This window comes from Corynebacterium sp. HMSC074H12 (assembly GCF_001813755.1).
In the GTDB taxonomy this organism is placed as follows: domain Bacteria; phylum Actinomycetota; class Actinomycetes; order Mycobacteriales; family Mycobacteriaceae; genus Corynebacterium; species Corynebacterium hiratae.
Genome location: NZ_KV813947.1, coordinates 1 through 57516 on the forward strand (window position 1 = coordinate 1; position 57516 = coordinate 57516).

A 57516-nucleotide genomic window follows, 5' to 3' on the forward strand; every position below is an offset into this window, starting at 1 on the left:
ACGCCACGCGATGCTCGTCGTTATCCAGGTTGTACTCCCAGATAGCGTGCTCCGGGCGGTAGGCCTCGAATCCGGGCTCGCCTGTGCGCACAAAATCCTGCAGCCACTGGGCTAGCGGCGTCCTGCCGAAGAGCGGACGCAGCTCCTCGCAGTGCAGGGCCGGGCCCGAGGATCGGGTAAATTCCACCATCCAGGTCTTCCCCGGAGCCTTCTCCGCCACCTCGGCCGCCCACCGGCGAATGATGGAATCTCCCACCATCCGGCCCATCGGGCGCTCCTTGTCCATGTGCTGCGCCACCTGATACCAGGGTGTGAAGCCGTTGCGGGGAAAGCCGAAGCGCGGCGCCGCATAGCGCAGGATGAGGGCACGGAAAGGGGAGCGGTCGACCTTCTGCGTGGCTGGGATGTTGTAGAACTCGTCGCGGGTGCTGGCGAGGATGAGGGGGACGTCGGCAAGCTGCCCACACTCCAGCGGGGTGGGGCCCAGCGCCATATCGAGGCTGTACTTCTTGCGGAACTTGGCGTAGCCGGCGGCGAGCTCCTCCTGGCTCATCGCCGCCAGGGAGGAACGCGTGATGGGCTTTTTCATCACCTGGCGCAGAGTGGCACTGCGCTCCTCGAAGCTCTCTCGCGGGAAACCAGGGGACAGAGCTAGCGCCCGCCGAAACGCCCCGCGGTAGTGATCGCGCCGGCACAGCCACAGCACGGCGTTGGCGCCGGCGGACTGCCCCAGGATGGTCACGTTGGTGGGATCGCCGCCGAATGCCTCAATGTTGTTCTGGATCCATTCCAACCCCAGCTGCAGGTCCTCGATGGCGCGGTAGCGGTCGGGCTCGTCATCACGAAAACGGGCAAGCCCCGGCAGCCCAACGCGATAGCCCAGTTGCACGTGGACGATGCCCGCCTGTGCGGTCGGCGTGCCCTCCGCGCGGGGATCCTCGTGGGAACCGTGCTCATAGCGGCCGCCGTGGATATAGACCAACGTCGGCGCCAGGGACGTCGCGCGGCTGCCGGGCGCGGGGGCGGTGATGGTCAGCGCGGTCTTCTCCGGGTGCGGGGTGCGCGCATCCTGGTCACGTGGCGGTGCGGGTTCGGGGTTCTCAAAATCCCCGGGGATGTGGGAGTACTCGATGGAATGGAAATGGGCCACGTCCTCATCGAGGTAGCCGGTGATGGTGCCCGCGGGGCAGGTGACGGTGAAAGGTGCACGGCTCATGCACAACAGGCTACCCTGAGGGCATGGAATGGCTCGTGCAGGCGCCGGTGTGGGTGCAAATGGCGGTGCTCGCCGTCACGGCGGTGCCGGCCGCAACCGTCATGGGGTGGCTCCTGATGTGGGCAATCGACCGGGTGTATTCGTGGCTTGTGCCCGTGACTAGGATGAAGAACCATGACTCCCGATGATCACCGCGAAGGCCTGTGGGACCCCGAGCGCTCCGAACACGTCCACCGCAAGCGGGCACTGCCTAAATCCCGAGTGAGCGTGACCCTGTGGCTGATGATCGCGCTCATCGTCGTGGTGGCAGTGGTGGGCGTCGTCCTTTAAAGGGACGACGCTTTAGCGCTCGTGCCCTGGCCTCTTGGCGGCTTGGGCGAGGCGCTGGTAGAGCTCCTGCTTCGGTAGATCCTCCAAGAGGACGGGATCGCCGGCGGTATTGCACAGCGGGATACACCAGTTGGGGTACTGGTCCTTCGTCGTTCCCGGCTGGTTCTGCGCGCGCACGTCACCGACCATATCCACCACGTTGGTCACCGTCAGTGCCGAGGGAGTTCCCGCAACATAGCGGTGCAGGGCAACCAACACGTCCTCTTCGTTCTTGCGGTTCTCCAACATGCCATAGGCCTGCAGATTATCCTTGACCTCTTCCTGCCACGCGCGGTCCTCGGCCTCTTCTTCCGCCACCGGGCGGGTCAACAGACCCAGGCGGGCGCGCAGTGCGATGTGGTCACCGCGCAGGAAGGCGAGCGTTGGCGGCAGATCGTGCGTGCCCACCGAGGACATCGCCATGTGGCGGTACTGATCCTGCGGGCGCGGGGTGGGGCCTTCGTTGGCGTGCTCAAACCAGATGATCGTGGTGCCGAGTACTCCCATATCCTGCAGGGCGTTCTGGACCCAGGGTTCCAGGGTGCCCAGGTCCTCGCCGACGAGGACCGCGCCGGCGCGTTCGGCCTCGAGCGCGAGGATGCCGAGCATCGCTTCCCAGTCATAGGTCACGTAGGTGCCGTTGAGCGGGGTGGACTGGCGCGGGATCCAGTACAAGCGGAAAAGGCCCAGCACGTGGTCGACGCGCAGACCGCCGGCGTTGCCCAGCATCGTGCGCAGCAAATCACGCCACGGCTCGTAGCCGGCTTCTGCCAGCCGGACCGGGTGCCACGGCGGCTGCGACCAGTCCTGGCCCTGCTGGTTATAGTCATCCGGCGGAGCACCCACCGAGCACTGGGGAGCCAGGTACTCGGAGAGGTTGACGGCATCGGCACCCGCGGGGTGGATGCCCACGGCCATATCGGTGATGAGGCCGATGCTCATGCCGGCGTCGAGCGCGCGGCGCTGGGCGGCATCCAGCTGCTCATCGCAGAGGAACTGCAGCCAGGAATAGAACTCGGCTAAGTCGTTGACGTCGAGGCTCAGCGCGTGGCGGCGACCACTGTGGCGCGAGAGTTCAGTCTCTGCACACCACAGCGCGAAATTGCGCAGGCCGCGGCCCTCGCGGCGCTGGTACTCGCTGAAGGCGGTGCGGCGCTCCGGGGTCATTCCCTGGTTGAAGAGCTCCTGCAGCACCTGCAGCTTGGCCTCGAAGATGGAATCGCGGTCGATCTCTTCGGCAGACCGGTTGCGCTCGCGGAACTCGGCGGCGAGCTCGGCGACGTCCTCCTGAAGCTCCGGGCTGAGCTGTTTCAGCTCCGGAATATCCTCGATGCGGATGTAAATCGGGTTGATGAAACGCCGCGTGGTGGGCAGGTAGGGCGAATCCTCCACAGGCGGGATTGGCTCGCCCGCGTGCAGCGGGTTGATAAGGAGGAAGTCATAATCCGGAGCCAGTACCTCCGCGAGCTCGGCTAGATCTCCGAAATCGCCCATGCCCCAGGACTTCTCGGAGCGCACCGAATACAACTGCGCCATCGCGCCCGCGGCGGGGCGCTCGAGGAAGCGATCTGCTGTGCTCAGATGGTTCGGCACGACGATGAGCGGGCATTCGTGCTCGCCGATACCCGGCGAGGACAAGTGCAGCTTGTGAAAACCTAAGGGCAGGTCCCCGGGAACGTGGAAGCCGGCCTCGCCCCACATGGTGCCGGCGACGTCGGCAGCCGGGGCGTCGTTCGGATCCTGGTAAGTCGGCCGCGTCTCGCCGTTTTCCAGCTCGATGGTGACGGTGACGGGGTCGCCGTCGTGGACGTGGACGACGAAAGACTTTTCGGCACCTTCGCGGGCCACCACGCACGGCGGCAGCGGGCGGGAGGCGCGCTCGAGATAATCCTCGAACAGGGCTTGGGTTAGCTCCCCATCGTCCGGACGGTCGGAGATAGAGACGCCGAGTGCGCGCAGCGTATAGGTAATTGTTTCCTCGCTGACGTACACGGGCTGTCCGTTCTGGGCGGTGTACTCGCAGGCCACGCCGTGGCGTTGGGCAAGTTCTTGAAGCAGATCACGGGTAGTCACATCCCCCAATTGTGCCACGCCCTCCCCGCGCGCGGGAGAAATCCGGTTGGTAGAGTGGGCTGGAATTTAATTTTTGTGGGAAAGGACACAACTGTGACTTTGAATGAAGCGCATACGAAAGCGGAGTTCGAGATCAAAGACGGGGAGACCTGCCTTACCGCCATGATGGCTACGGCACACGCCCGCCCACATGGCGTGCTGTTTACCCGCCCCGCGAACTACGAGTGGGTCAACGTCACCGCCAAGGAATTTGTGGAGGAAGTCTACGCGGTGGCCAAGGGCCTCATCGCTTTCGGCGTGGAGCAGGGAGACCGCGTGGCTCTTATTTCCACCACCCGCTATGAATGGTCCCTGCTGGACTACGCCATCTGGGCGGCCGGTGCTATCTCCGTTCCGGTGTACCCGTCTTCATCGATGTCACAGGTCCAGTGGATTATCGAGGACTCCGGCGCCATCCTCGCCATCACGGAAACCCGCGAGCACTCCGAGCTGGTCAAGCACCTGAAGCTGCAGGAGGATGGCACCCCGCAGCTGCACGGCTCGCCCTCCCAGCTGCGCCGCGTCCTAGAGATCAACTCTTCGGCCATCGATACGCTGAAGTTTGAAGGCCGCGATGTCAGCGACGACACCGTCGACCAGCGCATCGAAGCCACGAACACCGATGACGTCGCCTCGCTGGTGTACACCTCTGGCACCACCGGTCGCCCCAAGGGCTGCATGCTCACCCACCGCAACTGGCTGGCAGAAGCTCGCGGCCTGCTGACCAACCCCATTGGCGCCATCGCCGTGCCGGGTTCCCACGTCCTGACCTTCCTGCCCTTGGCACACGTCTTTAGCCGTGCAGTGTCGCTGGCGGTCACCATCGGCGGTGCCTCCCAGAACCACTGGTCCGATTTTGGCACCATCACCATCGAATTCGCGCGCTCCCGCCCGAACCTGATCCTGGGTGTGCCGCGCGTGTTTGAGAAGGTACGCAACGGAGCCTCCGCCAAGGCCCACGGTTCTTCTGCAATCAAGGGCGCCATTTTCGACCGCGCGGAGAAGGTCGCTATCGAGTATTCGAAGGCGCTGGATACTCCGGAGGGCCCCAACCGGGTGCTCAAGGCCAAGCGCAAGGCCTATGACAAGCTGGTCTACTCCGCTATTAGGCAGGCCATGGGCGGCGAAGTCAAGTACTGCATCTCCGGTGGTTCGGCCATCTCGCAGGACTTGCTGCACTGGTACCGCGGCATCGGCGTGACCATCTACGAGGGCTATGGCCTGACGGAGACCGCAGCGGCTGCCGCCGTGGACTTCGTGGACCAGTCCATCGGTACCGTTGGTCCACCACTGGGCGGAACGACGATGCGCATTAACGACGACGGCGAGATCCTGATCAAGGGCGATATCGTCTTCAAGGGCTACTGGCAGAACGAGGAAGCCACCGAGAACTCCCTGCAGGACGGCTGGTACAACACCGGCGACCTGGGTGAAATCGATGAGGACGGCAAGCTCGTTATCACCGGCCGCAAGAAGGACCTCATCGTCACCGCCGGCGGCAAGAACGTCTCGCCGGGGCCGATGGAAGATATCCTGCGCTCCCACCCGCTGATTTCCCAGGCCATGGTGGTCGGCGACGGCAAGCCCTTCATCGGCGTCTTGCTCACCCTCGATGAGGACGCGCTCAAGCGCTGGAAGGCCGATCACAACATTTCCGCGACCAAGGGCATGCGTGAGGTGGCAGCGGATCCGGCACTGCGCGCGGATATCCAGGACGCCATCAACCAGGTCAACGCTACGGTCTCCCACGCCGAGGGCATCAAGAAGTTCGTCATCCTCGACCAGGACCTCACCGAGGAAAGCAACGAGCTCACCCCCACGATGAAGGTGAAGCGCTATGTCGTTGCGCAGCGCTACGCAGCGGATATCGAGCGCCTCTACGCCGGCAAAAAATAAGGCTGGATGGAGTCTGTGAATTCCTTCGGAGTGTCGCGCAGACCCACGGGAGAATCTCTAATAGAGTCAGCGGGGTCAGAAAAACTCTAAACCTCAACTAGAGGTTCTCGCGGAAAGGGCAGCCTATGCACAAAATCGCAGCCGAGCTGCGCCACCGTGAGCTGACCCAAGAAATCTATAACATCGGCGACGAAGTCGTTGACTACATTGAGCACCTCATCGAGGCCATTGAGGACTGGGATGATGAACTCTCCCTCGACTGCTTGGCTGAGCTGGGGGACATCGTCGAGGACGCCCGCGTGGATTCCGGGCGTTGTGTCGGCGAGCTCATCGGCCTGCGCCACGCACTGGTCTCCGGGCTGAAGTCCGGCACTATCTCCGCTGCTTCCTCCGGCGACAATGATGTCGAGGAGCCGAAACAGCTCACCGCACGCGCACTCGCTGAGGGCCTGCCCATCTCCGGCCCGCCCGTTGTGGTTTCGGAGCTGGCAGAAACCCTGCGCGGCCGCACCGCCGCGGTGGCTGCCTACCTGCGCGAGCTGGTGGAGTACGTGCTGGCGCAAACCGACGCCGTGGCCCGCAACCTCGACGTGGTCTCCCTGCCGAACCTGTACAAGCGCGCCGGCGAGTCCGCGCTCATCGCAGTGCAGGCCTGGCGCCACACCGTCGTCGAGGCGCACCCCGCATTCGTGCGCACCATGCGGGGGCATAACCCGCCGCCCTTCTTGGAGGAGCGCGCGCGTATCGACGCCGTTGTTGCCCGTGTGCGCGCCAAGCGCCAGAAGAAGGCCGCCACGACCGCATAGTCGCCGCATCACAGACTTCCTTGTTGCCAACACACAAGGATTACCTAAGAAGAGCGCCGCCGAGATTCCCTCTCTCGGCGGCGCTCTTCGTTGCTTAGTGTGCTAGGCCTGGCTATGCGCCACGCCTAGCTTCGTGTTCCCCCGTCTAGCTTCGTGCACCACGCTTAGCTTCGCTTAGCTTCGTGTAGCACGCCTAGCGCGTAAGCGCTAGGCCCCCGGGTTCTTGGCAGCCGGCGCGGCCTGGTCCAGCTGCTCCGTAATCTGCGGCCACAGCTGTCCCATGATGTCATCCCAGGTGAGGATCCACACCGTCTTGTCCTTGGTGGGCTTGCCCACGACGACGAGCTGCTCGTTGCGGGCGCGCATCTGGTCCAGAGTCTTCTGCACGGTGGAGGAGGAGCCCACCGCCAGTGCGGGGCGGGAGAAATCCAGCACCGGAGTTTCCGGGTCCGCCAACAGGGTGTCGCGCACATGGACGATGCGGGGGATGCGCGAGGTACGCGGGTAGACCAGCACGCGCATGATGGACTTGCGTACTACGAGCTCGTGGAGCTCGGCCACGGTGGCATCGGAGGACAGCGGCAGGATTTCCGAGCCATGCTCGCGCGCCAACTGGGCCGCGGTGGAGGCTTCCAGCTCGATGACGCCGGTGATCTGGTTGGCGGAGTCGTCGTCAAGCGTGCCCGTCAGGCGCGAGTGCTCGACCAGGTGGCGCAGGGTCTCCGCGTCATATCCGGCCGCACCAGCGCGGTCGACGGGCTCCTCGCCGGCCATCGTCACCAGCTTGTTGGCCATCTTGTTGATCCAGAGCAGCAGCGGACGGAAGAGCCAGATGAAACCGCGGGCGGGCACCGCAATGAGCTGTAGGGCGGTCTCCGGGTGAGCAATGGCCCAGGACTTCGGCGCCATCTCACCGATGACCAGGTGCAGGAAGGTCACGACGAACAGCGCCAGCAGGAAGGAGATGACGTCAGCAACGCCCAGCGGCAGGCCAAGGGCCTCCAGTGGGGTCATCAGCAGGTGATGGACCCAGGGTTTGGTCACCGCACCGAGGACGAAGGTCGCGGCGGTAATGCCCAGCTGGGCGCCGGCCAGCATGACGGTCAGCTCATTGAGCGAGCGCAGGCCCGCACGCGAAGCCGCCGAGGATTCCGCAGTCTCCTCCAAGCGGTTGCGGCGCGCACCCATGAGGGAGAACTCGATGACCACGAAGAAGGCGGAGGCGGCGATGATGAGCAGAGTGATAAGGAGGTTGAACCACCAGGTATCAGTCATTAGTCATCTTCTCCTTCCGGGAATTCCTCTACCAGCTCTAGGGCTAGGACGGAGGGGACGTGGCGGTCGATTTCCTCGACGCGCACGTTGAGTGTGCGGGTGGGGGCCTCGTCGCCGTCGACCCAGTCGTCCGGTTCGGCCTCGAGCTCGATGGAAAGCTCCTCGCCCTCCTCCGGTAGCGTGCCGGAGTGCGCGATGAGAAGACCAGCGACGGTTTCGAAATCGCCTTCTGGGAGGTCGTGGCCGATGGCGCGCTCGATCTCGTCGATGGGCGTGTCACCGTCGACGATCCAGTGGGTGTCGTCCTGTTCGGTGATCTCCTCGGTTTCTTCGAGATCGTGTTCATCGGTGACATCGCCGAGGATTTCCTCGGCCAAGTCCTCCATGGTCACAATGCCAACGAAGCCGCCGTACTCGTCGATAACGCAGGCGAGTTTTTCGTCGGCGTCGCGAAGCTCGGTGACGACGTCGGGAAGCGGCATGAGCTCCGGCACCACCACGGGGTTCTTCATGATCTCGCGGGCCGGGGTGGCCAGGGGCAGCTCACTGCCCAGCACGTCGTAGAGGTGCACCACGCCGATGGGATTATGTTCATCGTCGATGATGGGGTAGCGCGTGTGGTTCTCCGACATCATCTCGCGCACCTCACCGATGGTGGTCTCCGGCTCGATGACGTCAACGCGCGAGCGCGGGATCATGGCGTGGCCCACGTCGTGCTCGGGGAAGTCGAGGAGGCGGTCGAGCACCAAGTAGGTGTCCTCATCCAAATCGCCCGCCTCGTGGGAGGCATCCACGATGGACTCTAGGTCATCGGTGGTGGCGGAAGAATCAACGTCCTCCACCGGCTCGATGCCAAAGACCTTGAGGATGGCGTTGGAGGAGTACTCGAAGAAGTGGATGAGCCAGCCGAAAATCTTGAGGTACCACATGGTCGACGCGGACAGCCACAGCGCTGACTTCATGGGTGCTGCGATGGTGTAGTTCTTTGGGAAGAGCTCGGCGAAGAGCATGGTGAGAACCGTCGATATCGCCAGTGCTGCCACGGTGCCTACCGCGACGGATACACCCGTTGGCACGCCCACGCCGCCGAGCAGCTGGCCCAAGCCTTGGCCCACGAGGGGCTCGGCCACATAACCAATGAGCAAGCCCGTGATCGTAATACCCAGCTGCGCGCCGGAGAGCATGAAGGAGGTTCTCTGTGTAATTTTCAGGGCACGTTGTGCCGCGGCATCCCCCGCCGCTGCTTGCTGCCGCAGCTGTGTGCGGTCCACCGACATGAAGGCGAATTCCTGCGCCACGAAGTAGGCGTTGGCCACGATAATGAGAGCGATGACGGCGAAACCCGCCACAATCATCAGGATGGCAGATAACACGGCTTACCCCACCGCCTTAAGGAGGCGGCGGGGACATCGACTCGGAGGTTCCACTTAAAAGAGGCCTTTCTTCACTATCGGGGTTGCAAATCTGCACTATAGACTACCGCTTTAACGGCGCTGTCGGATACTTTGTTCCCATGGATCCCTTTGGTCTCTACATTCACGTTCCTTTCTGTGCCTCCCGCTGCGGTTACTGCGACTTCAACACCTATACCCCGGGTGAGCTGGGAGGGGATCTGACCAGCGATTATCTGGCTGCGCTGGAGAAGGAACTGGAGATGGCGGCGGCGCAGGTGGGGCGCGAGGCCGAAACGGTTTTTATCGGTGGCGGTACGCCGAGTCTGCTGGGTGCTGAGGGGCTGGGCCGTGTCTTGTCGAAGGTCCGCGATACCTTTGGCCTCGCCCCGGGCGCGGAGGTCACCACGGAATCCAACCCGGAATCCACCTCGCCGGAGTACTTCGCCGGGCTTCTCGACGCCGGCTTCACCCGCCTCTCCCTGGGCATGCAATCCGCCTCCCCAGGGGTGCTTGCCGTGTTGGAGCGAGCCCACACGCCGGGCCGCGCCTTCGATGCTGCGCGCGAAGCCATCGCCGCGGGCTTCGAGCACGTCAACTTGGACATGATTTATGGCACGCCGACAGAAGAAGATGCGGATGTGGCCCTGACCTTGGAGCGTGCCTTGGAGACCGGGGTGGATCACATCAGCGCGTATTCGCTCATCGTGGAAGATGGCACGCGTATGGCCCGCAAGGTATCGAAGGGTCTGCTTCCGGCCCCGGATGAGGACGTGCTGGCCCGGCGCTATGAGATGATCTCCTCCACGCTCGAAGCCGAGGGTTTCGAGTGGTATGAGGTGTCCAACTGGGCCAAGCCGGGCGGGGAGTGCCAGCACAACCGCATCTACTGGATGGACGGCAATTGGTGGGGCGCGGGCCCGGGCGCGCATTCGCACCTGGGCAACGAGCGCTTCTTCAACGTGAAGAACCCGCGGACTTACATCAAGGCCGTCGGCGAGGGGGAGCTGCCCATCAAGGAGCGCGAGCAGCTCAGCGCCGCCGACCGCCACACCGAGCGCATCATGCTGGGCCTGCGCCTGCGCGAGGGCATCCCGGCGTCCTGGCTCGCGCCGGCCGCCGAGCCCGTGGCCGCGCGCTTTATTGAGCGCGGCCTGCTCGAGCTTTGTGACGGCCGCCTCCGCGTGACCAAGGCGGGCCGCCTGCTCGCGGATGGCATCATCACCGACCTCCTCGTCGCTGAAGACACCGCCGAAGACACAGCCCACTAGCGGCTTGTCCCGTCTGCGGGCCGACCTCCAAGTCCGAACAGCTGGCTGATTAGCGGCCTGCATCGATGCTCGAAGATGGTTCCAGTGGAAAGGCTCCAGTCATAAGGTTTGTTTGGGGGCAAACAAACCTTCCTTAGGCTGCTAAAAGGTTCGTTTGGGCACAGGTAAACCGTATGACCCGAACCATTTGAGTAGAACCATTTGTGTAGTTCAACCGCGAAGCTGCGAGGAGGTGATTAGGGTTATGCCTCTGGGAAAGTGATGTGGCCTGAAGATATTCATTGCTCCTACCATGCTCAAAATGGTCCTTCTAGTTTGGTCCCATTAATTTGGTCCCTTTACGGCGAAAAGGGACCATCTATCACAGGAAATTCGCCCGCAGATGGTCTCTTTGCTCTCAAAAGAGACCAGACTAAAGGGACCATCAGCATTCGAGCTACCTGGAAGCGCATGATGGACGCTTCTAAGAGCGCACTTTGGAACCTGCGGGAAGCTGCGGCGGACTGGCAGCGCGCCTAGGAAGATTGGCACCAGCTTCCACACTTGCCTGCCAGAACGGATAGCCTTAAAGACATGTCTAGCTCCACCGATGCCCGCCGCCAAGAAGTCCTGCGCGCCATCGTCGCGGACTACATCGCCTCGCAATCGCCGGTCGGCTCCAAGGCCCTGCTCGAGCGCTACCAGCTGGGCGTGTCCTCGGCGACGATTCGCAATGACATGGCCGTGCTCGAAGCCGAAGGCCTCATCGCCCAAGAACACGCCAGCTCCGGGCGCGTGCCCACGCAGAAGGGCTACCGCCAGTTCGTCGACACGCTCCACGACGTCAAGCCGCTCTCCAAGGCCGAGCGCCGCGCCATGCTCACCTTCCTCGAAGGCGGCGTCGATTTGGAAGACGTCCTGCGCCGTTCGGTCCAGCTGCTGGCCCAGGTGACCAAGCAAGCTGCCGTGGTGCAGATGCCCAACCTCAAAGTCTCCCGCGTCAAGCACTGCGAGGTCGTAGCTTTGTCACCGGTGCGCCTGCTGCTGGTGCTGATTACGGATAATGGGCGCGTCGATCAGCGCAATGTGGAGCTCGATGACGTCATCGACCCCGAGCAGACCCACCGCCTGCGCGATATCCTCAACACCGCCCTGGAGGGTAAGACGCTCACCGATGCCTCGGCGGAGTTGGCCGCGCTTGTCGACGACTCCCCAGCCGACATCCGCCCCCACCTCCTCAAAGCAGCCACCACGCTGATTGAGACCCTCGTCGAACAGCCCTCCGATCGCCTGATTATGGCGGGCACCTCTAACCTCACCCGCGTGGCCCTGCCCGAGGGCCTGCCCTCTATCATCGAGGCTCTTGAAGAGCAGGTCGTGGTGCTGAAGTTGCTGGCCCGCGTGCCGGACCTAGGCAACGTATCGGTCTCTATTGGCGAGGAAAACGAAGCCGATGAGCTGCGCCAAACCTCCGTCGTGGCCACGCGCTATGGTTTCGGCACCGGCTCGGAGGCCGCAGCACTCGGCGGGCTCGGTGTGGTGGGTCCGACGTATATGGACTACTCGGGAACAATCTCCAAGGTCTCTGCCGTTGCACGCTATGTGAGTGAAATCTTGGCGGGCGAGTAAGCTGGCCCGTCGGATTAGATTTAGTATCAACGAGATATAGAAGGATGACAGTACGTGGCTCGTGACTACTACGGCATTCTTGGTGTAGAAAAGTCGGCGTCCGACGCCGAGATTAAGAAGGCCTACCGCAAGCTGGCGCGCAAGTACCACCCGGACGTCAACCCGGGCGATGAGGAGGCCGCGGAGAAGTTCCGCGAGGCTTCCCTTGCGCAGGAGGTTCTGCTGGATTCGCAGAAGCGTCGGGTTGTGGACATGGGTGGTGACCCCATGGAGGAGCGCGCGGCCCAGGGCGGCGGCTTTGGTGGTTTCGGTGGCGGCGGCCTCGGCGATATCTTCGCCGAGTTCTTCGGCGGGGGAGCAGCCTCCCGCGGCCCGCGTTCCCGCGTGCAGCCGGGCGATGATGCGCTCCTGCGCACCACCATTACCCTCGAGGAGGCCTATAGCGGCGTTAAGCAGCAGGTCAAGGTGGATACCGCTGTGGTTTGTGACCGCTGTGAGGGAACCGGTTCTGAGTCCAAGTCCAAGCCGGTGACCTGTGATCACTGCGGCGGCATGGGCCAGGTCCAAGAGGTCCAGCGCAGCATGTTGGGCAACATGATGACCACCCGCGATTGCCCGAAGTGCTACGGCTTCGGCGAAGTAGTCACCGATCCTTGTGGCCACTGCGGCGGTGATGGCCGCGTGCGCAAGCGTCGCGATATTACGGTGAATATCCCCGCCGGCATTGGTGATGGCATGCGCATCCGCATGGCGTCCCAAGGCGAGGTCGGCCACGGCGGCGGCCCCGCTGGCGACCTGTACGTTGAGGTGCACACCGAGCCGCACCCCGTCTTCGAGCGCAACGCCGATGACCTGCACCTGACCGTGCGCGTGCCCATGGTGGATGCCGCGCTGGGTGCTTCGTGCACCGTCGAGCAGCTCGACGGCGAGGAGCTCACCATCGATATCGCGCCGGGCACCCAGCCGGGCGAGTCCATCACCCTCCAAGGAAAGGGCATGCCGCGCCTGCGCACCGACGGCTTTGGCAACCTCCACGCCCACGTGGATGTTGTTGTCCCGACTGACCTGGATAAGAAGACCCGCGAGGCACTGGAGAAGGTGCGTGACGCCGGCCACGGCGGCACCGAGGTGCACCACGCCGGGGATGACCAGGGCGAGTCCCTCTTTAGCCGCTTCCGCGATAAGTTCCGCCGCTAATGTCTCTGCCCGTCTTCCTCCACCCGGACCTGTCCCACGCTGAGGTCGGCCAGCCCGTGGGCCTCGATGGTGCGGAGGGCCGCCACGCGGTCACCGTTAAGCGCATGACCCCGGGCGAGAGCCTGGTGCTTATCGACGGGTCTGGGCGCCGCGCTACCGCCACCATCACTGATACGCAGGGCAAGGACACGCTAGCCGCGCTTGTCGACGACCTCGCGATCCTCCCCGAACCCTCCCCGAGGGTGGTCGTGGTCCAGGCTATCCCCAAGTCTGAGCGCGCCGAACTCGCCGTCGACCTGGCCACCCAGGCCGGGGCGGATGAGATCATCGCCTGGCAGGCAGACCGCTGCGTGTCCAAGTGGGATGCCAAGAAGGCCCCGAAGGCGCTAGCCAAGTGGGAATCTGCGGCCGTGGCGGCCGCCAAGCAATCGCGCCGTGCGCGCGTGCCCGCCGTGCGTGGCCCGCTGACTACCCGCCAGCTGTGCCAGGAAATCTCCGGTGCTCGCGCGCTGGTCCTCCACGAGGACGCCGAGGCTCGGCTCAAGGACCTTGCTGACCTCGACTCCGCCGAGACCATCTACCTGCTGGTGGGCCCGGAGGGCGGCATCGGCGCGGAGGAACTAGCCCGCCTACAGGACGCCGGTGCGACGGCGATCAAGTTGGGGCCGGAGGTGTTGCGGACGGCGTCGGCAAGCATGGTGGCGTTGGCCAGCATCGGCACCCTGACCGCGCGCTGGTAGCCTTTTTAGCGTGCCTATTATCACCACCAAGTTTGATCTCGATTCCGCCTACCTCGCCACGGTGCTCGGTCCGGCGGACGATAACCTGCGCGTTTTGGGCAACCTCGTGGGCGTGGACCTGTTCGCTCGCGGCACCACAGTCACCGCCGCCGGCCCAGACTATGAGGTGGCCCGCGCACGCAAGGTCTTAGAGGAGCTCGAGGCGATTGCCCGCCGTGGGCATCCGGTGAGCACCGATACCGTTAAGCACACTCTGGACCTTGTCACGGTGGATGCTCCCGCTTCCGTGTCTGAGACGCTCGCGGCTGATATTGTCTCGCGCCGCGGTAAGGCCGTGCGGCCGAAGACTCTTGGGCAGTCGCGCTATGTGCAGGCCATCGATGAGAACACGATTGTCTTCGGTATCGGTCCGGCCGGTACCGGTAAGACCTACTTGGCGGTGGCGAAAGCGGTGCAGGCCCTGCGCGCCAAGCAGGTCAGCCGCATTATCTTGACCCGCCCGGCCGTGGAAGCGGGGGAGAAGCTGGGCTTTCTGCCTGGCACTTTGAACGACAAGATTGACCCCTACCTGCGCCCGTTATACGACGCTTTGCGGGACATGATCGATCCGGAGATGATTCCAAAGCTCATGGAGGCCGGGATCATTGAGGTCGCACCCCTGGCCTATATGCGTGGCCGCACGCTCAACGATGCCTTCGTCATCCTTGACGAGGCCCAAAACACCACACCGGCGCAGATGAAGATGTTCCTGACTCGTTTGGGATTTGGCTCGACCATCGTGGTAACCGGCGATATTTCCCAGGTGGACTTGCCCGGTGGTCAGGTCTCGGGTCTGCGCCTGGTGCGCCGCATCCTGAAGGATGTGCCGGATATCCACTTCGCGGAGCTGGGCTCTGCTGATGTGGTGCGCCACCAGCTGGTCGGGCGCATCGTGGAGGCCTACGATAACTTTGCTGAGCAGGAGGAGAAGAAATGAGCATCGAGTTTATTAACGAGTCCGGTTATGACGGCGTCAACGAGGAGATGCTGATCGACGTCTGCTCCTACGCCCTCGGCCGCCTCGATGTGAATCCGGATGCCGAGTGCACGATTACTGCGGTGGATCTGGATACCATCGCGGAGCTGCATGTGCGCTGGATGGACCTGGAGGGTCCGACCGACGTGATGAGCTTCCCCATGGATGAGCTCACCCCGGGTGCTACCGCTGGCCGCCCCGACGCGGTGGAGGCCGGACCTGCGATGCTGGGCGATATCGTGCTCTGCCCGGAGTTTGCCCAGCGCCAGGCCACGGCCGCCGGCCACTCACTGGGCCACGAGTTGGCTCTGCTCACCGTGCACGGTTGCCTGCACCTGCTGGGCTATGACCACACGACTGCGGCGGAGGAAAAGGAAATGTTCGGCCTGCAGAATGAGCTGCTGGCGGACTGGTACGAGGACCTGGCAGCACGCGGCGTGAGCTACCAGCCCAAGCCCTCGGGCCCGAAGGCCTTCCCGGATGCCGCCGAGCGCGCCGAGCTGGACAAGGAAGTCCCCGGCGGCGGAATCTAAAGCGACTCGGCAAGGGTTTAGCGCCACTCCTGACACGGCCACGCTAAAACAGTTTCTTTGCTTAAATGAGGCCAATCGTTGAGGTGCTGCGTGGGGCGTAGCACAATAGGGGATTATGAACATCCTCTCCATTCAGTCCCACGTCACCTTCGGCCACGTGGGCAACTCCGCAGCAGTCTTTCCACTTCAGCGCGCTGGCCATGAGGTGTGGCCGATTCACACGGTGAACTTCTCCAACCACACCGGTTATGGCGATTGGGGCGGGCCGATGATCCCGGCGGAAGAGGTCACGGCGATTGTGGATGGCATCGAAAAGCGCGGCGCCTTCCCGCGTATCGATGCGATCCTGTCTGGCTACCAGGGCGGCCCGGACATCGCCGGCGCCATCGTGGATGCCGTGAACCGCATCAAGGCTGTGAACCCGAGTGCCCTTTACGCCTGCGACCCGGTGATGGGCAACGCCAAGTCCGGCTGCTTCGTCTCCGATGAAATCCCGCCGCTGCTGCGCGATAAGGTCGTTCCGGTCGCGGACATCATCACTCCGAACCAGTTTGAGCTGGGCTACCTGACGGACTCCGAGGTCGGCACCTTGGAGCAGACCCTCGCCGCGGTGAAGCGCGCTCAGGAGATCGGACCGAAGACTGTGCTGGTGACCTCGGTGCAGCGCCCGGAGACCAGCGAGGACGAGATTGAGATGCTCGCCGTTGATGGCGAGCGCGCCTTCCTGGTCACTACCCCCAAGCTGCCGTTCAAGCGCAACGGCTCGGGCGATGTCACGGCCTCGCTTTTCACCGGCCACTACGTGGAGACGCATGATGCGAAGGAAGCGCTCAAGCGCACCGCGTCTTCCGTCTTCGACTTGCTGCAGAACACCTACGAGGCGGATTCCCAGGAGCTGCTACTCATCGAGTCGCAGGATGCCTTCGCTCACCCGCAGCTGCAGTTCCAGGTCGAGGAGCTCTAGCTTTCACGCCTCTTTCGCTGCCCGCGCGCCTTTGCAGCCTTGGGCTCTGTCTGGTTCTCTTGGTCTCGCGCATCAGCCTGAGTCTTGGTCTTGCTTGGTCTCGCGCGCCAGTCTGATCCTTGGCCCGCACAAGGCGTCCGGCAAATGGCATCCCGCAGAAGGCATCTGTCAGAAGGCGTTTTCAGGAGTGAAAACGCCTTTTGCGGCGTCCAGATGGCGTTTTTGCTACCAAAGACGCCTTTCGGAAGATGCCGTTTGCAAGATGCCATGTGGCGCAAGCTTTTTCGCAGTCAACATGCGGCGGATAACCTCGCGCCACCAACCTTCACCCGCACCTCGTTGCTGCTTTCGCGGCCCACCTTCAACGATGTCGTTTCCAGCTATAAGGTTCTACTCAAACGGTTCGGGTCAGAAGGTTCTCTTGGGGGTAAACAAACCTTCTGGAGGCCTCTAGATGGTTCGTTTGGGGGCAAAGAAACCTTATGACTAGAACCGTCTGACTGGAACCCTCTGCAGGGCGGATAAACTCCGCGAAAGTGCAGAAGGTCCCTTTAGTCTGGTCCCTTCGCACACTAAAGGGACCATTTAGCACGCGAAAACCGGCACCAGATGGTCCCTTTGCACAGAGAAGGGACCAGAGTAGAAGGACCAAACTACAAGGACCATCTGCCGGTGCATCGGCAGGAAGCTCTCGGGGCCGCACGTCGAGAGTCAGAGCAGGGCCATACAGGAAGAACGGGACTCGGCAGCTCGTGCGTTATGATATGAGGCAATATGAGCACTGATTTCGATGCCGCCTTCGCCGACCTGCCAGCCGAGGGCGAAGCCAACGCCGCCGACTACTCGCAATACACCGACACGCCTGAGGGCTTCCGCTCCGGCTTCGTGTCCTTCGTCGGCCGCCCCAACACCGGCAAGTCCACCCTGACCAACGCCCTGGTGGGGCAGAAGATCGCCATCACGGCTGACCAACCCGAGACCACCCGCCACCCCATCCGCGGCCTGGTCCACCGCGAGGACGCGCAGATCGTCCTCGTCGACACGCCCGGCCTGCACCGCCCGCGCACTCTGCTCGGCGAGCGCCTCAACGAGGTCGTCAAAGACACCTATGCCGACGTCGACGTCATCGGCCTGACCATCCCCGCGGATGAGAAGATTGGCCCTGGCGACCGCTGGATCCTGGAGAACGTCCGCAAGGTCGCCCCGAAAACCCCCATCATCGGCATCGTCACCAAGCTGGACAAAGCCTCCAAGGACCAGGTTGGCGCCCAGCTGCTCGCCCTGCATGAGCTGCTCGCCGAAGAGAACCCCGATGCCGTGGTCATCCCAGTTTCCGCCACCGAGCGCGTGCAGCTGGATGAGCTGACCCAGGTCATCGTGGACCACCTGCCCGAAGGCCCCAAGTTCTACCCGGACGACCATGTCACCGACGAAGACCAGTCCAAGCGCATCGCCGAGCTCATCCGCGAGTCCGCGCTCTCCGGCCTGAAGTACGAGCTGCCGCACTCGGTCGCCGTCGAGGTCGACGAAATCCTGCCCAGCCAGGAACGCCCCGACGTCCTCAACGTCCACGCCATCCTCTACCTGGAGCGCCCTGGCCAAAAGCGCATCATCGAGGGCAAAGATGGCCGCCGCTTCCGCCGCATCGTGGGCACCGCCCGCAAGGAAATCATCCAGCTGCTGGGCCAGAACGTCTACCTTGACCTGCGCATTAAGGTTTTGAAGAACTGGCAATCGGACCCGAAGGCGCTGGGCCGCCTGGGCTTCTAAGAGCTGGCGAGCTTCTACATGCGCGAGAATTTCCGCGACCGCGCCCTCGTCATCCGCACCTATGATTTCGGCGAGGCAGATCGCATCATCGTGCTCTTGACCCGCTACCACGGCCTCGTGCGCGGGGTGGCCAAGGGTGTTCGCCGCGCCAAATCGCGCTTCGGCTCGCGCCTGCAGCTCTTTGTCAACCTCGACGTGCAGCTGTATCCCGGCCGCAACCTCTACACCATCTCCCAAGCCGATACCGTTGACTACTTCGGCGCGCGCATCATCGAGGACTACGAGCGCTACACCGCCGCCTGCGCCGCCCTCGAATCCGCCGAGCGCCTCGCCGCCGCCGATGCCCCCGGGGACCCCTACCTCTACGATGCCTGCGTCGATATCCTCAACCAACTCCAGCACGGAGATCCGCTCATGCTTCTCGACGCATTCCTCCTCAAAGCCATGTCCCACGCCGGCTGGGCACCCAGCCTTTTCGATTGCGCCCAGTGCCAAAGGCCCGGCCCCCACCACGCCTTCCACCCGGCCGTGGGCGGAGCTGCCTGCCACCAATGCCGCCCGCCGGGAGCCGCCGAGGTGGACCCGGAAACCCTGCACCACATGTGGCTTATCGCTCACGATCACCCCAGCCAGCCGACGAACGCCCAAGCCCAAGAGGCCCATCGCCTCACCCGCGCGCACCTGCAATGGCACCTTGAGCGAAGCGTTGGCGCGCTGGGCATCATGGAACAGTAGACTGTAATCCGTGATTACGCCTGACCCGAACCGAGTCCTTCATCCGCCCGCTATCCCGCAGGAGTTCCTGCCGCGCCACATCGCGCTGGTCATGGACGGTAACGGCCGCTGGGCAGAGGAGCGCGGCATGAAGCGCACCGAAGGTCACCGCCGCGGGGAAGCAGTGCTTCTCGACGTCGTCGATGCCTGCCTCGCCCTCGGCGTTCCCTACCTTTCCGCTTATGCCTTCTCCACCGAGAATTGGCGCCGCAGCGCGGAGGAAGTCCGCTTCCTCATGGGCTTTAACCGCGACGTGCTGCGCCGCCAGCGCCATTGGCTCAACGAGAGGGGAGTGCGCGTGGTCTGGGCCGGCCGCCGCCCGCGCCTGTGGCGCTCTGTGATCAAGGAGCTTGAGGCCGCAGAGGAGCTGACTAAGGACAACACCAAGATGACCCTGGTGATGTGCGTGAATTACGGTGGTCGCGCCGAGCTTGTCGACGGCATCCGGAAACTCGCCGAGCAAGTCTCCCGCGGCGAGCTGGACCCGCGCTCCATCAATGAGAAGACGGTCAGCTCGGTGATGTATGACCCCGATATGCCAGACGTGGATCTGTTCTTGCGCCCCTCCGGCGAGAAGCGCACCTCCAACTTCCTGCTGTGGCAGTCGGCTTACGCAGAGATGATTTACCAGGACAAGCTCTTCCCGGATTTCACTCCGGAAGACTTGTTCGCCGCGGTGGAGGAGTACGCGCGGCGTGACCGCCGCTTCGGCGGCGTCAAGTAGCGCGCGAGCTGTGTAGTGCTGTCAAGGGGGATGAAGATATCCTCGATGTGGCAGGAAAAGTGGCGTGTCTAAGACGCCGCGCGGCACTCGGCGCAGATGCCGAAGATTTCGGCATCGTGCCCGGTGAGCTCGAAGTCGTGCTCCTTGGCTACCGAGGAGGCCCACTCTTCAATCGGGCCGCCATCGATTTCTTCGGTGCGGCCGCATTTGGTGCACACCAAGTGGTGGTGGTGCGCATCGCTCTCGCAATGGCGGTAGAGGGTCTCGCCGGAGGGCATGTGGAGCGCGTCGACGGCTTCAATCTCCGAAAGTGATTGGAGCGTGCGGTAGACGGTGGTGAGGCCGACTTTCTGGTTACCGTCGATAAGCGCCTGGTGAATGTCCTTGGCGGAGACGAACTTGTCGAGACTGCGCAGGACCTCAACGACGGCGGTGCGCTGGCGGGTATTGCGAGCGCCGAGTTTGGGAATACTGTCGTGGATGGCCATGGGGCTTAGTTTATCAACACACTTCCATTAAGAGGTGGCCAGTGAGGCGTCGCGAAGCAAAGGCAGCACCTTAGGGGCCACCAAAGAGTAACGGACTTCACGGCCGGTGCGTTCACTGTCGACGATGTTCGCGCGCTTGAGAACCCGCAGGTGCTGGCTGATAAGCGGCTGCGATTTGCCGGTCGCGGCGACCAGCTCGTGGACGTAGTGGTCGCGCTCGGAGAGGCGCTGAATGATATCGATGCGCAATGGTGAATCCAAAGCGCTAATCACGGTGGCAGCCGCCGCCAGATCAAAGGAAAGGGTGTCAGTCTGGGTGTTGGTCACGCCATTCACCTTCAGTCATATCTATTGATGGAGAGTTAAAAAGAGAGCTATCGGTACTATAGCCGAAGAATGCGGAAATGTGTATAAAATGCACCACACTTTTGGGGTGAAGGCACGCGGCGATGAGGGGCACGCTAGACTAGGCCGCACTGTATAAAGACTGTCCCCTACCAGAGGAGTCCCATTAGCTATGGCATCCGTCATTGATACCGTCGTCAGCCTGTGTAAGCGCCGCGGCTTGGTCTACCAGGCAGGTGAAATTTATGGCGGTTCCCGCTCTGCGTGGGACTACGGCCCGCTTGGCGTCGAGCTCAAGGAAAACATCAAGCGCCAGTGGTGGCGCCACATGGTGCAGTCCCGCGATGACGTCGTGGGCGTCGATACGTCCGTGATCCAGCCACGCCAGGTGTGGGTGTCCTCCGGCCACGTTGAGGTTTTCACCGACCCGCTGGTGGAGTCCAAGCACACCGGTAAGCGCTACCGCGCGGACCACCTGATCGAGGCCTACGAGGAAAAGCACGGCCACGAGCCGGCCAACGGCCTGGCTGACATCAACGATCCGGAGACCGGCCAGCCGGGTGACTGGACCGAGCCGAAGGCCTTCTCCGGTTTGCTCAAAACCTTCCTGGGCCCCGTCGACGATGAGCAGGGTCTGCACTACCTGCGCCCGGAGACCGCGCAGGGCATCTTCGTGAACTTCAAGAACGTGATGACCTCGGCGCGTATGAAGCCGCCGTTCGGTATCGCGAACATCGGTAAGTCCTTCCGCAACGAGATCACCCCGGGTAACTTCATTTTCCGCACCCGTGAGTTCGAGCAGATGGAGATGGAGTTCTTCGTCAAGCCGGGCGAGGACGAAGAGTGGCACCAGTACTGGATCGACGACCGCTTCAACTGGTACATCGACCTGGGTATTAAGGAAGAGAACCTGCGCCTCTACGAGCACCCGCAGGAGAAGCTCTCCCACTACTCCAAGCGCACCGTGGACGTGGAATACGCCTATAACTTCAAGGGCTCCAAGTGGGGCGAGCTGGAAGGCGTGGCCAACCGTACGGACTACGACCTTTCCGTGCACACCAAGGGCTCGGGCGAGGACCTGTCCTACTTTGACCAGGAGGCCGGCGAGCGCTGGACCCCGTACGTCATTGAGCCGGCTGCCGGCCTGGGTCGCGCCATGATGGCCTTCCTTATCGACGCCTACGACGAAGAGGAAGCCCCGAACGCCAAGGGCGGCACCGATAAGCGGGTGGTGCTGCGCCTGGACCGCCGTCTGGCGCCGGTCAAGGTGGCCGTGCTGCCGCTGTCGAAGAAGGAAGAGCTGTCCACCCCGGCCCGCGAGCTGGCCAACAAGCTGCGCGCCAACTGGAACGTGGAGTTCGATGTCTCTGGCGCCATCGGCCGCCGCTACCGCCGCCAGGACGAGATTGGTACGCCGTTCTGCGTGACCTATGACTTCGACACCCTCGAGGACAACGCGGTCACCGTGCGTGAGCGTGACTCCATGGAGCAGGAGCGCGTCAAGCTCGACGAGCTTGAGGCTTACCTGGCCGCTCGCCTGGCTGGCTGCTAATGCATTACACCAGCTGGGACCGCAGTGACCGCCAGAACCCGGTCCTCCTCGTGGGGGAGGGGCCGGCGTCGTTGGGCATGTTCCAGGAACGCTCGGCAGATGTGGAAGGCGAGCACTGGCGCTTAGGCCTCGATGACCTGGGCGCGTCGGTGACCTTGGAAGATGACCGCGTCTACCGCCTGGCGGGCAACCCCAAGCGCGATAAGCGTTTGGAGGCCTCGCTGGATGGGCGCACCTTTGCCTTCATCAACGAGGCCGGCGGGGACTGGATTGTGGAGGACCACGAGGGGCTGAAAATCGCCCAGTTCTCCTCCAAGAACTCTGGTGTGCGCAAGGCCATTCTCGAATTTGAGGGCGAGGAGAGCGATGATTCCGATGATCTCAGCCATTCGGAAATTGCTGCGTTGAGCTGGTTTACGCGCGTCATTTTGGAGGCCCGGACGCAGAAGACCGCGATCCCGATCATCGCGACGCTGCTGCTCATGACCATCGTCGCCATCATCGCGGTGCTTCTCTGATGCAGCGTTGGGTGTGGCGCGACGGGGCGTTGGTGGATGGCGCGGGCGAGGTCATCGCCCGCGTGAACCCGACAGGCCTGCTGCTGCCCGAGACGGGCATTACCATCGCCTTCGAACACACCCCGGGCGCTCGCCGCTTTACTGTGCGCGGGCCCGACTTTTCGGCGAAACAAACCAGCTTTACGGTCAACAAGCTGCGCGCGATCTGCCAGGGCCGCGAGTACCTGCTTGAGCGCACGAATCCATTCCGCCGCGAGCGCCGCATTCTCGCTCTGTCTGGCCCCGCTGCCGAGGTTGCCCGCACCACCCCGCGGGGCCGCGACCTCGAAGTTGCGGTGGGCGAGCTCCCCCTCACGGACGCCGCCTTCACCAGCTACTGTTGCCTGCTTCTCGACGGCTCCATCCGCCCCTTCCGCACCTAAGCCCACCTTCCGCGGTGCCGCCCATTTGTGCACCGAACCCCTACTTCGCACTGCTGCCCGTCAAAGCCCACTTCGCTTTCTTGCTGCCTGCCTGCTCGGCGCACGTCCCCTTCTTGCTTCCTGCCTGCTAGGCCGTGCTTTCCGCTCTCTCACAGATGGTCCTTCTGGTTTGGTCCCTCCACTCTGGTCCCTTATGAGTGCAAAGGGACCATGTGGCGCAGCTTTTCGCCTGATAGATGGTCCCTTTACTAGGCAAAGGGACCAGAATAAAGGCACCAAACTAAAGGGACCTTTCGCGATATAACCTGCACCGACATGCGAGTAGTGGAGTTTGTCTTCGAAGAGGAGCTCTCCGAGTGTGTTTGCTCGGCTTGGTATGCCGGTAGAGGGTTCGAGTCAGATGGTTGCAGTCATAAGGTTTGCTTGCCCCCAAACGAACCATCTAGCGCATTGCAGAAGGTTTACTTGCCCCCAAGTAAGCCGTTTGACTGCAACCATCTGAGGCGAACCGTTTGGCCAGAACCATGTGCATGACCGGTTTACACCAATCATGTACGTGCACCAATCCCGTATCCGTGGATCTACTTGGCCGACAATCGAGTCGGTATCCAACCGCCCGATGCGTGCAAGGACATTCGGCAGAAGGCATCCCGCAAACGGCATCCGACAGTCCGGCAGAAGGCATCTGGCAGATGGCATCTGTCAAAAGGCGCCTTTGGGGCTGAAAACGCCATGTAGAGGGTGCAAAAGGCGTTTTTAGCTGTGAAAACGCCTTCTAGAAGATGCCTTTTGCCAGATGCCTTTTGCAAGGAGCCTTGTGCGAGATGCCATGTGGGACCGCCCTGGTTATGAGATGCCGGGTGTGGGCCGCGGGTCTCGAGGGCTCGCGCGGGGAAGTGGGTGAAGCCGGCTGGGAGGAACTGGCGCGGGGAAGGGGAGAGGACGGGGAAGTGGGTGAAGACAGCTGGGAGGGCCTAGGTGCGGGGAGGGGGAGAGGGCGGCTAGAAGGAGCCGCCGCGGAAGCCACCTCCACCGCCGCCGCCCGAGAAGCCACCGCCGCCGAAGCTGCCACCACCGGAGAAGCCTCCGCCGAAACCGCCACTGTGGCCGCGGGAGCTGCCGCCACCGAGGATCTGGCCCAGCACCATGCCGGTGAGGATGTTGCCCGCGGCATCGGTGGCCTGGCGGCGCTGTTCTTGGCGGCGGTAGGCCTCTAGGTCTTCCTTCGCGCGATTGAGCGAAGTCTGCGCAGCAGAAGCGGCATCGCGGGAGTAGTTGAGGGCCGCGCGCAAGTCCTTCGAGGCGGAGTTCTGGGCTTGGGCGAAGAGGCGGGTGGCATCGGCAAGAGCCACACGCGCATCGGGGCCTACCACGCGGCCACGCGAGGAGAGCAAGTCTTCCGCCGCCTGGATGGCGGACTCGGCCGCGGCAATCTGCTGGCGGTACAGTGCAATCTGGCGCTCGCGGGTGGCGTTGGTTTCGCGGACTGTATCCAGCTGCTGGTCAAGCTCGCCATCGATAGCCGTCAGCGCCGTGTACTGACCCAGCGGATCACCCTGACCGTGTTCGCGGGCCGCACGCAGAGCCTCCCGGGCGCGGGCCAGCAACTCCTCCAAGGCGGCCCAATCTGCAGTCGAGCCTTGGGCCTTGCCGCGCTGTTCGAGGTGCTGGGCTTCGGCGATTTCTTCCTCGACCTCATCGATCAAAGCAGGCAGGTTATCGCGAGCCGCGGTGATTGAGTTCTCGGCATTCTCCACGCCATTCAGCAGGCGGTCGGAGACCTCCAAGGCGTGCTCGGCATCGCGAATATAGCCCACCAAGGGGCCCTGCTGGCCGGCCGGCTGGGACTGCAGAGAACGGCCACGCTCCAACAGCTTCTCTGCCTCATTGAGCGAGACCTCCGCCATCTCCGGGTTATCCGCAATGGAGGACAACACCTCCTCGGAATAGTCGCCGCTGAGAGTAGACAAGGTAGCGCGCGCCTGCGGCAAGCGCCCGCGCAGGTCAACCACCCGGCGGGTGAGCTCATCCAGCTTGGAGCCGGCGTTAATGAGCAAGTCTCGCATTTTGGCAAAGTCCGCCGCCTGCTCATCCAAGGCATCGTCGGCCTGCCCGCAGGAGGAGATGATCTCCACCAGCATCTGGCGGCGCTCCGCCGTGGTTTCCGGCAGGTTGTCCTTAAGCTTCTGCTGGAGCTGGAAAGCCTTCTGCAGGGTTAGAGTGGAATGGTTCATCGCGCGCGTGAACGGGCGGGTGCGCTCGGGGCCGAACTCGGCCACCGCAATATCGAGCTCCTCCTTGCCGCGGCGAATCGATTCATCGGTGGAGACCAGCTCCTCCTGGGCCAGCTTCTCCAAGGTCGCCATGTCCAGGCGGTCGAGCTGCGCGGTATTGCTCGGCTCAATCTGGCGCGCGGACTCCAGCGTGGCCGCCGAGTCCTTCTTGGTTTTGCGTCGGCTCGCCACCGCGATGCCACCGCCGGCAAGAGCCAGGGCACCCGCGCCGCCAGCTAGCCACAAACCACCCGACCCATCGGAGTCAGCAGAAGAACCACCCGTGCCAGAAGAGGAAGAAGAACCAGAAGCGGCAGCGTCGACAAGCGCGAGTGCGGAAGCACCGAACTGGCGGCCGTCGGCAAGCTTGGCGTAGGCCGCCTCATACATCACATCCAGGCGCCCGCGCGGCCAGTCATTGCCCGTCTGCACGCCCATGGTGGAATCATCCACACCCACCACATAGGCCGCAGAATTCGGGCCCTTAGACTTCACAATGCTGTCCGCATAGCTCTCCGCACCCTCCGGCAGCGACGACGCAAAGACCACGAAAATCACCACGTGGTGCTCCTGCTGCAGCGCGGCAATCTTGTCCTCCAACTCGGACTTCTCTGAGTCCGAGAGCACCCCCGCCTCATCCGTCACCTTATCCGTGAGCGAGGCCGCCTCCGGCGCGGCAACAACGAAGTCCGCAGCCACGGCCGGGCTAGCAGTGGCCAATCCCAGCACGAGGGCGGCAAGGGCGGCGCGTCCAATACGAGCAGCAGTAGTCATGCGCACCACGATACCTGCCACCCAACGCTAAAGTGGACAGGCAGTGAAGTACGTTATTGTCCTCGGCGCCGCGCAATACGACGGGCGCCCCTCCCGCATCCTTCGCGGCCGCGTGCGCTTCGCCGCCGAGTACGCCACCGCGCACAACCTGCCCATCATCACGGTGGGCGGGAACTTGCCCGGCGATAGGTTCACCGAGGCCGGGGTGGCACGGGCCTTGCTTGACGACGAACCCCTTAAAGTCACCGCCCTCGAAGAAGGCCTCGACACCCGCAGCGAGCTAGCCGCCGCCCGCGACAAACTCGGCGTGACCGAGGCCGTCATCGTCACCGACCCGCTGCACCGCCTGCGCACCTTCCTCATCGCCCGCCAAGAAGGAATCACCGCGACCGTTATGGGCACGCCCTACTATCCTTCCCGGCGTTTCTCCATCCCGTGGTGGCGTTACCTGGCCCACGAGACCGGCGGTTTGGCCTACCTGGGGCTGCGCACCCTGCTGGGGGAGAAGCGCACCGAAGGCGTGCGCGCGGCCTTCTACCGCGTCGAGCGCCTCATCCGCCCCAACCAGGCCCTGCGCCACCGTGTTATTGGCGCGAGGCAGACCCAGGATGGCCAAGACTCCGCCTAAGCTTAAAACCCGTGAGCTATACCTATTGCGCAGAAGACGTCGCCCGCCTCGCCTCCGAGTCGCCGAAAGGCTCGGCCCTGCTAAAAACCGAGGAACACCGCGGCGCCTTCTCCAGGGACCGCGCCCGCGTCCTGCACTCCGCGGCGCTGCGCCGCCTAGCGGATAAGACCCAAGTGGTGGGCCCGCGCGATGGCGATACCCCGCGCACGCGGCTGACACACTCCCTGGAGGTCAGTCAGATTGCCCGCAGCATCGGTGCAGGCTTGGGCCTGGACCCGGACTTGTGCGATATGGCGGGCCTGACGCATGACATTGGCCACCCTCCCTACGGCCACAACGGCGAGAATGCCCTCAACGAGGTTGCGCTCGGTGGCTTCGAGGGCAATGCCCAGACCTTGCGCATCCTGACCAAACTGGAGCCCAAGGTGGTGCTGGATACCCCGGTGGGCCCGCGCAGCTATGGCCTCAACCTCACCCGCGCCTCACTCGATGCCGCCTGCAAATACCCCTGGACCAAGACCAACCCGGATGGCACGACCAACCGCAAATACGGCGCCTACGACGAAGACGCCGACGTCCTGGAGTGGCTGCGCCAAGGACACTGCGACCAGCGCAAGGCCATGGAGGCCCAGGTCATGGACTGGTCGGATGACATCGCCTATTCCGTCCACGACGTCGAAGACGGCATCATCTCCCGCCGCATCTCCCTGAACGTGCTCTGGGATCTGGTGGAGCTGGCCAACCTTGCGGACAAGGGCGCAAAAGCCTTCGGCGGCACTGCCGACGAACTGCTGGAGGCCGCCGACCGCCTGCGCCAGCTGGATGTCATCAACGCCATCGGTAACTTCGACTACTCCCTGCGCTCTTATGCCAACTTAAAGAAGATGACCTCGGAGCTTGTCGGCCGCTACGTCGGCGCCACCGTCTCCGCCACGCTGGCAGCCAACGACGGCCCGCTCGGCCGCATGCACGGCGACCTCGCCGTCCCGCCGGGCGCGGTGGCGGAGGTGACCCTGCTCAAGACCATCGCCGTTCTCTACGTCATGGATGAGCCCGCCCACCTGGCCCGTCAGGACCGGCAGCGCGAGCGCATCTACCGCGTCTACGACTACCTGGTGGCCGGCGCGCCGGGCTCGCTGGACGCCACCTTCGCCCTGTGGTGGAAGCAAGCCGACACCGATCTGGAGCGTGACCGCGCCATCATCGACCAGATCGCTTCCATGACCGAATCACGCCTGGAGCGCCTGGCGCAGCGCAGCGCCGATCTCTTCGGCTTCTTGAGCTAGCGCACGAGTGCTACACCCTGGTCCTTCAGCACCATGCTGATCGGGGCCAGGTCTTCTTCGACCATGTCGAAATCCGCAGCGATAATCGCCACGATGTGCTGCTCACGCAAGAAATCGGCCAAAGCATCGAGGTTGCGCGGCGCACCGGACTGGCAGCCGCGCAAGCGCCCAAGCGCGCCATAGAAGTCCTCGCGCGTGCGGATAGGTTCAGTAATCAGGATGCGCTGCATGTCTTAGTCCTCCGCGTCCGGGATGCTGCAGAAGCTGTCGTAGTGGTCATCGGTGTAGTACCAGACATCCGGGTCGGTCTCGCTCCCGCCACCGGTGACAATCCGCTTGGCCCCGCGGTGCCCAATTCCCGGCGTTTCCACCGTGTATTCACGGTAGTAATTCCTGTCCTGCTGCGGCAGCACACTCTCATAGTTGCCAAAGCGCACGTTGTCATTATCCGGGTAGTCATAGGGGCCGCCCGCCAGGATATCGCTGGCCGTCTCGTGCGCCTCCTGGGGCAAGGAATCCATGGAACAGGTGGGCAGGTCGGAGCCGCCCTGCTTGGCGACGCCCCCCTCATCCCCACCGCTCGCAGCGGATGCACCAGCCGCACCGGACGTACCCGCCGCAGTCGAAGACGGCGCAGCCTTCTGGTCCGCGCTGTCGCTGGAGTCACCGAGGTCGATGCCGAAGTAGCCCGCGACGAGGACGAGAACCGCGCCACCGATGAGAGCCGGCAGCGATTTTTTGGAGGGGGAGGATTGGGCCATGGCCCCCATCATTGCAGGTGCGGGGGCCGAAAAAGAAATCAAGAACGCGCACTTTTCCGATTCCCACATATGGGTTCTTCCAGGATGTGGGACTCGCGGCTCTAGCCCACCCAGCCGTGGGTACCTGTACCTTGCGTGGGCGGGGTAGTCTGTACGCATGGCACGAGGCAGAATTCCGGACAGCGACATCCAAGCTATCCGTGAACGCGCGCCTATTGATGAGATCGTGGGCGAATACGTCCAGCTCAAGCCCGCTGGTTATGACTCTTTGAAGGGCCTGAGCCCCTTCAAAGATGAGAAGACCCCATCCTTCCACGTGCGCCCGCAGCGCGGCTACTACCACTGCTTCTCCACCGGCAAGGGCGGGGATGTCTTCAGCTTCCTCATGGAGATGGAGCAGGTCTCCTTCCCGGAAGCAGTCGAGGCCGTGGCCCAAAAAATTGGCTACCACATCAACTACCAAGGCGGCTCCACCGGTGCGCGCGATGAAAAGCCCGGCACCCGCCGCCGGCTTATCGCTGCGAACAAGGCCGCGCACGAGTTCTACCGCCAGCAGCTGGAAACCCCGCAGGCCGCCGCCGGGCGCGAGTTCCTCCTGGACCGCGGCTTCTCCAAGGAAATTATCTACGAGTTTGAATGCGGCTATGCCCCGGAGGGCTGGGATACCGCCACCAAGCACCTGCTGCGCATGGGCTTTTCCTTTGAGGAGCTGGAAGCCGCCGGCATTTCCAAGATGGGCAAGCGCGGCCCCATTGATCGCTTCCACCGGCGCCTGCTGTGGCCCATCAAGGATCTATCCGGCAACGTCATCGGGTTTGGCGCGCGCAAGCTTTACGACGATGACAAGCTGGGCAAGTACATGAACACGCCCGAGACCATGCTTTATCACAAGTCCAAGGTGCTCTTCGGCCTGGATTTGGCCAAGCGCAACATCGCGGAGCAGCACCAGGCCGTGGTGGTGGAAGGCTATACGGATGTCATGGCCATGTACGCCGCGGGCGTAAAGACCGCCGTGGCCTCTTGTGGCACTGCCTTCGGCGCGGACCACCTGCAGGTGCTGCGCCGCCTCATGTTGGATGATTCCTACTTTCACGGCGAGCTCATCTACACCTTCGACGGTGACGAGGCCGGCCAGAAGGCCGCCATGCGCGCCTTCGAGGGCGAGCAGAAATTCACCGGCCAATCTTTCGTATCCGTGGCCCCGGATGGCATGGATCCCTGCGATCTGCGCTTAGAGCGCGGCGACGCTGCCGTGCGCGACCTCGTGGCGGACCGTATCCCCATGTTTGAGTTCGTCATCCGCTCCGTCATCTCGGAGTTCAGCATCGACTCTGCCGAAGGCCGCCTCCAGGCCCTGCGCCGCGCCGTGCCCGTCGTGGCCCAGATCCGGGACCAACCTCTGCAGCGCGAGTACGCCCGCCGCCTCGCCGGCTGGGTGGGCTGGCCCGACCCAGAGGAAGTCCTCCACCAAGTACGCCAGGAGGCCCGCAAACCTAAAAAGCAGGAGCGCCCGCGCTTTGCCTCCTTGGAGGAGACCTCCTCTGCGCCCGCGCAAACCAACGCCCCCGTCATGCACATCCCCGGTCCCCGCGAGCCGCACCTGTGGCCACAGCGCGAGGCCCTCAAGCTGGCCTTGCAGTACCCGCAGATCGCCGGCAGCTACTTCGATGGCATCACAGAGGATGCCTATTCCAACGAGGCCTACCGCACGATCCGCCGCGCTATCTCCACCCTCGGTGGCGTCACCGCCGGCGCTGAGCAACCCGGCGTGGAATGGTTAGCCGCCGTGGCCGGTGAGATGCCGGATCTCATGGCTCGCAACTTCGTTTCTGAGCTGGCCGTGGAACCCATCAAGCTGGGGGAGACCGGCAACCCCGATACCGACCTTGAGGCCTACGCCGACTCCGTACTCTCCCGCTTGCAAGAAGCCCGCGTGGGCGACCAAGTAGCCCAACTCAAGGCCCAACTCGGCCGCATGCGCCCCTCCGACGACGAAGAGTCCTACAACTCACTCTTCGCCGACCTCGTCGCACTCGAGCAAGCCCGCCGTGAGCTCAACGACCGCGCCTTCCGCGGCGTGCGCTAACCGACGCCCACGCCAATCCGCAGCCACGCGCACGCGCTAATCTTCGTCTGGCTCGTAGATCCGATCCGGCTGCACTCCATCCGCGGCGCCACGCTTGCCGCGGCGCCCCTTGTTGTAATCCTTAAGCTCGCGCATGCGCGGTTCTGGATCCAAGCGGTTGGCCACGGCCTTGCGCGCTGAGCGCACCGCGGCCTTGGTGGCGGGGGAGTTCACGGCCTTTTCATAAGCGCCCTTAATTTGGTGGTAGCGCTTGCGCCCAGCCTTGGTTCCAAAGACGTATCCGGCGGCAGCACCCACAACAAATTGGATCATTGGAAACTAGTCATCCCCTTACTTCAAGCCGGCGCACTGGCCGGCGTTTGCGTACAACGTACGGGCAACGTGCAATTCTCACGATCAGCCTACCTGCCTAAGCCCACCGGCGCGGGTGGCGGTGTAGCCGTGGGGCGAATAGATATGGTGCGAACTCTTCCCAAAGACCATTCGCTTCGGTTAACTTAAGTTCTGTGGAGAGTTCGAAGCGTACGCACGCGGTCTCGGCAGCCGTGGCGATGTCAGCGCTATTAACAGCCAGCGTGGCGGCAGCTGAGCCGCGCGTGGCTGCTTTCGAAGAGCCACGGGAAGTCACCGTGAGCGAGGACTAGCAGAAGCCAGCAGCGCGAAACTATCCACGTTCTCCTGGGATTTCGCGAGAACACTGCGTGCACAGGCGGGTGTCGGGGAAGATGATAAGGTGCATGTAGTTTTGAACTAGGTCAACGGAAGCACATTCCCCTTCCTTCCCTGTTTCTCAGAGAATGGGATCCGGTCAGTTCCCTTCGTATGGAAGAATTGACGTGTCTTTACTTCTCTTAATCCAAGGAGAGCAATGCCCCTACCCAAAATCATGACTGTCTACGGAACCCGTCCGGAGGCAATCAAGGTAGCTCCCGTCATCACGGCCTTGGAGAAGGACGAGCGCTTCGAATCGGTTGCTGTCTCCACCGGCCAGCACCGCGAAATGCTGGAACAGGTCAACACCATGTTCGGTATCAAGCCGAAGTTGGACCTTCACCTGATGAAGCCCGGGCAGAGCCTGAATGAGATTGTCTCCCGCGCGCTCATGGGGCTGGATGAGATTATCGACGCCGAACAGCCCGATGTCATTATTTCCCAGGGTGATACCTCCACGGCTATGGCCGCAGCACTGGCGGGTTTCCACCGCGGTGTGAAAATCGTCCATCTTGAGGCGGGCCTGCGCACCGGCGACATCCACTCGCCTTTCCCGGAGGAAGCCAACCGCAAGCTCATCGGCCAGGTCACGGAACTGCACCTCGCGCCGACGGCGGGCTCGATGGAGAACCTGCGCCGCGAGAACGTGCGCTCCAAGGACATCGCGGTCACCGGAAATACCGTCATCGACGCCTTGCTGGAAGCTGCAAGCTGGGATACCGAGTTCGAAGACCCCGCCGTCCAGGAAGCGGCTCAGTCAGCTAAGCGCCTTGTCGTCGTCACCACGCACCGCCGCGAAAACCTTGAGGCCATGAAGGAAATCGGTGGGGCGGTCAAGGATCTGGCAGAGAGCTATCCGGACATTAACTTTGTTCTGCCACTGCACCTCAACCCCAAGGTCCGTGAGGCCGTGCTTCCGGAGGTTGAGTCCCTGCCTAATGTCATCATTACGGATCCGCTGCCGTATGACCAGTTCACCAAGCTTCTGGATCGTGCAACCATTATCCTCACCGACTCGGGCGGAGTTCAGGAAGAAGCCCCGGCTCTGGGTAAGCCGGTCTTGGTTATGCGCCAGAACACCGAGCGCCCGGAAGCCGTTGTGGCCGGCACCGTGAAGCTTGTGGGCACCAACCGTAGCCTTATCGTGGCGGAGGCCAAGCTGCTTCTCGACGACTCCGCCGCCTACGAGGCAATGGCCAACGCCGTCAACCCCTATGGTGACGGCAAGGCCGCTGAGCGCGCTGTGGCAGCTATCGCTGAGCTCCTTGGGGTAGGGGAGCGCCTGCCCGATTTCGCTCCCGAAATCGAGTCCTAACAAGAACCTAAGAACCAGCGAATAAGCGCGGCGTAGTGCTCAGAACTTTTCGCCGCGCTGAAATGCGTGCTTCCACGTAAAATCAAGACATGGAATCACGAGACATCAAATGCACGAACTCTGAGCGCACCACCGCTTCACAGGTGTTGGCGGATGCGATGTCGGTAGGCCAGCTCAGCGTCACTGAATTCGAGGAGCGCTCTAGCCGCTGCGCCGATGCCACGACTCGCGGCGAATTGGTTGACCTTGTCGCCGACCTTATCGAGGCCCCAGAAACAGTCCTCTTTGGCAGTCATCAGGTAGCACGTCAACGGTCAAAAGAGGTCAAGACCGCTAATCAAGGAGCAGTCACCGCTGTTGACCAGGCTTTAGCCCAGGTGGAACCCTCTGCGCAGGGTGCGCAGGGGCTCTCCCTCGGCATCTTTGGCGGCAGCACTGTGCGCGGCATTCCCATCGCCGCTCATCACACCACGATGGGAATCTTCGGTGGCACCGATGTAGATCTTCGCGGCGCCTCCCTCAAAGAACACGTCACGACAATCCAAGCGGTCGGGGTATTCGGCGGCGTCGATGTGTGGGTCCCAGAAGGATTCCGCGTTCGTGTCAACGGCGTCGGCCTCTTTGGCGGCCACGACATCAAGGTCGAAGGCGGCGCCATTGACCCCGCAGACCTACCCGCCAGCGCCCCTGAGGTAGTTGTCAACTGCTTCAGCCTGTTTGGTGGGGTAGACGTCCACGTGGTGAAGCGGTAGGAATCAGCTAAATGCTGATTTTCATCTCTCTTAGAAAAGCAAGAAGGTCGATGCAGCGCACCCCAAAATGATCGGCCACATCAGGGATCTTGACCTGTTTCCGTGAATCAGGGGCTGCGCGCACCTCATTAGTCACAATCGTTGCGTCGTGCCTGAGAGCGGAAGCTATCAACCACGAATCCGCTGCGTCCATGAACACGTTGACAGCCCTGTCCTTGTAGCGTGGTTGACGTTTGTTCGCGACCCAGCGAACCACATCCGTATATAGCGCAAGCTCATTGTCATCAGTGCTCACGATGTATTGCGGATCGATGTGTTTCAGATACCAATCGAGAGTCCGATCCTTCCACTCTTTCATTTCCTTATCGACGGTCTTGTGGAAATAGGAATCACCCCTGAAAATCGGTTCTTCAAGCTGAACCCACAAAGAGGGAAACACATCGCGTGGATAGACAGATGCCACTGTCCCGATAAAGTTCGTGTCGATTAAATACACGCTAACTGGCCCTCCATTCAGCAGAGGGGGAGTGCGCAATAAGCTTACTTAGGCTGTCAGCAGTTGCGGCTCCAAGGAGTTGGGCAGCTTCCTTCTGTGGAATTTTCCCTGCAGCAGCCGCGTAGGTTACGGCATCGAAGAACCGGTTTCCCACGCGGGCTTTCACCACACGGTGCCGCGCCGGGCCACCTTTACTTGACGAGGGTTCCGTGGCTTGGACCGGTTGTGATGCAACGAGAGGAAGGAGCGTGGATGCCTCATTGCTATCAATGACGTTGAGGTGCACCAGTCTCCACAAGGCGGCTTCTTGACTCATCCCTGACTTGCGGGAAAGAGTTTTGACGCTATCGAATGGGGAATCACTTGTCGAAACCGTGCTCAAGACGAGCTGAGCTGGGGCAAGAAAACTTGCAGCGAATCGATTGCACCAACGCTCAATATCGCGGCTTTCCCCGTGATCTGAGATTCCCGGCTGGCCTAGAACCACGTGTCCTAGTTCGTGCGAAAGGCTGAAAAGCTGGGCTGTCTTGCTGTCGCGGGTGTTGATAAAAATCAGAGCATAGGGTGCTTGGATAAGCGTGAACCCACGAAACTCATCGATGCTTAGCGGACGGGTGGTGCTGCTTTCGACAATTGAATTGCGAGACACCAAAATGCCTGAGTCCTCAAGAGCTGAACAGAGAGTCTTCACTTTGTCAGGGCCGTGTAGAAAAGTGTCTACGGCGAGCCCGAGGACTTCTTTTGTTCGAGCGGCTATAGCTTCTGGGCTGTTACTCGTATCAGCGTATCCAAGGAAGGGAGGACCATCAACGCCTTCTTCCTCGGCAAAATCGGCGTACCAATCAAGGCGGGATTCCGAAGCAGCCAAGGTTTCCTCAAGGTTCGGGCTGAAAGTCTCAAGAGCGAGGTTTCGAACTGTCCGAAAATCCGGAACGGAAATCCTAGGTTCGCTCGGGGTTTGCAGGAGAAGACGGCCGAAAGGAATCTTAGCTTTCTTGGCGAGGTCCTGCGCCTGATTCAAAGTTGGCTGCGAAGTATTTTCAACCCATTCCCTGATCCGCGGAAAATCCTTCATCAGCTCGTCAAGACTTAGACCAGTCCGCTCAATCGCCCAATCGAGCACAGCCGGCTCAATGGTCACTCGTACTGTTGTCATTGTCCCTTCTTAGGTTTCTGCTGCTTGAAAGCTTGTTGCATTGTTACGTTTGGACTGGGAACTTCGTTGTGATGGGTACAGCTTAGTGGAAGCTTGGAGGGTAAGCGCGAGTTCGCAGGCCGCATTTAGGGGGCTGGACGTCAGATTTTTTTGGGGGAAAATCCACGTGAAATGTCCCTTAAGCTAGCTGGGCCCAATAGCTGGGAGAAGTTCCCAGTTCATTGGGGGTAATCAGCTTGTCGGCCAAAGCTGCTTGGAGCAACTACGCTCCTTCTTGCTCAGCCTGAACCATGTATTCCAATGGTCATAAGAGTTCCAAAAGCTCGGTGTCATGTTGCGACGTCGCGGCTTGGAGCTGATCAGGCGGCGACAATGACGGTTCATGCCCCAGGAGCCTAGAGGCTTCGTCATGGTCTGGCATAGGGGGGCAAACTTTCGTGGGTGGGGATAAGATAATTCCCCTAGCGTTTTGTAGACCGCCAGAGGAATTATTCTCACCATTCGCCCCATAAGGCGGGGAGTTAGGATTTCAGCTTCCCTGACTTTGGGGTTTACATGGTGTAGACCCACTGGGAGTTGCCAGCAGCTGGCTGAGTGATGAATGCGCGCATGTTGTCTTCGGTAGTCTGCTAGGACGTGCGCCAATTCTTTAGAGGATTATTGACAGTGGCCTTTTACCAGGCACCGCCACTTGCCTGTGGCCATTGCCCAGGGCGGAACCGGATCCCATATTTCCCGCCCACTAGGAGGGAAATCTCGACCTCCAAACACGTTTCCCCTGTTGAGTCCGAAAGGTAGAAGGGCTGGTCGAGTTCATAGGACCAAGTTTCAGGGCCGCCGGTGATGCAATCACCAAGCACCCGAGCATATTCGCCATTATCTGTCATAGCGGTGAAGTGTGTCCGGCCAGCGTCCCCCTCATTGTCTCGTCGAGGATTGATTCTCCCGAAGCCTTCCAGGGGAATCCATCCCGTTCCATTGATGCGCTTCCAATCATCAGACATTGGCACTCCTTAGTTCAAGTGTTCTTCAAGTCGAGGATATCTAATCTCGATTTCCTTAGCTATGGTATGAAAATGCTTCTCTCGGGTACACCCTATTGTTGCGTGCGTTTATGCTGGTAAGTCGCGCGTAAATTGGTTCATGAGCATGCCTCACTACTTGTGGTGGGGAGGGGGTCCGCGTGGCTTTCTCGTCGATGTGCGATAGGGTCCGCGCGTGACGTTGGCAGTCCCGCGCGCTCTTTTCAAGCAAGCGGACCCCACGGCGTATGTCCCATTAAGCCTGGAACCGATTCAAAATCAAGATCACCGTATTATCCCAGGCTGCCCCGGGAATCCGTATCGGTTTATCCACACGATATGTCCCTTAAGCCCCTTAAGGCGGATACACTGGGAGGAAATCTGAAAACGAGAGCACCCCCACCAGCTAGCATAAAAGCAGGTCAGTGGGGGTGATTTATATGCTCCTCCAACTGGGCTCGAACCAGTGACCCTTCGATTAACAGTCGAATGCTCTGCCAACTGAGCTATGGAGGAATATGTGTGGGTTGCTTGAACAAAGACTTGCTCGCTGCAACGAGATGTAACTATATAAGGTCTGCCGTGCTCAATACAAATCACCAGCACAACACGCTTTTTCAAGCGGGCTAGTGTGGCATCTTTCAAGCCTGTGCCCAAGCAAAGCTAGACTATCCGTCAGATAGCACTCGCAGGGAAGAGGTAGAGGTTTCTTCATGTTCGTTGGGCACACTCGCTTTAGTCTCTTCGTTCCCGATTCGGCGTCGTGGCGTGCGAGCAACGAGGAGTCCGGGTTCTCGGAAGACGAGTACCGCGATTACCTCTACGACGATGCACGCCTGTCGTTGCGCACGGACATTTTTCTCAACCACACCGTGCCAACACTTGCGAAAGCCGCCGAAGGCTCCGATGTGAAGCACGTTGTCTCCTTCTCTGAGTCCTTACCGCAGAAGTTCAAGGAGCAGCTGCAGGAGACAGCGGACAGCTTCGACATAGTGCACCTCGATGAGCTTCCTGATGGTGATAGCGGGTGGACAGCTGTGCGTCGCTACGTCCAAGAAATTGGGTTTAAGGGCACGTTCGGGCGCTATCGCCTAGACGACGATGACGTTTTATCCGCTTACTATTTCCAAACCACAGCGCCCTATATCAAGCCCGAGTTTGAAGGCATGCTCGTTAGTATGCCGCTCGGCATTGAGGCGGTCTATGCGGATGGTCAGTTCTTCCACCTGCGTGAAGCCCACACACCTATGAACTCGATGGGCTTGATGTCCATTTGCTCCGTGAAGGAAGACGGCACCGTCGTGGAACCCCAAAGCGGGCCACACGATAAATCAGACCGCTATGCGCCGGTCATTTTGGATGCCTCCCAAGTGGGCTATTTGCGGGCTATTCACGCAGGGCAAGACAATGCCATGCGCCATGAGCCAGGCTTGGTTATGGCTCGCCTCATGGAGAATATGGCGGCGTTCCCCCCATTTACGGATGTCGCTGCCCTTGAAGCGGCCTTTCCCACTGTGGCCAAGCAGATGCAGAGCACAAGCACGCCGCTGAGCATTGACGACACCGTTGGCGGTGGTCAGCACTATCTTCTGCAGCCTGCCAGCGGGGATGTCAGCTTTGTCATCCACGGAGAATCAGAGTGGGAACTTGATAATGAGCTCCTTGTGAGCCTGTGGATCGAAGATTCCCGTGGGCGACGCGTCCCCTCCTACAAAACAGTCGAGGGCTTTGCTGCCTCCAATAACCCCAGCATTGGTCACTTCGCGTACGTTCCCACAGAGAACGGAACCTTTCGGACCTTGGTGAGCCTTCATTTGGAGCACGGCTACGTCCTTCGTGGCTTCCGGATTCTGGCACAAAGCGAGCGAGCCGAGGGAGTTCGGGTCGCAAAAATAATCGTGCAACAGCAAGGCGGGAAGGCGCGCTTCGTCAGCCAGGAGAACTGGAATTCAGCGCGAAGCCAAGGCGTGCGTGGGCTAGTTGACCAAGCCATCGACAGCGTTTATCAGAACCGGACCAGCATCGTGGCGAACGTGCGCAGCGTTCTCGGGGAGGACCGTGCCAACAAAGTGATCGCGCGCTTGGACCAGCTAAATAAGAAGATGCGCAACTAGGGGCGGCCCTAGTCTGACCTGGCAAACATCTCGTCCTCGAAGAGTCGCTCCCAATCGCCAGCTAGTGATGCTGCGTAGCCGAGAATGCCAGTGAGAAGCATCTGTGGGGCAGGGGCGTGCCCTTCGCCCCAATCCCCGAGGAGAAGCCTCCACTGCTGTGGGCGCTCAGCCACTGCCTGGGACCATGGAAGGTAATGCTGGGTGTAGTGCAGCTCATCATCCTCGTTCTGAAGGTAAGCCACGTAGTTCTCGAAACCCTTGCCGTATTCAGTAACCAGGTCGAAGGTCATGGTGGTCTCGGAAAGCTTCCGGCTGCTCCAGCACTTCTTGCGATACGCCTTTACCTGCGGCTCAAGGTAGCGCCCAATATGGGTTTGGGGGTTAGACGCCACGGCCAATGAACCGGGGAAGCGGCGCGAAAAGTACAGCGCGGCAAATCCACCGGCTGATGCCCCAAAGAAGATAGCCTTCTTGCCCAAGTCCCCGACAGGTGTACCAGGATGGAAGCTAGCGAGAATATGAGTCAGGCAGGAAGTGAGGTCTTCCTGGAATGGCCGCGTCTCATCCCCTGTGAACCACCCAATACTTGCGCCCCGATCCAGCGAGGGATCGGAGATATACACCACGTTCGCATCAACGCCTTCAACCATCTGCCTCCCAATGAAGACAGGGAGAGAGGTCTTCGCTGGGTCGATGGCCGCGTGAAACAACACGATAGTGACATCCGCGCCGCGATCCTCAACGAGCACATCCATGAATGCGGCGCCGTAGCGAATCGATATGGCCTCAGCTTCCTCGGAAGAGCTGGCGGGCACGGGGGAGCTGAGAAACTCCTCGACAGAGTCGAAAAAAGTCGTTGAAGCGCCATAGCGCGCGTAGTTTCTCCTCAGTGCCATAGCCGCCTACTGTAGTCGCACACGCAGCACACCTGGGAAACGCTCACGCAGGGACGCAGGAATGAAATATGGGCTGAGACAAAACACCGACATCGGCCCATTCGACCGCAAGCCGGTAACCGTCACCGTGCTACCGTAATTAGCAGCGAATTAATAGAAAGGCGGACATGGTTCCGAACAAAACCGATTCCCGTGCCTTTGGCAAGGTCAGCGTCGTTGGTCTTGGCTACATCGGCCTTCCCACCGCGGCGTTCATAGCTTCCAAGGGAATCCCCGTAGTCGGCATCGACGTGAATCAGGATGCCGTGGACAGCATCAACGCCGGCACGGTGCCTTTCTTCGAACCAGGCTTCGGGGAGCTGCTTGCAAGAGTCGTCGAGGATGGAACTCTATCGGCCCAGACGGAACAGATCGATGCCGATGCCTACATTGTCTGCGTTCCCACTCCATTTCGTGAGGACCACAGCGTAGACACCAAGTACATTCGTGCGGCATCCGAAGCGCTTGCTCCTTACCTGAAACCCGGTGCACTTGTAGTGCTCGAGTCCACCTCACCTCCTGGAACCACGGAGGATATGGCTAAGCATTTCATTGAGTTGCGCCCTGACCTGTCCCTCAATGACGAGGATGAGAATGCCATCTTTGTCGCCCACTGCCCAGAGCGCGTTCTTCCCGGCAAGATCATGGAGGAGATGGAGAACAATGACCGCGTCATCGGCGGCCTGACCCCGAAGGGTGCCCAGCTCGCCCGAGACCTCTACGCCACCTTCTGCACCGCGGACCTGCTTCTCACCAACGCCACGACCGCAGAGATGGCAAAGCTCACGGAAAACTCCTTCCGCGATGTCAATATCGCCTTTGCTAACGAGCTTTCCCTCATCTGTGACCGCCTCGGAATCGATGTCTGGGAGCTTATCGAGCTGGCGAACCACCACCCCCGCGTCAACATCCTGCAGCCGGGGCCGGGCGTGGGCGGACACTGCATCGCCGTGGACCCGTGGTTCATCGTCTCCGCTGCACCCGAAGAAGCAAAGCTCATCCAAACGGCGCGCAACGTCAATGATGGCAAGCCGGAGTGGGTCATCGACCAGGTTCTCAAGGCCCTTGAAGGCAAGGATAATCCCGTCGTTGCGGCCCTCGGTATCGCCTTCAAGAACGATATCGATGACCTGCGTGAATCGCCGTCCCTCGAAATCGTCAAACGCCTCGGCGTTGATAACCCGCAGCTAGATATCCGCGTTGTCGAGCCCAACGTGGAGGCATTGCCACCGGTGCTGAGCAACCTTTCAAATCTGACGAAGCAGGACACGGAGGAAGCCATTGCAGCAGCCGACGTCGTCCTCCTTCTGGTCAACCACCGACAGTTCGTCGAGCTTGATCAATCTCTGCTCGGCGGCAAGACAATCATCGATACCAAGGGCATTTGGCGCTAAATTAAGCGGTTAGACTAGCCACTCACCATCATTTGAAAGCCAGGAGGCAGCACGAAGCGTGAGGATTCTCGTTCTCTCTCAATACTGGGCTCCCGAGAATGGAGTTCCGCAGCGCCGCTGGTCGTGGTTGGCTAAAATCCTTGTCCAGGCCGGGCATGAAGTCCTCGTCATCGCGCCACCACCGCATTATCAGCGCCGCCTCGGGCTTAAGCAGTGGTTCTCGCGGAAGAACATCCTCGGCGCAAACGAGATAGAAAACGGTAACTCAGGCGAGAAGATTCTGCGCTCCGGTTTCTTTCCCGCTGGTCCCTCACTGACGCACCGCATCCTCAACCAAGCCTCAGTCGCTGCCTCGATGCTGTTCATGCAAGTGACCAAGCGCAAGCGGCTCAAGGACTTCAAACCAGATCTGGTTATCGGCACCGTCCCGGCCCTTCCCACGGCTGTCGTTACGCAGTTCGTTGCCAAGATTCTCCACACTCCCTACATCATCGATCTCCGTGATGCGTGGCCGGAGCTGCTGAAAGAAAAAGGCGACTGGAATTCAGGAACGGGCAAACGCTCTATTCGTGAGATTATCCTGACCAAGGGCCCCTTCCAACTGCTCACGGCACTCACCGAGTGCGCCATGAACCATGCCCTGCACCACGCTGATGGCATCATGACGACCTCACAGGACCTCACTGAGCACATGGAACAGGACGATGCCAGTAGGGGAGTGGCGGGTGCTCGTCGCATCCGAACGGTGCGTAACGTCTTTCCCCCCAAGACCGAGTTCATCGCTAGCGACAAAGGACAGCAGTCTTCCAAAGAACTGAATGTCCTCTACGCCGGCACAGTGGGACGCGCGCAGAAGATCGACAATGCGGTGAAGGCAGTCAAGATTGCACAAGACCGCGGTTTCGACATCAACCTGCGCATCGTAGGCGATGGAGCTACCTGGCACGCCACTAAGGCCACGATTGAATCCCTGGGAATCAACGCAACCATTGAGCATCGAGTCCCCGCCGATGAGCTTCAGAACATCTACGAGTGGGCCGATACTGCCTTAGTCCACTTGACTGATTGGGAGCCGCTCAATCGCACGGTTCCGTCGAAGACCTATGAGCTGATGTCCTTGGGTGTTCACACCACTGCGGTGGTCCAGGGCGAGGCAGCGCGTCTCATTGAAGAGCTCGGCGCGGGTGTCGTCGTTCCTCCGGAGAACCCGGAAGCACTCGCTGAGGCATGGGCTGCGCTTATCGACGACCGCTCGAAGCTCACCGTTTCCCCTTCTGGGCGCGAGTGGGTCGCCACCCAGCGAGACGAGGTTGTCCCCGAGGCATTCCTGGCCATCGTCTATGCTGTGAACAGCCAGCACGAAAAACCATAGGGAAGGAGAAGGCTCACCGATGCGCATATCCTCTCTTGACAGGTTTTCACCTTTGGATTCTGCCTATGCCATGTTGCTGGAGTCCTCCGAACAACCTTTTTCTTTCCCACCGGCTACATCCCCAGTGACATTCTGCTTTGCCGCGGAACAGCTCGCTGATGTCGCTGAGCTTCCACTCGTTCTCGTCGATACCGAAACTGATGAGGCTTTGCCGATTCTCCACGAGTATGCGACGAAGAATCGCCACATTGAGTACTGGGCCCCGCGGTCGGATACGGCGCGGCTCCAACAGATAGCGCTGGCGCAAGACAGCCACGATTTATCGATTACAGGTAGCCGTCTCACCGAGAACTGGATCCAAGTTCGCATCGGTCCTGCTACTAAGCACGACCGCTCATGCGCGGACTGGGTGGAAGGGCTTAAGTCTGCTACAGCAGCTCCGGTTGAATCCACGGAATCCCCCAGCGTCGCAGTACCTGAGATGTCATTGAGAAGCCTTGTCATCTCTCGTATCACCCCAGTAGTCAAGCCACTCAAGAAGTACCTCCCGGGATCTGTGGTGATTGTGCTGTACAAGATTCTGGAGAAGATCCGATGAATAATTTCTTGCCTGGCGTATCCGTGGTCATCCCATCCTTTGTCGCCGACGCAGCAGAGATGACGGGGGATATTGCAGCCACAAACCTCGGTTCTGCTCTTGCCTCCCTTGCGGAGCAAAGCTTGAGAAAAGACCTCATCGAGGTCCTCGTCATCCTCAACGGCGCGGGAGTTTCTGTTGCAGACAGAGAGGCTAGGCAGATCGCATTGCGCGACAGCTTGGCCAGCCGCTTCCCCAAGCTAAACATTCGGGTGCTGCGCAGCCTGGCTCCCGGTGCTGGGCGCGCCCGTAATCTTGGAATTGCCTCCGCAAGCCGCCGCTTCGTCACTTTTCTCGATGACGATGACATCGTTCAACCAAACTATCTCGAAACTGGCCTTGAGAATGCCAACGACGGTGCTATTACTCTTTTGCCCATCGTCGACATCACCGACGGAGCGTCTATTCAGGACAACTCCCTCAACGCCCGCATCGCGACGTTGCGCGGCACGACGGTCCCAGTTGCCACCGCGCCGTGGGCGCTTGGCTTCAATGCCAGCAAAATCATTCCGACAGCACTAGCCCAGCGCTACCGCTACGATGAGTCGCTCCGCTCCGGCGAGGACGTGGTGTATTTCGCGAACTTCCTTAGGTGTCCAGGCCTGCTCCTTCACACCCCACAGGCGGGGCAGGAGGCTTCCTACGTGCGCACGATTCGCCCCGACTCGGTTTCACGGCAGCGCGAGAGTTTCGACTTTAATGTGGCGCAGCGTCTGGAGTGTATTTCCAAGCTTCGAGAAATCGAGGAAGCAGACACCAAGTCGCGCGCTCTAGAAAAGCTTGAGCAAGCTCAATTCGGCTTTGTGGAGAATTATCTCAAAACACATCCGGGCGAGGTTCAGAAAGCCATCAACACCGCCGTGGATGCCCGTGTTCCCGGTTTGAATTGGGAGAACCTCCGCCAGGAAAGAGCTAGCCGCCTAGTGTTCTCGTATTGCTTCCCTCCCTACGCTGATACCTCTGCCAATGTCACGGCCAAGGTCATTAGAAATGACGCAGAGCTTGTCGACGTCTTCTATGCCAACATGCAGCGCGTCCGCGGGCGCGACGATTCAACCAGGTTGATTGTCGATCCCTACCTGATCCATGCCGAGGAGATCGATGTCGTGCCCTCCTTCGCGCATTGGGGAGCGATTTGTTCCTACGCACGCCAGGCCTCACGCAAAGCAAGCAAACGGGCTAGAAAACAGGGCGGCTATGAGTCGATGTACTCGCGCGCCCTATGGTCTGGATCCCACGTCGCTGCCGCGTTGTTCAAAGACAAGCACCCAGGGACGCGATGGGAAGCAGAATTCTCTGATCCTTTGAGCGTCGGTGTGGATGGCACGCCTCGTCCGGGCGAGCTAACGAGGGGTATTACAACTCATCAACTGCGAAAGATGGTCGAGCGCTCCGACTGGTCAGGTCTTGCGTACAGAACTCACTTCGAGCTCACTGAGCTTGTCACCCTTCTATATACAGATGAGGTGATTTTCACCAATGCCAATCAGCAGCAGGTGATGCTGGAGCGCTATCCAGAGGAACTCCAGTCTTTCGTTCGGGAAAAATCGACCATCCGCCACCATGCAGTCCCGACGGCGGAAATGTACCACTTGGTGGAGTCGGACTATGCCCTTGACTCAGACTGCATCAACATTGCTTACTTCGGAAATTTCTACGCCAACCGCGGAATAGGAGATGTCTTGACCGCGCTTGCGAAACATCCACAACGCGAGAAGTTTGTCCTGCACATCTTCACCTCGAACCCTGAAAAGCTGAGGCGGCAGTTGTGGGGGAGCCCAGCGGCTGACAATGTCCGGATCAACGGTTACGTTCCCTATCTGGAGTTTCTTAACGTTTCCACGAATTTTGACGCCTTGGTGGTCAATGACACCGACACGGTGGGAACAGCATTCAGTGTCAATCCATTCTTGCCTTCGAAATACGCCGATTACGTTGGGAGCGGAACAGTCGTGTGGGGCATCGTGGTCGAAGACTCGCCGCTATCTAATCTGCCTTTGACGTATCGCACGGCTTCGGGTGATTCTGCACAGGCAGGCAAGGTGCTAGACGAACTTCTTGGGAAGTCTGAGTAGAATACTCGTTAGTAAAACTCGGTCTGCGTGAAGTAGGCGCTTCCTTTGATAGGCCGAGAGTGGACACACCAGTGTCATGTCACTCGAAAACCGATGAAGGAATGGAAGGGCTGATGCATGTGGCACGCCATAAATGGCGTAGCTCCAAAACTGCACAACGTGGAGTTGAGGAGCTCAATGCCCAAGTTGCTCGGCATGAGGGCCGGGTGCAGATAGTAAACCCAGAGGGGCTGCATCCCTTGGCTACTCGCCCGACGCTGCGTGATTACATTTCGCAGCTGTGGGCCCGCCGTTTCTTCATTACCGCGGATGCTCGAGCGAAGGCATTGCGAACCACCCGTGATTACCGCCTGTGGCAGTTATGGCTCGTTCTTAACCCGCTTTTCGATGTAGCTCTGTATGGGTTCTTGTTCGGAATGCTGCTGAAAACGTCCAGGGGTATTGAGAACTTCATTGGCTTTCTCTTTATCGGCATTATCTTTATGTCGATGATGACGGGGCTGATGAACTCTGGCATTAGCCTCATGCAGTCCTCGCGCTCCATGATTCGAGCTTTCCAATTTCCGCGTGCATCGATTCCATTTTCGACGACTCTACGGTCAATGATCGATAACGTCTTGCCCGCCATCGTGGCGCTGTTGGCGGCTTTTCTTTTTCAGTGGGGAACGTGGCCCTCATGGACGCTGATACTTGTAGTGCCGCTTTTTATATTGATCCATGTCTTTGGATGTGGGCTCATGTTAATCACAACGCGCCTTACAGCCCAGATTCCTGAAGCAAAAACCATTCTGGGGCTTGTGAGCCGTGGACTCTTCTTCTTATCTGGTGTGATGTTTTCCATCGATAGGTTCGCCGAGCATTCAGCTGTTCACCAGGTCATGTCGGCCAATCCGTGCTACATCTTCCTTACTGCAGTGCGTGATGCTTCGATTTATCGCACCGCACCTAGTCTCGCGACCTGGGGCGAGCTTGTGGCCTGGAGCGTAGGAGTCTTTGTGCTTGGTTTTATCTTCTTCTGGAGGGCGGAGGATAAGTATGTTCGACTCGTCTAAGTTGCCTGCAGCACCTGGTGAGTACCTCGAAACGAAAAAGAAGGACATGGATGAGAAAAGCGGGGACCAATCGCGGGAAAGCCATATGGAAGAACCCGCGGCAGCTGAAGCACCAGCGCAGTTACAATCCGACCTCGACATCAATTATGTGGAGCGGGCGAACGTTGTCGTAGACAACGTGTCCAAGCGCTACGTGATTAGTCAGGGCCGCTCCTCAGACGCGAGTATGACTCGCGTGAGCCGCGGAAAAACTGTGGTTGACGCGATCGTTAATGCTTCGCTTATCGCACTACCTGGTGAATCGATCGGCATTATTGGCCTCAATGGCTCAGGAAAATCGACCCTGTTGAGCATGATTGCCGGAGGTTTAGCTCCAACATCGGGGCGGATACTGACCCGCTCTCAACCCACGCTCATGGGCGTATCCCCGGCCCTTCAGCCGGATCTGTCTGGGGAGCACAATATCTACCTGGGGTGCTTGGCTCTGGGAATGAGTCCGTCCGACGCGAGGGCGCAAATCCCTGAGATTGCGGAGTGGACCGAACTCGGTGATGCGATCAAACGACCAATGAAGACCTATTCGTCCGGTATGTCAGCACGCTTGTCTTTCGCAATTTCGACAGCAGTGAGGCCAGACATTCTCATGATTGATGAAGCTCTTTCCACTGGCGACGCCGCCTTTGGTGCAAAGGCTAGCGCGCGAATGCACGAGCTCCTTGAGCGCGCCGGAAACCTGTTCCTAGTTTCGCACGCTATCAAGGAGATTGAGAGCAACTGCAACCGGGCGATTTGGATCTCAAAGGGGCGCATCATCGCCGATGGCTCAACGGATACAGTTGCGGCGAATTATCACGAATGGGCAAAACTCATGGGTAGGGAAGATAAGCAGCCTGCGCACGACTTTCTCGCAGAAGTCACGGCTGCTTACCGGCCACCTATGGTGCTCCTCGAGAAGCCACTCGGCGGTGAACAGTAGGGTGCGAAGCGTTCAAAGTCGTGCCGGTGAAAACCATCTGAACGTCGTGTGCAGCATGTATTTAGCAACTTTCATACACACAAAGGATTGACTTTCATGGGGCTTGATTTCTTTCGCCGAGGACGGGGACTGACTCTCTTAGCTGCTGGTACCGGTGTGCTGCTTATCGCTGCCATTGTGGTGGGGGAGGGGCTTGCTAGTCGTGTATTGCTTGTTGGTGCATCACTATTGGGTGTCTTTTTTGCTGCCATGTCGATTTCAGCGAGGAAGCATGCGGAGGGATTAATCAAGGAATCTCTTCGCCGTAGCGTTCGCCTTCAGAAGCAGCTCAAGAGCCTATCTGACGCTGCCCAAGAACAGAATCGACTGGCTGAACGGCAACCATTGAATACACTCACCGCAGGCTTTACTGATAAGGAAGAGAACCAAGGACGGCATCCTCACAGTGTTTTTGCGCCGGCCACCATCCCGGCGTCACGCATCATCGCGCGCCCGACTGCGCACACTGCTGGACGTATTGCAGCCGATCAGGAGATGAATGAGGATAGCGCCGATGTGCTGCATACCCTCATGAATGCGCCGTCCGACGCATGGACGCGAAAGGTCGAAATTATCGGATCCCCCTGCGTGGAGGAATGTCTGCGCGAAGTTGCGGAAGTAAGTCGAATCCGCGCCCCACACCTTTTGGGAAAACCAGATCCAGATGCCAGCCACCTTATCGTGGACGAAAACCAGCTTGAACGTGGCTTGTGGTCAGGACTTTTGTCCACGCAAAAGACCATTGCATTCTTAGATCTGCTCGAGCACGTAGCAAAGGCAAAAGAGAACGGAGCGGTAGTGGTTGTTCAAGCTAGCGACACCTCAAACCACTTTACCGATGAGCTTCGTAGCCAAGCCACGGTAGTAGTGCGTGGTGACTCTGCTGCATGGGACTGGGAAGGCGATATCCATTCGCCGGTAATCCAAGCATTGCGCCACAATGAAGCACCGTTTGTTAAAGAAAACGGCCTCAACCTTACGGATAAAGGAGAGTCATAAATGAGCTCAGTCGTTGTCTACGGTGATGTAAGCCCCAACGTTATTGATGGCTCTTCCATCTGGCTGATGTCTGTCTCTGAGGTGCTGGCCGGTGTTTTCGATGAGGTTCACCTACAGTTAAAAAACTATCCCCAGAACCGCACTTTGTTGGAATCGGTTGATGGTCTCGACAACATTCATGTGCATGAACCAGAGGGCATCGCACGCGATGCTGCGCTGAGCACACAGGAAGCAGCCCATCTAGTTGAAGAACTCATCGAACAGACACACGCTTCGGCCGTTGTCGTCAGAGGTTTTCAGGCTGTCTATGATTTCTGCTCGTATGAAAAGATATCTTCTAAACTGTGGGCGTATGTAACCGATCTTCCATTTCCCCCAAGCAAGCTATCTCCTACGAAAGTCCAACGTCTGAAGTACATCGCAGAGCATTCGCACAGGATTTTTGCACAGACAGAGGCAGCTCGCTCTTATTGGGAAGCACTAGTTCCGGAAGCAGCGGGCAAAGTCTTATTGATTCCTCCAATGATTCCGGATTATGCCTTCGTCGAAGAAAGCAGCATTCAAAGAGCCGATTCAGAAACTCTGAGAATAGTTTACGCAGGGAAGCTAGCGCGCGAGTGGCGGACGCTTGAGATGTTAAAGCTGCCGAGAGCGCTCAAGGAACTCGGTATTGATGCTCATATTGACGTAGTCGGTGCAAAGTTTAACAAGGCAAAGGATGACCCTCAGTGGGCTGGAATGATGCGCAGTGCGCTGGAGGAAGCAACCTCGGATCCTGAGAGCGGAGTGACATGGCACGGTGCTCTTCCACGTACCGAGTCCATTGAAAAAATCAAAAAGGCGGATCTAGGATTTGGATGGCGCTCAGCAGAACTTGATTCAAGCCTTGAGGTGTCAACAAAAGCACTGGAATACAGCGCGGCGGGTGCAGTGCCAATCATCAATGAAACTGAGGACCATCAACAGCTCTGGGGTGAAGATTACCCGTTTTTCGTACGCGCTGATGACTCCATCGACGTGGTTGCTGCCAAGATATCCCAGGGCCTCCCCAACATGGATGCAGCTCGGCGAAGCGCAAAGCAAGCCAGTGAGTACTTTTCTATGGGACAAGCCCGAGCCCGTTTTAAACAATACTTTGAGCGAACGGGTGCGCTTTCCGAGGCCGTGAAACGTCAGGGGACAAGGCCGTGCCGTCTAGTGGTGGCCTCTCATGACCTGAAGTTCATGGGAGAGCTAATGGATTTTCTAGTTCGCAATCCACTGTTTGAAGTTCGCCAAGATGAATGGGCGACACTACATACCCATGATGCCGAAGTGAGCCAAGAGCTTGCTGAATGGGCTGATGTGGTCTTTTGTGAGTGGGCTGGTCCTTCTCTCGCGTGGTACTCGAACAACCTCCCAAGCGGAACACGTCTGATTTCTAGGTTGCATAGGTTTGAGCTTAATGGTCCTTGGATGCAAGAGGTCAACTGGGAAAACGTCGAGACGCTGGTGTTCGTCTCAGATTGGGTCCGCACCCAAGCTATTGAGCGTTTCGGCCTGCCGAGAGAAAAAACAATGGTTCTGCCCAACACCGTAGACACGCTCGACTTTGATCGGTCAAAGAACGCGAACGCTCAATTCACATTGGGACTTGTAGGAATGGTTCCGTTTCTTAAGCGTCCTGACCGAGCACTCGACCTTATCGACGAATTGGCATCCATTGACAAGCGATATACGTTGCGGATTAAAGGGCGCATGCCCTGGGAGTATCCGCACGTGTGGAATGACCCAGTCGAAAAGCAGCTCTACCTAGATTTCTTTGAACGCATCGCACGAAGTGAAGTGCTCCAAGCACACGTAGCTTTCGACCCTTTCAGCGCAGATATTGCTTCTTGGTATCGCGGAATTGGATATATATTGTCTCCAAGCGAAATAGAGAGCTTTCACCTTGCACCTGCCGAAGGCATGGCGGCACGAACCATACCCGTTTTTTGGGAGCGGGAGGGAGTATCCGAAGTTTTTGGTGAGCACGCGGCAGGTTGGACTCAAGAGACTCGTATAGAGAGAATCCTCCGAAATTGTGACCGCAAAAACTTCGAAACAAACGGCAGATCAGCAAGGGATTTTGCAAGGAAGTGGGACATTAAGGCAGTCATACCCCAGTGGGAGAATCTCTTGGCAGGGAACCAGACCGCTAGTCTAGTCCCGGGCCCGAAAGGAAACGTTCCTAAATTATGAACTTCGCAAGTGAAGTGGTGGCTCGTGAAGAATCGAATGCTTCCATGTACTACTATGGTGTAATCCCAACGCCTAGGCGTAATTGGTGTTGCTGTGGGATGAAGGCAAGATGAAAAGTAGGGAGAACTGTGGCTCCACGTATCGTTGAATCGGCTGAGGTTTCGGTTGATGCGCAAATCGGCGACGGAACTTCAATTTGGCACCTAGTGCAGGTGAGAGAAAACGCCAAGATCGGAAAAAACTGTATTGTCGGGCGGGCCGCCTATATTGGCGAAGGCGTCGAAATAGGTGACAATTGCAAGATTCAGAATCTAGCACTTGTTTATGAGCCGGCAAAGCTGGAAAATGGTGTGTTTATCGGGCCGGCAGTAGTTCTAACCAATGATCAATATCCTCGTGCGATTAATGAAGACGGGTCATTGAAGAGCGCGAGCGATTGGGAACCAGTTGGCGTGACGGTACGTGAGGGTGCAGCTATCGGAGCCAGAAGCGTTTTGGTGGCTCCAGTTGAAATTGGCCCTTGGTCGCTGGTTGCTGCGGGTTCAACTGTGGTCAAAGACGTACCAGCGTTTGCCTTGGTCGCTGGAACTCCGGCCAAACAGATTGGTTGGGTGGGGAAGGCTGGCCACAAGCTGGTATCTGTTGAAGGCAAAGAGAGTACTTTTACGTGCCCCAAGACTGGGCAAAAATACATTGAGCTAGACGGAGAGTTGAAAGTTAAAAATGACTGATAAGAGTTTTATTCCTGCGGCAAAACCCATTATTGGCGATGAAGAGCGCGAGGCGGTCGACAAGGTTCTGCTTAGCGGTATGATTGCCCAAGGGCCCGAGACTGCCCGATTCGAGGAAGAGTTCTCTCAAGATGCATTAAATGGAGTTCCTGGCGTAACGGTGAATTCTGGTACGTCGGCCCTGCACCTCGGTTTGTTGGCCGCGGGAATTGGCCCAGGGGATGAAGTTATTGTGCCGTCTTTCACCTTTGCAGCGACTGCTAACTCTGTCGCAGCAACGGGCGCGAAGCCTGTGTTCGCCGACATTGATGAGTACTTCACCCTTGACCCTAAAGACGTGGAGACAAGGATTACCGACCGTACGAAGGCGATCATGCCAGTACACCTTTATGGCCATCCTGCGAATATGGCGGGGCTCCTTGGACTAGCTCAAAAGCACGATGTTCTCCTCCTAGAAGACTGTGCTCAGGCCCACATGGCAACTTGGGACGGTAAGTTCGTCGGAACGATGGGCCTGTTTGGTGCATTCAGCTTTTACCCGACCAAGAACATGACTTCCGCTGAAGGCGGTTTTGTCTCTTCCAAGGATGAAGAATTCCTCCGCAGGGTACGGCTTTACCGAAATCAAGGAATGGAAGAACGCTACCGGAACGAAGTGGTTGGATACAACAACCGAATGACCGATGTTCATGCAGCAATTGGCCGTGTCCAGCTCAAAAAGTTGCCGGGTTGGACTGCTACCCGGCAGAAGAATGCAGAATTTCTAAGCACCAACATTACAGGTGTGGAGGTTCCGAAGGTCCATGAGAAGGCTACTCACGTCTACCATCAATACACGATTCGAATAGCTGAAGACAGGGATGGCTTCATGCGAGCCCTCCGTGACGAGTATCAGATTGGTTCGGGTGTATATTATCCGATTCCTAACCACGAGCTCGAGTCGCTCAAGCATTTCGCTGAAGGTTTGGCACTACCAGAAACTGCAGCCGCAGCAAAGGAGTGCTTGTCTCTGCCAGTGCACCCGACTCTGTCGGAAAACGACCTTGAACGCATCGTGAATGCCGTAAACGAGCTAGCAAAGGCTGGTGCCTAATGAGCGATATCTTGCGGTATGCGGTTATCGGACTAGGTTCAATGGGACGCCACCATGTCCGAAACGTTCGGTCCTTGGATGGAGTCGACCTCGTGGCTCTTGCTGATCCATTTGGAGATAAGTTTGGAGTCGCCGAGGGACTGCCAGTTTATGAAAACGTTGAGCAGCTTCTTGCGCACGACATCGATGCAGCAGTAGTCGCTGTACCTACCGCCCACCATTACCACGTTGCTATGGCCCTTGCTGATGCAGGAGTACATACGCTCGTTGAAAAGCCGCTGGCCAATACGCTTGAAGAAGCTGAAACGATGGTCAAGACATTCTCCGAGAATGACTTGGTGGGTGCTGTAGGTTACGTGGAACGTTGTAATCCGGCTCTGCTTGAGATGCGGAAAAAGATCGCCGAAGGACTTTTGGGTGAGGTCTACCAAGTATCTACCCGTCGGCAGTCTCCCTTTCCTGCTCGCATCTCCGACGTAGGCGTCGTAAAAGACCTCGCAACGCACGATATTGACCTGACTGCTTGGGTCGCTGATTCAAGTTACGCACGCATTTCTGCGACTACGGCACATCGCGCAGGCCGCGAATTTGAAGACATGGTATCTGTAGCAGGGGAGCTGGAGAACGGGGTTATCGTTAATCACCTAGTCAATTGGCTTACTCCATTCAAGGACCGTCAGACTGTTGTTGTGGGTGAAAACGGTGCTTTGGTAGCTGAAACGGTTATGGGTGACCTGACCTACTATGAAAACGGGGTTGACCCGATTGAGTGGGACCAAGTGAGCAATTTCCGCGGAGTGTCCGAGGGAACCGTTACGCGCTATGCCTTGAATAAACGAGAGCCGCTTGCCGTGGAACACGAGAATTTCCGTGATGCGATTCTCGGCGAGAGCGGGAAAATCGTAACGATGGCAGAAGCTTTGAACACGATGAAGGTCGTTGAAAGCGTTTTGGAATCCGCAAGCACCCACCGTCTCTTGGAAATGAACCTGTAGGAGAAAGATATGAATATCGCAGTTGTAGCACTGGGCAAGATTGGGTTGCCGCTCGCGGTCCAGTTTGCGAAATCCGGACACACTGTCGTTGGCGTAGACATCAACAAAGAACTTGTCGACACTATTAATCAAGCTCGGGAGCCTTTTCCAGGAGAGAAGCACCTCGACGAGTACCTAAAGCAACTTGTGCCAGCAGGAAAGTTGCGTGCAACTACTGAATACTCTGAAGCGATTCCACAGGCTGACGCCATCGTTCTCGTCGTGCCGTTGTTCGTCAATGATGAGACGTGGGAGCCAGACTTTAATTGGATGGATCAAGCTACGCAGTCACTTGCTGAACACCTAACCCCTAATACTCTCATTTCTTATGAGACGACGTTGCCTGTTGGCACCACGCGCAATCGTTGGAAACCAATGATCGAACAAATTTCGGGGCTTGAAGAAGGCAAGGACTTTGATCTTGTCTTTAGCCCAGAGCGAGTACTCACAGGTCGTGTATTCGAGGATCTGCGCCGGTATCCGAAACTTGTCGGTGGTCTTTCCGATGAAGGAACGCGCAAGGGAATGAAATTCTACGAGGAAGTGCTCCAGTTCGAAGAGCGCCCCGACCTTCCGCGCGAGAACGGTGTTTGGGACATGGGGACAGCTGAAGCTGCAGAAATGGCTAAGCTTGCTGAAACTACTTACCGTGACGTCAATATTGGTTTGGCGAACCAGTTCGCGGTATATGCGGATGCTGCTGGAATTGACGTTTACAAGGTTATCGATGCGTGCAATTCGCAACCGTTTAGTCATATCCACCGTCCAGGTATTGCCGTAGGTGGACACTGTATTCCAGTGTATCCACGTCTGTATTTGTCGACAGACAAAGACGCCACAGTCGTGCGTGAAGCCCGTAAGTTCAACGCAACTATGCCCGAATACTGTGTGAATCAGCTTGCCAACCTACTTGGTGATCTCAGCGGGCTGAAGGTTGCTGTTCTGGGGGCATCTTACCGAGGTGGAGTAAAGGAAACTGCATTTTCTGGTGTCTTCGCGACAGTAGATGCGCTCCGTGAGCGAAATGCGGCCGTTGTTGTGCATGACCCGATGTATACCGCAGCGGAAATTAGTGATTTTGGATGGGAGTCCTACCAGCTCGGTGAACCGGTCGATGCAGTCATTGTGCAGGCTGATCATGAGGAATACAAATCTATTTCGCCGAAAGATTTCCCTGGAATCAGAGCAATCTTCGATGGACGTAGGATCACGGACGCTGAAAAGTGGAATGGGATTCCACGTCTAACCATCGGGTAATTTTCTCCGCCACGAACCGAAGCAAGAGTCAAACCATCATGATTGGACCCAGCGATAACTTTTATGAACAATCGTTCATAAAGCGCCCACTACCGCGAACTATTGACGCTCAAGAGTTAATAACTCGGTTGCTCAATGAGAACGCATTCTTGAAGAAGCAGAGACCTAGCTTTAGCGTGGGGGAGGGCATAGATCGAGTAGGGCTTTCCGATCTACGAAACAAGGAAGAATACTGTTTCGTTAGGCAGTTTTCAAGAGAGAATTTGGAGGGAACGCTTCCGCGACGTCGCCACCTTGTACTGGCGAACGAGTATTCATCCGCTGAGAAACAGTATGCCAATGGCTTCATCCATAGAAGAGTTAAGCTTTATCAGGAGGCTGGCTTTGATGTTGACGTCGTTGCTTTTGGGAAAAGAGTTAAGCCAGATGTCTACATATACGATGGCGTCCCTGTTCTCTCGGGTTACGTAAACGAGCTTATCGGAATACTTTCTAGCTATGAATATGCCTCTGTAAGCGTTCATTTTATGAACTCGGAGATGTGGCACGTCCTTAAGAAGGCGCTTCCTGAGGATGTTCCACTTGCGGTTTTCGTTCACGGATATGAAGTACGAAACTGGAGTCGTTTACCGTACGGCATCCGGGACCCAAAGGTACTGAATGGGCGGATTGAGAAGTCGCTTCGAAATGAAGATCTTTGGAAAGAATTAACTGATCCAAAGTCCAAAGTTGATAAATTCTTTTTCGTGTCCGAGTGGTGGCGCACCGCTGCCGGAGAAGACTTAGGAATACGGTTCGACGAAACACGTAGTGCCATCGTTCACAATGTAATCGATGGGAACATATTCGACTACCAAGAGAAAGGTGCCGATCAAAGATACAAACTTCTTTGGGTGCGCAGCGCTCACGCGTATAACTACGGTGCTGACATAGCGGCCTCGCTCGTGCGGTCGCTGAAAGAAACCACCTACTGGGACAAACTGCAGATAACGATCGTCGGTGATGGAGAGTACTTCAGCGAGTTCGATGAGTTCCGCGAAGAGCCGAATGTGCGTGTTAATCGCGGGTTCGTCTCTCAGAAAGAAATCGCGGATCTGCACAAGGAACACGGACTATTCCTAGTTCCTTCACGCTTCGACACCCAAGGGGTTTCCCGCGACGAGGCAATGAGCTCGGGACTAGTTCCAATAACAAACCCAGTGACGGCTATACCGGAGTTTGTCGATGATTCTTGTGCTATTCAGTTCGAAGAGTCGAACATTCCGGACGCCATAGAAAAAATTGTAGCCCTGTTTGAATCGCCAGAACGGTTTCTCGCAATGTCGAGAAATGCAGCGCAACGTGTCCGCGCACAAAGCGGCCCGTCAAACACTGTGGCAAAAGAGATGGAAGTACTACTAGGAAAAGACTCGATGGGGCTCTAAGTGAATGTTTTAGTCGTCGTAAATAGAATTGGCCCGCTAATTGGCTTGGTACTGGGAGAGATAGAAGCCTTCGGGTACACTCCGATCGTTCTTAACGTAAAAGAACGTAAATTATATGGAGCTACAACTCCAGTTCCGGCATGGCTAAATGCAGACGGAGACTTGCCTTCTGCCAAGTGGTTCGAGGACATGCTAACTGAATTCGGCATTGGCTACGTTATCGGCATAGGAGTTTGGCCAAGCCTGTTTGCAGCAAAGAACCTTGACCGGCGAACAGTTGTTTCGGTACTTCAGCCTGGTGAGCTTGACTTTAGCCAGAGGAGAAATAAGGCTAAGTTGGTCGCGTTTGAACAGCTCGCCGACTCTGCTGCTGGGTTAGTGTTCCTAAATGAGTGGGAGATGAGCAAAGCGGTTAGTCTCGGCTCAACCGCACCCCACTTCTTGTGGAACCTAGCAGATTCCTCGTGCAGTACAGAAATGCTCGACGAAAGCTCCGACGTAGTTGGTGTCGTTGTCGACACGGAAGAGAACTACGCCTCGGTTTTAGATATCGAGTATGCGGTTAGCAAACTCGGTGAGGCACTTGAGGCTGAGGGGAAGAAAGTACGGGTCATTTCGTCGAATTCTTTCTTCTGGTATAAGGACTTTACCATGGGAAGGTCTTTCCGTAATGTTCTGCGTTTACGGGGAAGAGAATTTTCTAGCCTATTCTTCGTCGGCGGTGACGCAGACTCTCTTGTAGTAGCCGCTTCTCATAACGGGGGCATGGGACGTTGCTACGCTGCAGAACGTATTGAAATGAGGCTCCTAGCGAGAAACCAAAGCTTTCTTTCTGTATGTGGCGTTGACAAGCTTGTTCACGAGTACTGCCAACCAGGTGACGCGGGTGGTAGTTCATCTATGGGGAGCCAGAGTCATGGGCGAAGCCTGTTCGCGATAATTGACCAGATAACGGAAAAGGATCTTCCCCGCTATTGGGAGGACTATGGTGATTTCGAAGAATTCAGCCTGTTTTTCTCGGTAGCCGCGGTTGAAAACCGCTCTAATGGTGCTCGGCCCCAAAGAATTCGTAACCTCTATTTAGAAATGGCGGATAATTGGCTGACGCTCCAAATAGGGATGACAACTAAGTTTCTCGAGCGGCGTTCTAAACTCGTCGAGGATTGGCTCAATTCGGGTAAGCGTTGCGTACTGATATACGGCGAGAATTCAACAAACCCAGTACAAAACCGAGATGTTATCATCCAAGCCTATAGATTGGTCGACCTAGCCTCTTCAATATCTCGGACTCCGAGTCTATGGTTTGTGCGAGATCTCCATTGGCTGGATTCAAGTATGTTCCCGGAAGGCCCGTCCGCAGACGTGCTGGCTTCCGGCATCTTTGAGCTGACTCGTTTGGACGATTCTTTCGGTTCGTTCGTAGCGCCTTCTCTTGAAAGCAGGAGGATGTTTGAAACACTTCTTGAATCGAATTGTGAAATTTCATTCGTAGATGATGAGCTTCCTCCCGGGGTAACCCAGTCAGCTTGCGCCCTAGCTCGCGGTCCGGAGAAAGGAATGACATTCGTTTACTCGGGCGGAATTGGAAGTGCGTACCGGATGGACGCGTACCTAACAGCTATCGCTTCGATCCTTTTAGATGAGAGTTCGTCATCGAGTAGTTTCGGTCGAGTGTATTTTGATTTTGTTGTTCGCCCTCAGGAACAACAGGAGCTCATTGGCCAGTTGGAAGTGCTAGGGATCGCAGAATCACCTTTCATCCGAGTACTGAACGGCGATTTCAATGGGTATCGTCCGCTGACAGAGAAAGCCTGCGGAGTTCTCCTCTTGGAGTCGGATTACGGGAAAGGTGCTTTTCCGTACAAGTCTGTTTCTTATCTGGAAAGAGGCTTTACCATCCTTTGCTTTAAGGATTCTC

52 protein-coding genes and 1 tRNA gene (1 of these 53 only partly in view) are annotated in these 57516 nt (G+C 58.9%); 38 read left to right on the forward strand and 15 right to left on the reverse strand.

All coding sequences use genetic code 11. From position 1 onward, the window contains the following. The coding region (locus HMPREF2932_RS12285; protein WP_071410255.1) for a carboxylesterase family protein at window positions 1-1216 on the reverse strand (1216 nt) is incomplete at its 3' end. Window positions 1217-1390: 174 nt separating this feature from the next. Here HMPREF2932_RS12285 and HMPREF2932_RS13640 point away from each other — a divergent pair. Next, window positions 1391-1546 (forward strand): hypothetical protein, encoded by a 156-nt coding sequence (locus HMPREF2932_RS13640; RefSeq protein WP_168162657.1) that lies wholly within the window; start codon window positions 1391-1393, stop codon window positions 1544-1546. A 12-nt stretch (window positions 1547-1558) separates the two neighbouring features. Here the strand turns inward: HMPREF2932_RS13640 and malQ are convergent, their stop codons facing one another. Continuing rightward, window positions 1559-3658 carry a 4-alpha-glucanotransferase gene (gene malQ, locus HMPREF2932_RS12290; protein WP_246818678.1) on the reverse strand — a complete coding sequence of 700 codons (2100 nt, stop codon included), beginning with the start codon at window positions 3656-3658 and terminating at the stop codon, window positions 1559-1561. A gap of 93 nt (window positions 3659-3751) precedes the next feature. On the opposite strand from malQ, the gene HMPREF2932_RS12295 reads away from it, so the two are divergent. Both HMPREF2932_RS12295 and HMPREF2932_RS12300 read left to right on the forward strand, forming a co-directional pair. Beyond that, complete coding sequence (locus HMPREF2932_RS12295; RefSeq protein ID WP_071410257.1) at window positions 3752-5593, forward strand: AMP-dependent synthetase/ligase; 1842 nt, start codon at window positions 3752-3754, stop codon at window positions 5591-5593. Between the two features lie 125 nt (window positions 5594-5718). Next, window positions 5719-6399, forward strand: a complete 681-nt coding sequence (locus tag HMPREF2932_RS12300) for a hypothetical protein (RefSeq protein WP_070513599.1) — start codon at window positions 5719-5721, stop codon at window positions 6397-6399. Between the two features lie 207 nt (window positions 6400-6606). Here HMPREF2932_RS12300 and HMPREF2932_RS12305 read toward each other — a convergent pair whose 3' ends face one another. Next, a complete protein-coding gene (locus HMPREF2932_RS12305; RefSeq protein WP_071410258.1) occupies window positions 6607-7674 on the reverse strand; it encodes a CNNM domain-containing protein in 1068 nt (355 codons plus the stop codon). Beyond that, the gene (locus HMPREF2932_RS12310; RefSeq protein ID WP_071410259.1) at window positions 7674-9047 is read right to left on the reverse strand and encodes a hemolysin family protein; all 1374 of its coding nucleotides are present in this window, start codon (window positions 9045-9047) and stop codon (window positions 7674-7676) included. The genes HMPREF2932_RS12305 and HMPREF2932_RS12310 overlap by 1 nt, the downstream gene beginning before the upstream one ends. Window positions 9048-9187: 140 nt before the next feature. Between HMPREF2932_RS12310 and hemW the strand changes: the two genes are divergently transcribed. The 11 genes from hemW to HMPREF2932_RS12360 all read left to right on the forward strand — a co-directional run bounded on the left by hemW (window position 9188) and on the right by HMPREF2932_RS12360 (window position 19661). After that, window positions 9188-10336: a radical SAM family heme chaperone HemW gene (hemW, locus tag HMPREF2932_RS12315; protein WP_071410260.1), complete on the forward strand. Its 1149-nt coding sequence runs from the start codon at window positions 9188-9190 to the stop codon at window positions 10334-10336. A gap of 573 nt (window positions 10337-10909) precedes the next feature. After that, complete coding sequence (gene hrcA, locus HMPREF2932_RS12320; protein ID WP_046649033.1) at window positions 10910-11944, forward strand: heat-inducible transcriptional repressor HrcA; 1035 nt, start codon at window positions 10910-10912, stop codon at window positions 11942-11944. Window positions 11945-11998: 54 nt separating this feature from the next. Next, window positions 11999-13141 carry a molecular chaperone DnaJ gene (gene dnaJ, locus HMPREF2932_RS12325; protein WP_070519590.1) on the forward strand — a complete coding sequence of 381 codons (1143 nt, stop codon included), beginning with the start codon at window positions 11999-12001 and terminating at the stop codon, window positions 13139-13141. Continuing rightward, entirely contained in the window at window positions 13141-13881 is a 741-nt protein-coding gene (locus HMPREF2932_RS12330) for a 16S rRNA (uracil(1498)-N(3))-methyltransferase (protein WP_071410261.1), read from the forward strand. The genes dnaJ and HMPREF2932_RS12330 overlap by 1 nt, the downstream gene beginning before the upstream one ends. Before the next feature lie 10 nt (window positions 13882-13891). After that, entirely contained in the window at window positions 13892-14857 is a 966-nt protein-coding gene (locus HMPREF2932_RS12335) for a PhoH family protein (protein WP_070545435.1), read from the forward strand. Beyond that, window positions 14854-15429 (forward strand): rRNA maturation RNase YbeY, encoded by a 576-nt coding sequence (gene ybeY, locus HMPREF2932_RS12340; protein WP_046649037.1) that lies wholly within the window; start codon window positions 14854-14856, stop codon window positions 15427-15429. The genes HMPREF2932_RS12335 and ybeY overlap by 4 nt, the downstream gene beginning before the upstream one ends. Window positions 15430-15544: 115 nt before the next feature. Beyond that, on the forward strand, window positions 15545-16393 hold the full coding sequence (gene pdxY, locus HMPREF2932_RS12345) for a pyridoxal kinase PdxY (RefSeq protein WP_070545433.1): 849 nt from the start codon (window positions 15545-15547) through the stop codon (window positions 16391-16393). Between the two features lie 144 nt (window positions 16394-16537). After that, window positions 16538-16879 (forward strand): hypothetical protein, encoded by a 342-nt coding sequence (locus HMPREF2932_RS13500; protein WP_141756313.1) that lies wholly within the window; start codon window positions 16538-16540, stop codon window positions 16877-16879. 288 nt (window positions 16880-17167) lie between these two features. After that, window positions 17168-18163 (forward strand): GTPase Era, encoded by a 996-nt coding sequence (era, locus tag HMPREF2932_RS12350; protein ID WP_046649038.1) that lies wholly within the window; start codon window positions 17168-17170, stop codon window positions 18161-18163. Window positions 18164-18181: 18 nt separating this feature from the next. Further along, window positions 18182-18898, forward strand: a complete 717-nt coding sequence (gene recO / locus HMPREF2932_RS12355; RefSeq protein WP_046649039.1) for a DNA repair protein RecO — start codon at window positions 18182-18184, stop codon at window positions 18896-18898. A gap of 10 nt (window positions 18899-18908) precedes the next feature. Beyond that, on the forward strand, window positions 18909-19661 hold the full coding sequence (locus tag HMPREF2932_RS12360) for an isoprenyl transferase (RefSeq protein WP_070545430.1): 753 nt from the start codon (window positions 18909-18911) through the stop codon (window positions 19659-19661). A 68-nt stretch (window positions 19662-19729) separates the two neighbouring features. On the opposite strand, the gene HMPREF2932_RS12365 is transcribed toward HMPREF2932_RS12360, so the two are convergent. Together HMPREF2932_RS12365 and HMPREF2932_RS12370 are read right to left on the reverse strand one after the other, a co-directional pair. After that, complete coding sequence (locus HMPREF2932_RS12365; RefSeq protein ID WP_070545429.1) at window positions 19730-20149, reverse strand: Fur family transcriptional regulator; 420 nt, start codon at window positions 20147-20149, stop codon at window positions 19730-19732. A 27-nt stretch (window positions 20150-20176) separates the two neighbouring features. Next, the gene (locus HMPREF2932_RS12370) at window positions 20177-20476 is read right to left on the reverse strand and encodes an ArsR/SmtB family transcription factor (protein WP_070519606.1); all 300 of its coding nucleotides are present in this window, start codon (window positions 20474-20476) and stop codon (window positions 20177-20179) included. A gap of 190 nt (window positions 20477-20666) precedes the next feature. On the opposite strand from HMPREF2932_RS12370, the gene HMPREF2932_RS12375 reads away from it, so the two are divergent. From HMPREF2932_RS12375 to HMPREF2932_RS12385, 3 genes are read left to right on the forward strand one after another with little or no spacing between them, the layout of a single operon-like run. After that, complete coding sequence (locus HMPREF2932_RS12375) at window positions 20667-22046, forward strand: glycine--tRNA ligase (protein WP_070519608.1); 1380 nt, start codon at window positions 20667-20669, stop codon at window positions 22044-22046. Next, entirely contained in the window at window positions 22046-22564 is a 519-nt protein-coding gene (locus HMPREF2932_RS12380) for a hypothetical protein (RefSeq protein ID WP_070754450.1), read from the forward strand. Before HMPREF2932_RS12375 ends, HMPREF2932_RS12380 begins: the two co-directional genes overlap by 1 nt. Further along, window positions 22564-22986 (forward strand): hypothetical protein, encoded by a 423-nt coding sequence (locus tag HMPREF2932_RS12385; RefSeq protein ID WP_071410262.1) that lies wholly within the window; start codon window positions 22564-22566, stop codon window positions 22984-22986. The genes HMPREF2932_RS12380 and HMPREF2932_RS12385 overlap by 1 nt, the downstream gene beginning before the upstream one ends. A gap of 1001 nt (window positions 22987-23987) precedes the next feature. Here the strand turns inward: HMPREF2932_RS12385 and HMPREF2932_RS12390 are convergent. Beyond that, a complete protein-coding gene (locus HMPREF2932_RS12390; RefSeq protein WP_071410263.1) occupies window positions 23988-26033 on the reverse strand; it encodes a TPM domain-containing protein in 2046 nt (681 codons plus the stop codon). A gap of 43 nt (window positions 26034-26076) precedes the next feature. Here HMPREF2932_RS12390 and HMPREF2932_RS12395 point away from each other — a divergent pair, with 43 nt between their 5' ends. Continuing rightward, window positions 26077-26661 carry a YdcF family protein gene (locus tag HMPREF2932_RS12395; RefSeq protein ID WP_071410264.1) on the forward strand — a complete coding sequence of 195 codons (585 nt, stop codon included), beginning with the start codon at window positions 26077-26079 and terminating at the stop codon, window positions 26659-26661. A gap of 11 nt (window positions 26662-26672) precedes the next feature. Further along, window positions 26673-27947 (forward strand): deoxyguanosinetriphosphate triphosphohydrolase, encoded by a 1275-nt coding sequence (locus HMPREF2932_RS12400; protein ID WP_071410265.1) that lies wholly within the window; start codon window positions 26673-26675, stop codon window positions 27945-27947. On the opposite strand, the gene HMPREF2932_RS12405 is transcribed toward HMPREF2932_RS12400, so the two are convergent. Beyond that, window positions 27944-28177, reverse strand: a complete 234-nt coding sequence (locus HMPREF2932_RS12405) for a barstar family protein (protein ID WP_046649054.1) — start codon at window positions 28175-28177, stop codon at window positions 27944-27946. The genes HMPREF2932_RS12400 and HMPREF2932_RS12405 overlap by 4 nt on opposite strands. Window positions 28178-28180: 3 nt before the next feature. Beyond that, window positions 28181-28708, reverse strand: a complete 528-nt coding sequence (locus HMPREF2932_RS12410) for a guanyl-specific ribonuclease (RefSeq protein ID WP_071410321.1) — start codon at window positions 28706-28708, stop codon at window positions 28181-28183. A gap of 157 nt (window positions 28709-28865) precedes the next feature. On the opposite strand from HMPREF2932_RS12410, the gene dnaG reads away from it, so the two are divergent. Beyond that, entirely contained in the window at window positions 28866-30794 is a 1929-nt protein-coding gene (gene dnaG, locus HMPREF2932_RS12415; protein ID WP_071410266.1) for a DNA primase, read from the forward strand. 36 nt (window positions 30795-30830) lie between these two features. Here the strand turns inward: dnaG and HMPREF2932_RS12420 are convergent, their stop codons facing one another. Beyond that, window positions 30831-31106, reverse strand: a complete 276-nt coding sequence (locus HMPREF2932_RS12420; RefSeq protein ID WP_070446667.1) for a hypothetical protein — start codon at window positions 31104-31106, stop codon at window positions 30831-30833. A 194-nt stretch (window positions 31107-31300) separates the two neighbouring features. Between HMPREF2932_RS12420 and HMPREF2932_RS13645 the strand changes: the two genes are divergently transcribed. The 3 genes from HMPREF2932_RS13645 to HMPREF2932_RS12430 all read left to right on the forward strand — a co-directional run bounded on the left by HMPREF2932_RS13645 (window position 31301) and on the right by HMPREF2932_RS12430 (window position 33572). Next, entirely contained in the window at window positions 31301-31438 is a 138-nt protein-coding gene (locus HMPREF2932_RS13645; RefSeq protein ID WP_157844611.1) for a hypothetical protein, read from the forward strand. Window positions 31439-31662: 224 nt separating this feature from the next. After that, window positions 31663-32820, forward strand: a complete 1158-nt coding sequence (gene wecB, locus HMPREF2932_RS12425) for a non-hydrolyzing UDP-N-acetylglucosamine 2-epimerase (protein WP_071410267.1) — start codon at window positions 31663-31665, stop codon at window positions 32818-32820. An 89-nt stretch (window positions 32821-32909) separates the two neighbouring features. Continuing rightward, window positions 32910-33572 carry a DUF1707 SHOCT-like domain-containing protein gene (locus HMPREF2932_RS12430; protein ID WP_071410268.1) on the forward strand — a complete coding sequence of 221 codons (663 nt, stop codon included), beginning with the start codon at window positions 32910-32912 and terminating at the stop codon, window positions 33570-33572. Window positions 33573-33579: 7 nt separating this feature from the next. Here the strand turns inward: HMPREF2932_RS12430 and HMPREF2932_RS12435 are convergent, their stop codons facing one another. The 4 genes from HMPREF2932_RS12435 to HMPREF2932_RS12450 form a co-directional block, all read right to left on the reverse strand. Next, a complete protein-coding gene (locus HMPREF2932_RS12435; RefSeq protein ID WP_071410269.1) occupies window positions 33580-34068 on the reverse strand; it encodes a DUF4411 family protein in 489 nt (162 codons plus the stop codon). A 1-nt stretch (window position 34069) separates the two neighbouring features. Next, the gene (locus HMPREF2932_RS12440) at window positions 34070-35224 is read right to left on the reverse strand and encodes an ImmA/IrrE family metallo-endopeptidase (RefSeq protein WP_071410270.1); all 1155 of its coding nucleotides are present in this window, start codon (window positions 35222-35224) and stop codon (window positions 34070-34072) included. 674 nt (window positions 35225-35898) lie between these two features. Next, window positions 35899-36228, reverse strand: a complete 330-nt coding sequence (locus HMPREF2932_RS12445) for a hypothetical protein (RefSeq protein WP_071410271.1) — start codon at window positions 36226-36228, stop codon at window positions 35899-35901. A gap of 461 nt (window positions 36229-36689) precedes the next feature. After that, window positions 36690-36762 (reverse strand) — tRNA-Asn (locus HMPREF2932_RS12450). Window positions 36763-36959: 197 nt separating this feature from the next. Here HMPREF2932_RS12450 and HMPREF2932_RS12455 point away from each other — a divergent pair. Then, window positions 36960-38360 carry a glycosyltransferase gene (locus tag HMPREF2932_RS12455; protein ID WP_071410272.1) on the forward strand — a complete coding sequence of 467 codons (1401 nt, stop codon included), beginning with the start codon at window positions 36960-36962 and terminating at the stop codon, window positions 38358-38360. An 8-nt stretch (window positions 38361-38368) separates the two neighbouring features. Here the strand turns inward: HMPREF2932_RS12455 and HMPREF2932_RS12460 are convergent, their stop codons facing one another. Then, window positions 38369-39256, reverse strand: coding sequence for a hypothetical protein (locus HMPREF2932_RS12460; protein ID WP_071410273.1), 888 nt, complete (start codon window positions 39254-39256; stop codon window positions 38369-38371). A 167-nt stretch (window positions 39257-39423) separates the two neighbouring features. On the opposite strand from HMPREF2932_RS12460, the gene wecC reads away from it, so the two are divergent. The 14 genes from wecC to HMPREF2932_RS12530 all read left to right on the forward strand — a co-directional run. Next, window positions 39424-40689: a UDP-N-acetyl-D-mannosamine dehydrogenase gene (wecC, locus tag HMPREF2932_RS12465; protein WP_071410274.1), complete on the forward strand. Its 1266-nt coding sequence runs from the start codon at window positions 39424-39426 to the stop codon at window positions 40687-40689. A gap of 58 nt (window positions 40690-40747) precedes the next feature. Continuing rightward, complete coding sequence (locus HMPREF2932_RS12470; protein WP_071410275.1) at window positions 40748-42061, forward strand: glycosyltransferase family 4 protein; 1314 nt, start codon at window positions 40748-40750, stop codon at window positions 42059-42061. Window positions 42062-42080: 19 nt separating this feature from the next. After that, complete coding sequence (locus HMPREF2932_RS12475; protein WP_071410276.1) at window positions 42081-42659, forward strand: hypothetical protein; 579 nt, start codon at window positions 42081-42083, stop codon at window positions 42657-42659. After that, a complete protein-coding gene (locus HMPREF2932_RS12480; RefSeq protein WP_071410277.1) occupies window positions 42656-44773 on the forward strand; it encodes a glycosyltransferase in 2118 nt (705 codons plus the stop codon). Before HMPREF2932_RS12475 ends, HMPREF2932_RS12480 begins: the two co-directional genes overlap by 4 nt. Window positions 44774-44886: 113 nt before the next feature. Next, the gene (locus tag HMPREF2932_RS12485; protein ID WP_168166998.1) at window positions 44887-45825 is read left to right on the forward strand and encodes an ABC transporter permease; all 939 of its coding nucleotides are present in this window, start codon (window positions 44887-44889) and stop codon (window positions 45823-45825) included. Further along, on the forward strand, window positions 45809-46801 hold the full coding sequence (locus HMPREF2932_RS12490) for an ABC transporter ATP-binding protein (protein ID WP_071410278.1): 993 nt from the start codon (window positions 45809-45811) through the stop codon (window positions 46799-46801). Before HMPREF2932_RS12485 ends, HMPREF2932_RS12490 begins: the two co-directional genes overlap by 17 nt. 96 nt (window positions 46802-46897) lie before the next feature. Beyond that, on the forward strand, window positions 46898-47839 hold the full coding sequence (locus tag HMPREF2932_RS12495; protein ID WP_071410279.1) for a hypothetical protein: 942 nt from the start codon (window positions 46898-46900) through the stop codon (window positions 47837-47839). Beyond that, window positions 47840-50059 (forward strand): glycosyltransferase, encoded by a 2220-nt coding sequence (locus HMPREF2932_RS12500; protein ID WP_071410280.1) that lies wholly within the window; start codon window positions 47840-47842, stop codon window positions 50057-50059. It abuts the gene before it with no gap. Window positions 50060-50187: 128 nt separating this feature from the next. Then, a complete protein-coding gene (locus tag HMPREF2932_RS12505; RefSeq protein ID WP_071410281.1) occupies window positions 50188-50790 on the forward strand; it encodes an acyltransferase in 603 nt (200 codons plus the stop codon). Next, window positions 50783-51883, forward strand: a complete 1101-nt coding sequence (locus tag HMPREF2932_RS12510) for a DegT/DnrJ/EryC1/StrS family aminotransferase (RefSeq protein ID WP_070754430.1) — start codon at window positions 50783-50785, stop codon at window positions 51881-51883. Before HMPREF2932_RS12505 ends, HMPREF2932_RS12510 begins: the two co-directional genes overlap by 8 nt. Further along, window positions 51883-52878 (forward strand): Gfo/Idh/MocA family protein, encoded by a 996-nt coding sequence (locus tag HMPREF2932_RS12515; protein WP_071410282.1) that lies wholly within the window; start codon window positions 51883-51885, stop codon window positions 52876-52878. Before HMPREF2932_RS12510 ends, HMPREF2932_RS12515 begins: the two co-directional genes overlap by 1 nt. 9 nt (window positions 52879-52887) lie before the next feature. Further along, entirely contained in the window at window positions 52888-54174 is a 1287-nt protein-coding gene (locus HMPREF2932_RS12520) for a nucleotide sugar dehydrogenase (protein ID WP_071410283.1), read from the forward strand. A 149-nt stretch (window positions 54175-54323) separates the two neighbouring features. Continuing rightward, window positions 54324-55598: a glycosyltransferase family 4 protein gene (locus HMPREF2932_RS12525; RefSeq protein WP_168166999.1), complete on the forward strand. Its 1275-nt coding sequence runs from the start codon at window positions 54324-54326 to the stop codon at window positions 55596-55598. Next, window positions 55599-57516, forward strand: the 5' portion of a protein-coding gene (locus tag HMPREF2932_RS12530; protein WP_071410285.1) for a hypothetical protein. Its footprint extends 200 nt past the window's final position; 1918 of the gene's 2118 nt are visible here — the first part of the coding sequence; its start codon is at window positions 55599-55601; its stop codon lies beyond the right edge, outside the window.

Excerpts from the sequence above, each read along its gene's own strand:
- HMPREF2932_RS13640 (WP_168162657.1), top strand. The coding sequence starts at position 1,391 with ATGACTCCCGATGATCACCGCGAAGGCCTGTGGGACCCCGAGCGCTCC.
- HMPREF2932_RS12300 (WP_070513599.1), top strand. The coding sequence starts at position 5,719 with ATGCACAAAATCGCAGCCGAGCTGCGCCACCGTGAGCTGACCCAAGAA.
- HMPREF2932_RS12305 (WP_071410258.1), bottom strand. The coding sequence starts at position 7,674 with ATGACTGATACCTGGTGGTTCAACCTCCTTATCACTCTGCTCATCATC.
- hemW (WP_071410260.1), top strand. The coding sequence starts at position 9,188 with ATGGATCCCTTTGGTCTCTACATTCACGTTCCTTTCTGTGCCTCCCGC.
- hrcA (WP_046649033.1), top strand. The coding sequence starts at position 10,910 with ATGTCTAGCTCCACCGATGCCCGCCGCCAAGAAGTCCTGCGCGCCATC.
- HMPREF2932_RS12330 (WP_071410261.1), top strand. The coding sequence starts at position 13,141 with ATGTCTCTGCCCGTCTTCCTCCACCCGGACCTGTCCCACGCTGAGGTC.
- ybeY (WP_046649037.1), top strand. The coding sequence starts at position 14,854 with ATGAGCATCGAGTTTATTAACGAGTCCGGTTATGACGGCGTCAACGAG.
- pdxY (WP_070545433.1), top strand. The coding sequence starts at position 15,545 with ATGAACATCCTCTCCATTCAGTCCCACGTCACCTTCGGCCACGTGGGC.
- HMPREF2932_RS13500 (WP_141756313.1), top strand. The coding sequence starts at position 16,538 with ATGGCATCCCGCAGAAGGCATCTGTCAGAAGGCGTTTTCAGGAGTGAA.
- era (WP_046649038.1), top strand. The coding sequence starts at position 17,168 with ATGAGCACTGATTTCGATGCCGCCTTCGCCGACCTGCCAGCCGAGGGC.
- recO (WP_046649039.1), top strand. The coding sequence starts at position 18,182 with ATGCGCGAGAATTTCCGCGACCGCGCCCTCGTCATCCGCACCTATGAT.
- HMPREF2932_RS12365 (WP_070545429.1), bottom strand. The coding sequence starts at position 20,149 with ATGGCCATCCACGACAGTATTCCCAAACTCGGCGCTCGCAATACCCGC.
- HMPREF2932_RS12375 (WP_070519608.1), top strand. The coding sequence starts at position 20,667 with ATGGCATCCGTCATTGATACCGTCGTCAGCCTGTGTAAGCGCCGCGGC.
- HMPREF2932_RS12380 (WP_070754450.1), top strand. The coding sequence starts at position 22,046 with ATGCATTACACCAGCTGGGACCGCAGTGACCGCCAGAACCCGGTCCTC.
- HMPREF2932_RS12385 (WP_071410262.1), top strand. The coding sequence starts at position 22,564 with ATGCAGCGTTGGGTGTGGCGCGACGGGGCGTTGGTGGATGGCGCGGGC.
- HMPREF2932_RS12390 (WP_071410263.1), bottom strand. The coding sequence starts at position 26,033 with ATGACTACTGCTGCTCGTATTGGACGCGCCGCCCTTGCCGCCCTCGTG.
- HMPREF2932_RS12405 (WP_046649054.1), bottom strand. The coding sequence starts at position 28,177 with ATGCAGCGCATCCTGATTACTGAACCTATCCGCACGCGCGAGGACTTC.
- HMPREF2932_RS12410 (WP_071410321.1), bottom strand. The coding sequence starts at position 28,708 with ATGGCCCAATCCTCCCCCTCCAAAAAATCGCTGCCGGCTCTCATCGGT.
- dnaG (WP_071410266.1), top strand. The coding sequence starts at position 28,866 with ATGGCACGAGGCAGAATTCCGGACAGCGACATCCAAGCTATCCGTGAA.
- HMPREF2932_RS12420 (WP_070446667.1), bottom strand. The coding sequence starts at position 31,106 with ATGATCCAATTTGTTGTGGGTGCTGCCGCCGGATACGTCTTTGGAACC.
- wecB (WP_071410267.1), top strand. The coding sequence starts at position 31,663 with ATGCCCCTACCCAAAATCATGACTGTCTACGGAACCCGTCCGGAGGCA.
- HMPREF2932_RS12430 (WP_071410268.1), top strand. The coding sequence starts at position 32,910 with ATGGAATCACGAGACATCAAATGCACGAACTCTGAGCGCACCACCGCT.
- HMPREF2932_RS12440 (WP_071410270.1), bottom strand. The coding sequence starts at position 35,224 with ATGACAACAGTACGAGTGACCATTGAGCCGGCTGTGCTCGATTGGGCG.
- HMPREF2932_RS12445 (WP_071410271.1), bottom strand. The coding sequence starts at position 36,228 with ATGTCTGATGATTGGAAGCGCATCAATGGAACGGGATGGATTCCCCTG.
- HMPREF2932_RS12455 (WP_071410272.1), top strand. The coding sequence starts at position 36,960 with ATGTTCGTTGGGCACACTCGCTTTAGTCTCTTCGTTCCCGATTCGGCG.
- HMPREF2932_RS12460 (WP_071410273.1), bottom strand. The coding sequence starts at position 39,256 with ATGGCACTGAGGAGAAACTACGCGCGCTATGGCGCTTCAACGACTTTT.
- wecC (WP_071410274.1), top strand. The coding sequence starts at position 39,424 with ATGGTTCCGAACAAAACCGATTCCCGTGCCTTTGGCAAGGTCAGCGTC.
- HMPREF2932_RS12475 (WP_071410276.1), top strand. The coding sequence starts at position 42,081 with ATGCGCATATCCTCTCTTGACAGGTTTTCACCTTTGGATTCTGCCTAT.
- HMPREF2932_RS12480 (WP_071410277.1), top strand. The coding sequence starts at position 42,656 with ATGAATAATTTCTTGCCTGGCGTATCCGTGGTCATCCCATCCTTTGTC.
- HMPREF2932_RS12485 (WP_168166998.1), top strand. The coding sequence starts at position 44,887 with ATGCATGTGGCACGCCATAAATGGCGTAGCTCCAAAACTGCACAACGT.
- HMPREF2932_RS12490 (WP_071410278.1), top strand. The coding sequence starts at position 45,809 with ATGTTCGACTCGTCTAAGTTGCCTGCAGCACCTGGTGAGTACCTCGAA.
- HMPREF2932_RS12495 (WP_071410279.1), top strand. The coding sequence starts at position 46,898 with ATGGGGCTTGATTTCTTTCGCCGAGGACGGGGACTGACTCTCTTAGCT.
- HMPREF2932_RS12500 (WP_071410280.1), top strand. The coding sequence starts at position 47,840 with ATGAGCTCAGTCGTTGTCTACGGTGATGTAAGCCCCAACGTTATTGAT.
- HMPREF2932_RS12510 (WP_070754430.1), top strand. The coding sequence starts at position 50,783 with ATGACTGATAAGAGTTTTATTCCTGCGGCAAAACCCATTATTGGCGAT.
- HMPREF2932_RS12515 (WP_071410282.1), top strand. The coding sequence starts at position 51,883 with ATGAGCGATATCTTGCGGTATGCGGTTATCGGACTAGGTTCAATGGGA.
- HMPREF2932_RS12520 (WP_071410283.1), top strand. The coding sequence starts at position 52,888 with ATGAATATCGCAGTTGTAGCACTGGGCAAGATTGGGTTGCCGCTCGCG.